This window comes from Sphingomonas sp. 22176, assembly GCF_052045505.1.
GTDB lineage: Bacteria > Pseudomonadota > Alphaproteobacteria > Sphingomonadales > Sphingomonadaceae > Sphingomonas.
Genome location: NZ_JBQEPL010000001.1, coordinates 672,089 through 729,759, shown reverse-complemented (window position 1 = coordinate 729,759; position 57,671 = coordinate 672,089). Strand labels below are relative to the sequence as shown.

The following is a 57,671-nucleotide window of genomic DNA, read 5'->3' as shown; positions in this document are numbered from 1 at the left end:
GGAACCCGAAGGCTGCCTCATCTGCAGCCTCTAAGCGCTCTCCCTCCGTCTCTTCAGGCTTTTAAGATAACAACGACGACGTGATTGGGCGAAGTGGAAATGGCGGCTCCCCGGTGGGGCAGAAGCTCGACCTTCAGATAGTCGTTGATGCCCTGAGATGCGGGCGGGCGCCGCGTCACCATCATCATCAGTTGATCCATCCGCTCGAGAAGCCCCCTCGCCTTGGCCCTCGTGTCAGCATGCCGCTCCGCAGCGTCCGCCGTCCGCTGCAAGACCCCGCGCAGGTGTTCGAGAAAGGCTCCGGTGAAAAACACCGGCTGCTTCGTGGCGTCCTTTCCGCGCTGCGGAGACTGAAAGGCAAAGCCGCTCTTGAAGTCGAAACCTTCGTCAAGCTCGATCAGGTTGCCTCCTTCTCTCACACAGACCTTGCCTGCCAGAGGCTCGAACAACGCTGGGGCCTTGAGGAGTCCCACCCTCGCGAAGGACGACAGGTACTCGGACTGGAGCGCCAGGAAGTGTTCCGCCTTTAGTCTACCGAGCCAAACCCGCTTCTTCTCACGAACGTCTTTCCTGAGCTCTTTCAGCGGAAGCGCCTGCGGGTGCTTCATTCCCCAATCAACTTCGTAGAAGCGTCCGTTGACGATAACAATCTGAGGATCGAGCTTGTGGTTATGGTAGGTCGGGCGCAGCGTGCCCTGTAACATGAGCACTGAAGTCGCGGCCGGCTCTCCACCATTGCGGCTCATAAGATCGCAAATTGGGGTCATCACGGCGGTGACCGTCCGCCCGACGAGAGAGGTGCCGCTTCGCTTAGGCAGCGCGCCCTCAAGGAAGAGATCGCCGGACACCGGCATACTGTCGTCGGGCCCTCGATAGCCGCGATCCGTAGTCATCCGCGTCGCATTGTAGAGTTCGGCCATCGCGTTGGAAGGAGCTTCCACGAATCGGCTAGGAACGTCGTCGAAGGGATTTGGCCGGTCTTTGGTCGGCGTATGCTTCGTGAACGAGCACATAATGCGCTCGGCCACAGCGCCTGCGACGACCTCCTTGATATAGTCCTCGACCATCTGGCCCTCGGACTGGAGACTAAGTTCGAAAAGTCGAGCAAAGTCCGCAATGTCCAAGTCAATAAGTCTCTGAGCAACCCAGCCCTGAGCTTCCGCGATGACAGTTGGAAGCGCCTTGCGCAGCGGCTCGAAGAGAGCGCTCGCGCGACAAGTCCTGAGGATCTCCGCTATAGCAAGGAGGTCCTGCGGATCCTCGCGCTCGAGCGCCTGCTTCTGCACGAAGCGAAAACGGGAGGCGGTTTGCGTCGTTTTCCTACGGAAGTTCTGCGCGACCTGCTGAGTTCCAAGCGAGGAGATCAGGATAAACGCAGGCGGCACCGCTGTGACGTCATTCTCAGTCTCGCGCCTGACATCTTCGAGATAACGGGTGGCACGCTCCCGCGCCCTGTCGAGAACAGTTCGCGGCGTTTCCCCTGGGACCGGGTTGGGTGGAACGTCTGCCGACAAAAACAAATCAAGAAAAACGACGTTCGCCTTGGCCACCACGCTGGGCTCAGGGTCGGCACCCAGCTTCATCACGCGAACCTTGGTGGCGGCCAGGAGCTTCTCGAGCGGTCTCAACTGCTGGAGCTTGCTGATGCGATCCTGGCTGACATCTGAAAACAAGATCTGCAGGCTCAGGCCGACACCGTCGGTCACCGCCTCGTGAGCGACGACGCCGACGCTGAGATTCCAGAGATGCTCGACCAGCTCCGCTTTGGCGGCGAAGGTCTCCCAGTCATCAAGATCGCCCTCTACGAACGTGCTTGCGGCTGCGAGGGCCGCTATACGCGGCGCATCATCTTCCAGCGACTGGACAAAGCGGTTGAACGCATCTTCGGAAATCTCTTCTCCGCGAGGAGGATCGTAGGCGTCGTCGACGATGGCAAGAAGCTCGACGCCCCCAGCCCTGGCGGCTTGTTCTAGATTATCGCTCATTTCCCCTTCCCGATCAGGCCAAGCGAGAATCGCCGCCAAATCTTCTCACCGGGTGGGCCGACGAGATCCAGCGTCCAGTCGTGGTATTCGGCCAACTCGCGAGCGATGTAGAGACCCAACCCATTGCCTTCGCCCGGCGGCTTAGCCGTCACGAAAGGCTTGAAGATCTCCTCCGCCTCGACGGCCTCAATACCTGGGCCATTGTCAGATATCTGTATCGAGCTGGCCGCCTGGTCAATCTCGATGTGAATGCGCGGCCTCACGTCAGGTTCGACCACCGTCTGTTGCTTCAGCCAGTAGAATGAGTTCGAGAGCAAGTTTTCCAGGATCTGTATCAGCATTCCGCGGACTGCCTTTATCCGCCAAGGTTGTCTGGACGTGCTTGATATCGTGACCGCCACCTTGTGTCGTTTTGCCTGCGCGTCTCGGGCGTCGACGACCTGCTGCACAAGATCCTCCACAGTGAAGGTCTCCTTGGTCTGCCTACGAGACGTGCTTAGCGGATCTAGCGTCTCGATCCGCTTTTGAAGCGTCCTCAATTGGCCCTCGAGCGTTTCAAACACCGCCGGTAGCTTGCCGGCTAGCTGAGATTTGTCGACGCCCTCCAGAGTGTTGAGAGTGCTGCTACTGCTCCGTCCGAGTTCGTGCAAGATCAGTTCCACCATCAGCCCCAGGCCGGCAAGGTGGACGAACTTTCGACGTTCGTCCTTATAGTCGTCGATGATGGTGTCGACGTCGTCGATCTGTGAGGCTAACGCTGTCACCAGCCGCTCCACCTCCTTGAGAGGACCGGCCTGTTCAGGCGCGTCCACTGCAATCTCGCGAATACGGCGCTGAATCTCGGTCTTCGACTTGGAAACGCGAGATTTTAGGACGTCAACCGAGGTTAGATCCTCCTGCTTTAGTTCATCCTCTATATTCTGACTGAAAGTCTTAAAGTCCTCTAGTACCTTCTGGAGGATACTGACAAGTGCCTCTTTATACTCATTGTCGACAAGTCCTTCGCGGTTCGTCTGCTCAACAAGACGCCGGTTCCGCCAGCTGAGATTCACGCGGCCGATCACCTGCTGACGATTCAGTTTGTAGCCGCGGCGGCCAAATGCGCGCTTGTCGAGTTGGAGCCAGTCGTCGTCGCCGCCCCCGTAAGGGTTGATGCGGAAGCCGTCGCGGAAGACCATGAGGCCGCCAGCCCACTGGCGCACCATCGCCTGCACGTCGGACTTAGTACCCAGCCCCTCCACAGCGGTTAAAAAGAGTCGATTGAACCAGAGGAACTCAACCTTAAACGGTCCTAGACGCCGAAGCACCCGCGTTGATCGAGACTGGGTCACGGAAACGAGCCGAACCTCTGGCAATGTGATCACCAGCCTCTTGTGGGTATTGAGGCGGTATTCCATGTCCACAACGAGCTGCGCCTGGCGGTTGTCGAGATAATCAAACCGCGCGGAGACCTTCGCGTGGGCGAGATCAAACAGCCGTTGCGGAATCTGTGGAAGGGTCACCTGCTGATCGTTATACGTGATACGGAACAGCCGATTCCCGCGACGTCGATCGAACGGGTCGACCATCCGCGAGAACTCCGCGTTCAGCATCTCGCCGAACTTGGCCCGCGTCCAATCCCCTTTCAGGCACGAGACTCTGATCGTAGTTCCATGTATGTCTGGATTTTCCTTCCGGGGCCCTTGCTCCGGAGCGACTGCGACTTCCTCTAGAAGCGCGTCGGAGTCATGACTGAACCTCGTCCAGTCGATCGCGAGATCGTTCCACCGGCTCTCGCCTGCCTTCGTGGTCCGCACCGATAGATGTTCACCTAGCCGCATCACGGATAGGCGCCCTACACCCTTGTCCCCAAGGAGCGTGCGGGAGGGATCATCATCTCGATCACTCCAAGTGCTCTTCTCCTTCCGGCGAGAGCGAGTCCCGATCGTAAGGAATATTTCTTCAAGATCGCGAAGAGACATCCCTTCGCCATCATCGGAGACCTCCACGAAGTTTATGTCCCGATAACCCTCAACCAGCAGGCGGCGGAAATCACTGGCATCCTTTGCACCAGTCAAAGCGGCCAACAGAGGCCTTGCCGCACCTGCGGGCGCATCGGGCACAATCCATTGCTCGATGTTCTGGCGGATCTCAGCCAATGGCATCTCGCCCTGGTCCACGAGGTCGACGGCATGCGTGAACCGCGAATACGGTAAGACGGACTGCACCCGTATGCGGACGACGGGAGATTTAGCGTCCACGGAATTTTTCGCTAGCTCGTAGAGAGCCACAGCGTCCGAGCCTATCAGCTCGGCCCCAAGTTCCAGCAACGTGCGCGCAGTTATCTTGAACGCCATCCCGCTTGTACGCCCCCCTCCGTCTTCGAAAGGATGGCTAGCACCTTTGATTGTCAAGTTCCTAGCCCGTGAGATAATTCCTTTCGGCTTAGCTTGGACCGGCTCCATCCACTGGCGTCGAACGGAAGCGCACGCGATTGCGAATAAGCAGTCTTAGCAACCACTGAAGCCACGTGAACGAATGTCGGCTTTCGGGATCGTCCCCAGCGGAGGCCAACAACGGAAATTGGGCGCGTACCGGTCGGCAGCCGTGCCGGATCGTTCCTGGCGATCTCACCAAAAGTGTGGGGAAAAGTGTGGGGGCGCCTTTCGTAGCTTTATATATTTAGGCTTGAATTGAATTACTTAGGGTCAATCTCAGGCTTCCTCCCGCTCCGCCACCTGCGCCCTTTTCGGGCCTCCCCAAACCCGCTAAAACTGCTAGAAAGCCGCAGAATCAGCGGTTTTTTCGTTCCGCTGCGTTTCACTCGATCCGACACGATCTCACGCGAAGTGTGGGGAAAGTGTGGGGAAGAATGAGGTGGAGGTGGCATGGGAAAGCTCACTGCACCCAAGATCCGGTCTTGACCGAGCCCGGTCGCTATTCCGACGGGGATGGCCTGTTTCTCGAAATTAATGGCAAGGGAGCAGCCAGCTGGATCCTCCGGGGTCCAGAATAATGGGAAGCGGCAGGATATCGGGCTGGGCTCCTCAGAGGCAGTTTCGCTCAAAGAGGCTCGGGAAGCCGCCTTCGCTACTCGGCAGAAGATCGCGCAGGGCATCGACCCTGTCGCCGAACGGAAGCAGGAGCGGCAGGTCATCCCAACGTTCCGCAGTGCCACTGAAATGGTGCACGAAGAGCACGAGAAGGCTTGGAAGAACGGCAAGCATCAGAACCAATGGATCGCGACGCTGAAGACCTACGCCTTCCCCAAGATGGGCGACCGCCTGGTCGGCGAGATCGAGTCCCCCCTGATCCGGGATGTGCTGGCGCCAACCTTGCTCGCGAAGCCGGAAACTGCGCGCCGCGTTCGGCAACGCATCGGCACAGTTCTGGACTGGTCCTATGCCCGCGGGTTTCGCGCAACCGAAGCGCCTATGCGGTCACTTTCCAAGGGGCTCCCTCGCCAGCCCAAGAAGGACAACCATTTCGCGGCTTTGCCGTACGCTTCCGTGCCGGGTTTTCTTGAGAAACTGGGCGAGCGCGAATAAGCGAAGGTTCCTCATGCGCGACTGGGCTGCCTTCTGTGCCAACACGTCTATCCAGGTGAGCGGCTGACAAACCGTTGGCTAATGTCGTGTAGGTTTTTTGTCCCGAAGTTCAGAACAGTGGCTTGTTGGCACTGATCAAACGTGACGTGGCGCTGGTGGATGGGGATCCCACGCTGGTCACAGATCCCGCAGGTTAATATTACTCTCTGCAACCTCCAGCGGAGTACCCCCCAGATGGCTCAATGAACATCACTGCCACTGCCTTCCCTGGCTGCACCAGCACTGCGGCGATCTGCGCGTCCTTGCATCTCTTGTGCCTCTCTGCGGTGCCCTTCCTGTAGGCGCGTTTTCCGAATCGAGCCGGTCCAGAAAGCGAACAGCAGTTCGCGCACCTGGATGGTATTCCGAAAGATTCGCTTCACTTGCGCTCACGGTATATATAGTATACGGAATACTATATTGGGACGTTCTACGGCAGTCCGTCTGCTCGCCGCGGGACCCCCTTCCATTCACCGCAGGAGGTTTGCCGATGCGGCGCCAGTTCTATCGTATCGCCGCTCGGGCCTCCTGCGCGTCGGCTCTGCCTCTAGCCCGCTATGCCGTTGCACTTGCAGCGGCCTGCTCCGTCGCCAGCCCCGTGCCCGCCGCCGCGCAATCTGCACCGATCGGTGCCTGGGTGTTCGACAACCCGCCGGCATATCCGGAGATCACCATGCTGCAGGTGCGGCGGGACGGCGATGTACTGCGCGGCACGCTTACCAGTCGGTGGTACGGGCGGATCGAGATGCAGCATGTCGTTCTTCAGGATCGAACGCTGCACTTTGATCTGCGTAACATCAACGACCCAACGCGACCGACCCGCCACTGGACCGCACGCTTCGACCACAAGGGCGCCGTCACCTTGTCGGGCGGCATATGGCATAGCGATGTCACCCAGACCGGCCGGCGGGGCACGCTCGCGGACGTGCGCACCCGAACCTTCCGCTTGGCTCGCAAGCTTCCGCCGCGCGCGTCGCTTGCGCCCGACGCCTTGGCCGCGGTGCCCCCAATGGGGTGGTCGAGCTGGAACAAGTTCGCCGACAAGATCGATGCCGCGACGATCCGCTCGATCGCCGACGCTATGGTTGCCAGCGGGTTGCGCGATGCGGGCTATCTGTACGTCAACATCGACGATGGCTGGCAGGGTGTGCGCGGCCGGGATGGCACGCTTCGGCCCAACCACCGGTTCCCGGACATGAAAGCGCTGGCGGACTATGTCCATGCGCGAGGCCTGAAGCTCGGGCTCTACTCGTCTCCCGGCCCGCGGACCTGCGCAGGCTATGAGGGCAGCTACGGCCATGTGGAACAAGATGCCCGTACGTTTGCGGCATGGGGCATCGACTATGTGAAGTACGACCTATGCTCGGGCGAGTGGTTCTACGATACCGCTGGGACGGTGCGGCAGGCCTATTACGCCATGGGCGCGGCACTTCGAGCGACCGGCCGTCCCATCCTATACTCCCTCTGCGAATATGGGCGTTTTGACGTGGCCGGATGGGGGCGCGCCGTGGGTGGGCATCTGTGGCGGACCACCGGCGACATCACCGACGCGTACAAGACGATGGCGGAGATCGGCTTCGATCGAAATCCGCGCTTTACGCCTGGCGGTCCGGGCGGGTGGAACGACCCTGACATGCTCGAGGTCGGCAATGGCGGCATGAGTGAGGACGAGTATCGGACGCATATTACGCTCTGGGCGATGCAGGCCGCGCCGCTGATCATGGGGCATGATCTACGCACCATGTCTGCGGCTACTAAGGCGATACTGGAGAATAGCGGCGTCATTGCGATCGACCAGGATCGGCTGGGTGCGCAGGGGCAGCGGGTTCGCACGGTCGGTGCGATCGAAATCTGGCGGAAACCCCTGGCCGATGGCGCAATCGCCTTGGCGATCTTCAATCGCGGCATGGCGGCCGGCACGATCGATCTCTTGCCCGCAGACATGCCGGGCACGTCCGCGGGAGCGATCAAGGACATCTTCGAAGGAGAGCCGACGACTGTCGCTACCCGCTTCACCGTCGCGGCGCATGGCGTCCGGCTGCTGCGCATCGCGCCATCTGCACCGGCACGCTGAGACATATGCCGGGCAGGAAGTGCCCGTCCAAGAAGAACGGGAGACCTTCTTCTCAAAAGTAGGAGTAAAAGGATTGACAGCACCCTCTCTTAGATAAAGTATACGATAAAAGCAGAGGGAGTGGGGGATGACGTGCATTATCAAGAAGAGGAATGCTCTCGCATTCGGGCCAGCGCTGGTGGTGTTGACAGTAGGACTTGCACCGGCGCCCAGCTTCGCTGCCGGGGCGCAAACGACCACCCAGACGGACGAACACCAAGACCACGCGACAAAGCGGCGAGCGGCGCGTGATGCCCGGCGCGCGGATCGACTCCGCAAAACGCGCAGATCGCAAACCTCGGCGAATGGGCAGCCGGATGCGGTGGCCGGTAGTGATATCGTCGTCACCGGCTTCAGGAAGAGTGTTAGCGACTCGATCGATCGCAAGCGGAACGCACGGGGGATGGTCGACGTCGTCACGTCAGAAGACGCTGGTAAATTGCCGGACAACAACGTCGTCGAGGCGATGGCACGGATCACCGGGGTCACCGTCACGCGCAGCCAGGGACGCGCCGACGGCTTCAACATCCGCGGACTTGACGGCGTCCAGACCACTGTGAATGGCATCGAAGGCGCCACTGCGCCGCTGCCCGGTGAGGCCGGCCGTACGCTGGCGCTCGACAGCGTGCCCGCCGAACTCGTCAAGTCGATCGAGGTCCACAAGACACGGACTGCCGACCAGATCGAAGGCGGGATCGGCGGTTCGGTGAACGTCGAACTGCGCCGCCCGCTCGATCTCCGCAAGGGATGGACGATCGCGGGCAGCATCCGCGATCAATATGGCGAGCAGGGCAAGCTGTGGAGCCCGTCGGGCACCCTGCTGGTCGCCAACCGGTTCGACACCGGGATCGGCGAGATCGGCTTCCTGGTCAACGGCGCCTATAGCCGTCCTAAGTATCAGGAAGCCTATAATTATACCGAATCGCCTGATTTTGTAGGCTGCCCGACTTGTGTGATACGTCAGAGCCTCCCTGCGGCGCAGCGGGACACGCTTACCACCCCGTACCGCGCCGCCTATGGGCTCAACGAAGGCGAGCGGACGCAGAAGTCGCTCAGTGGCGCCCTGCAATGGCGCGCCAGTCCGAAGCTGAATTTCGTGCTCGAAGGATCATATTTCGGCGAGGATCAGCGCGACGAGTATAACTCGCTCTTCCTGCGCACGCGGGAGGATTACTATACGCTGCAGAACCTGCGGATTTCGCCCAGCGGCGTATTGCTGGGGTACGACATCACCAACGCCCCCAATGCTAATGGGAACCTCGTCAATTTCGGCAAACTCAACGCAGGCTTTACTGGCAACGAAAGCCAGGGCACCGCAAAAACCTACCGCACCAATTTCAAGACACATTTCGAGGTGCCGGGCCTCACCATCGATGCAAGCGCGCAGTATCAGTGGAGCGACAACAGCTATTTCCTGGCTGGGCATAGCGGGAACTATTCTGGACTGACCCGCGCCCGTGTGGACTTCGATTCACCGAAGGTCTCCGGCAACGGACCTTATTTTACGTTCAACGTAGCGCCGACCGACCCTGCGCTGGCGCGGATCGAATCACTGAACGACAACATCGGATCGGGGAAGAACACCCAGTTTTCAGCGCAGGTCGACATCCGGAAGGAGCTTGCGCCTGAAGGGTTGCTGCGCGCCTTCAAGTTCGGCGCGCGCTACGCACGCAATACGACGGAGTATAGCAGCAGCTATCGCTATGCCGGTTGGTTCGATCCGGCGCGGCAGCTGCCGCTCTCCGCACTGCCCGGCGTGCAGGCAGTGACGATCACGCCGGACATTCCAGGCGGCTCGCCATTGTCGTGGGTGCAGCTCAACAGCGCCCAGCTCTATTCCAACTGGGCGGCCGTCACCAAATTCATCGTCGCGAACGACCCCGAATTTTTGGATGGCCCTGGCCGTGCCAACGGTGTCGCCGCACTGTTCGGAACCGATCGTCCCAACAGCGGCGACGTGGTCTATTCCGGCCATACGCAGGAGAATATCGTCGCAGCCTATGGTATGCTCGACTGGGGCTTCAGGGCGAAATTCCCGATCGATGGCCAATTCGGCCTGCGCGCGGTCAACACCTTCTCGTCGATCAACGGGACCAATGTGCAATTGGGCGCGCCCGTTCTGGATGCATCTGGCAGGCCGACCGGGGTTTTCGGCCCGGACCTGTTCCAGGTCACCGCGGTCCGCGCCAACTATCTGGACCTGTTGCCCAGCGCCTTCGCCACCGCGCACTTCACGGACAAGCTGCAACTGCGGGCGAGCTACAGCCACAATGTCCAGCGGCCGGGCCTGTTCGATCTGCGCAATTTCCGCCAGATCAACTATCGCGACCCGAATGACGGCGTCTACGCCGGCAACCCCGACCTGAAGCCGACGACCACCAACGATTACAACGTCGCGCTGGAATGGTATTTCATGCCCGGCGGGATCGTGTCCCTGGGCGCTTTCTCGAAGAACCAGACCGGCTTCATCTACTATACCCGCCAAATCGAGTTCGTTCCCGAGGTCGGCGCCCCGCGCAACGTGTTCAAGCCGCGCAACGCCGGGCCGGGACAGACGCAGGGTGTGGAATTCCAGGCAACCGGCTTCTTCCGCTTCCTACCGGGCTTCCTGCGCAACTTCGGCGCCACCGTGAACGCGACGTGGATCCCCACCGCCAACCTGTCGCTGCCGGTGGAATCGGCAAATCAGCCGGCCGATGGTCCGGTCGCATACGATCTGATCGAGCGTCGCGCGCCGTTCGCCTCGCGCTGGACGTATAATCTGATCGGCTATTATGAAACGCCCAAATTCAGCGCGCGCCTGGCCTATAACTGGCGTTCGGAATACCAGACCGGTGTGGATGCCGTGAACCAAAGCTACATCATCTCCTCGCGTGCGACGAGCCGGCTGGACGGCGCCATAAACTACACGCCGGTCAAGTATCTGACCTTCAGCATCGAGGGGTCGAACCTGCTGAACACCATCGATAAGAATTATTATTTCATCTACCCCGAGCTGCCAAACGGCATTCGAGCGATGAGCCGGACGATTACTGGCGGCGTCCGCTTCCGGTTCTGAGGCTCGCTCACGGTACCAACGTGGTTGCGGGGTGGGCGAACATCGTCCGCCCCGCCAACGCTTATTTTGCAGGATAGTTTGATGCGCTACCCCTCAGACGTCAACGCCGCCACCCATGCCGATTGCTGCATCGCGCCGGACCGGCGCGGCCTGCTGACGGCCGCAGCGGCCGGCGCACTGGCATCGATTGCCGGAAACGCATTAGCGGCTCCCGTGACCGGGGGGGCTTCCACCCCGGTCGATCTGGCCAAAGTCGCGACGGCGAGCGGCCGCCATGTTTCCGGCGACACCAGCTATGCCGCGCTCAACAACGGTGCTGTTCCGGCCAATTCGGCCGATACGTCGCGCGGCGCCTATGGCACTTGGCCGCGCACCGACTTGCAATGGGTGGAATATGCGTGGAGCCAGCCGATCTCCACCGATGCGATCGAAACCTATTGGTGGCAGGACGGACAGGGCATCGGCGCCCCCCGGTCGGCGCGCCTGCTCTATTGGAACGGCAGCGCCTTCGTGCCCGTCGGGAATGCGCGCGGCGGCGGCGTGGCGATCGACCGGTTCAATCGTACCGATTTCGATCGCGTGACGACGGATCGGCTGCGCCTGGAGGTCACTGGCGACGGCAAGAAGTCGATCGGCCTGCTGCAATGGCGGGTGTGGAGCGCGGGGACGGTGCCGGCCTTCGCGCCGGTGGTCGCGGCAGGGATCGACCGATCGGTGGTGATGGGCGGGCAGACCTATCTCGCCGGCAAGGCCGACTGGCTCCAGCACAGCCCCGGCGACATCGCCCGGTGGAGCAAGGCGAGCGGCCCCGGCGAAGTGCTGTTCGACGATGCGGGGGCACCGGTGACGCGGGCCCGTGTGACCGCGCCCGGCGAGTATGTGCTGCGGCTTTCGGCGGCAGGGCGCGGCAAGGCCTCTGAATCGCTGCTGCGGCTGCGTGCCGAGCCGGCGCCGCCGGCCAAGCGGCTCGATGTCGTCTACACGACGCGCTACGCGATCGACAGCCCGCTGTGGAATGCGCGCGCCAAGGCGCTGATCGTCAACTGGATTCCGCATTGCGTCGCCTATTGCGAGCGCACCGACCTGAAGATCGGCGACGGCGGCATCGACAATTTCATCGAAGCCGCCAAGGCGCTGCGCGGCGAGCCCCATGCGCCGCACAAGGGCTATGTGTTCTCCAACGCCTGGGTGCACCAGACGGTGGAATCGATGTGCATCGCGCTGATGGTCGATGCGCAGGGGGATGCCGAGATCCTCGCCGCTCAGGCCGAGATGCGCCGCACGCTGGACCGATGGATCCCGATCATCCTGGCCGCGCAGGAGCCGGACGGCTATCTCCAGACCGCCTATACCCTGGCCGATCGTTCGCGATGGCGCGATCGCTGGTCGCCGGACCACCGGGGCGATCATGAGGGCTATGTCGCCGGCTATTTCATCGAATCCGCGATCAACCACCATACATTGACCGAGGGCCGCGACCTGCGCCTGTACGATGCCGCCAAGAAGCTGGCGGATTGCTGGGTCGCCCATATCGGCCCCGGCAAGAAGGCGTGGTTCGACGGCCACCAGGAAATGGAGCAGGCGCTCGTCCGTTTCGGTCGCTTCGTCAACGATGTGGAAGGGGGCGGGCGCGGCGACGGGTACATCCGTCTTGCCCGCTTCCTGCTCGATTCACGCGAAGGCGGATCGGAATATGACCAGAGCCACCTGCCGCCCGAGCAGCAATATGAAGCCGTCGGCCACGCCGTTCGTGCCGTGTACTTCTATTCCGGCATGGCCGACATCGCGGCGGAGACCGGGGACCGCGATTACCAGAGCGCGGTTGCCGCGCTGTGGGACAACATGGTCAACCGCAAATATTACGTCACCGGCGGCGTCGGCAGCGGCGATACCTCCGAAGGCTTTGGCGGCAACTACGCGCTGCGCAACGACGCCTACTGCGAATCCTGCTCCAGCTGCGGCCTGATCTTCTTCCAGTACAAGATGAACCTGTCGTACCACGACGCCAAATATGCCGATCTGTACGAGGAGACGATGTACAACGCGCTGCTGGGCGCGACGGATCTGGAGGGCAAGACCTTCACCTATACCAACCCGCTGGTCGATACCGAACGCGCGAAGTGGCATGTCTGCCCCTGTTGCGTCGGCAACATCCCGCGCACGCTGCTGATGATGCCCACCTGGACCTATGTGAAGGGCGAGGACGGCATCTACGTCAACCTCTTCGTAGGCAGCCGCATCGATGTGGGCGAGGTGGCGGGCACCCGTGTCGAGATGGTGCAGGAAACCGATTATCCTTGGAAGGGCGCGGTGGCGATCACCGTCCATCCGCGCGAGCGCCGGCGCTTCTCCGTGCGGGTGCGCGTGCCGGATCGCGCTACCAGCGCGCTCTACACCGCCGAGCCGGCGGTGAAAGGCCTGCTGCGGCTTTCGGTCAACGGCACGCCGATGGCGCCGCGGATCGAGAAGGGCTATGCTGTGCTCACCCGCGAATGGAGCCCCGGCGACAGGATCGAGCTGGAACTGCCGATGACGGTGCAGCGGGTGAAGGCGGACGCCAAGATCGAGGCGACCCGGGGCAAGGTCGCGCTGCGGTACGGCCCGCTCGTCTACAATGTCGAGCGCGCGGACCAGCCGCGGACCGACCTGTCGCTGGGCCGCGCGGCGGTGGTGCCGGAATGGCGCGGCGACCTGCTCGGCGGCGTGACGGTGCTTCGCGGGCGCTGGCAGGATGGTTCGCCGATGACGGCCATTCCCTATTATGCGCGCGCCAACCGCACCGGGGCGCCGGTGCGCGAATTCCCGCGCGGGGAGGGCACGGTCGAATACGCCCCCGGCGCCACCCAGAGCGGCGGCGGCACCTCTGCGTTGGCCGAAGCGGAGGAGGGGCCGCGGCGCGGATCGCCGGATGCGGTGGTTTGGCTGACCGACCTCGTCTAAGCGGGCGGGGATTGATCGACCTGGTCGATCGCCCCGGTTCGATGCGGCGGCTGGGGCGTTTTCACCTTCGGTGAAGACGCCCTCGCTTTTCGATGCCACATTTTTCGATTCGTCGACCGAGTACGATCAACTCGAACATGCTCTAGCCGGCGCAATCAGTCATGGCACGCCGAGACCGGCGCGACGGGCTTTGCGCGTGGCGGCACCTCGACGGGAGCCAGCGCCTCCCATTCCTGCACGCCCACCCCGGCGACGCTGCCGCCGCTGCTGGAGGCATCAAACACCGCGCGCAGGCACCGCGTCGTGATCGCGGTAAAGCGGACCTCCTCGAAACGGTCGACGCCGGTGCCATAGCCGCTGGCGCCCGGGACCGGCTTCCAGCCGTCGCGCCAATATTCCAGATGCCAGCGGGCCGGCGGTGCAACACCGACGCCCGATCCCGCCGGCTGATCGGCGAAGAAGCGGATGCGGCTCGCGTTCAGCGTCACCGGCGCGGCCCAGCGATATTCCACCCAAGGGCGTGGCGGGTTGTTACCGGCCCAGCTGCCCCACATGTCGGGCGGCAGCGGCGCGGCGCGGACGACGCCGTCGTTCAGCGCGGCGATCCAATATTGCACCGGCAGCGGCAGGTTGGAGGCGGTGGCGAAGGCGCCGGGGGCGATGTTCCGGGTCGGCGGCGGTGCCTTGGCCCGCATCCGCGTGGGAGTCACCGGTCGGATCGCGGCAGGCGTGACGCTGTCGTCCCAGGTAATCGGATCGAGCGCGACCGATCGGCGGAAATGCCCGCCGCCCGTGGCATCGGCGGTATGGTAGGCGAGATACCACTGTCCCTTGAAGACGACCGCGCCCGCGTGCGAGGTCGTGGAGGAAACGGGGGGGAGCAGCACGCCGCGATAGGTCCAGGGTCCCAGCGGCGAGGGGGCAGTCGCATAGGCTTGGCATGCATGGTAGACCGCCGGGGTGCAGGCGCTGTCCGGGCCCGCATTGTTCGCAGCGTAAAGCAGATAGTAAGTGCCCTTGCGCTTCATCAGCCAAGGCGCCTCGAAGAAGCCGGTGGCGCCGGTGATCCGCTCTTCCGGCCCCTTCGGGGTCACCATGTCCGCCGCCAGCTCAATGGCGCGGAGCTGGCCGAAGGTTCCCCAGTAGAGGAAGACGCGGTTGTCGTCATCGACCAGCACCGTCGGGTCGATGTTCTGAATGTCGTTGCCGACGGGCGTGCGCTGCGAGACGATCGGGCCGGCGGGATGCGCGTCGCGCCATGGCCCCAGCGGCGTATCCGCTACCGCGACGCCGATGGCGAACCGATCCTTCGCGTCGCTGTCGCGTTCCAGCACGGGGGCGTAGAAGTAGAAGCGCCCGTCCGTGCCGCGGACGATCTGCCCGGCATAGGCACGTCCGGACTCCGCCCAGCGGAACACGGTTTCGGGGCGCGCGATCGACGGATAGTGCTGCCAGTGGCCGGTGCCGGGATCCTTGGTCGACAGCAGCTGCCATTCGTTCATGATGAAATCATTGACCCCATCGGGCGCTTCATCCCGGCCGGCGAGTATCCACAAGGTGTCGCCATCCACAAGTGGGGCAGGATCCGTGGAGTAATATCGACCATCGCTCAGTATGGGATTGCCGTTGATGATAACCGGCGCAGGCGACTGAGCCGATTGCGCCCATGCCGGCGTCGGAACGAGGGCTGCGACTGCAATTACGCGATGTATAGATCCGAGCATCCGCCGATTCCCTGTTGCCCTGGTGGTCCCTTTACCAGCACGGCGACAAGAGAAGAGGCCCATTCCCATGCCGCCGCACGCTGCCATCCAACCACTAGACCAACCGGAAGGCTGCAACAATATATAGTATACATATGTATTGTTTCCGCTCGTTGGAGCACATCGACCGCAGGCATGTGGGCCTGAACATGACGCTGGTTCAGCGGATCAATTCATCGCCGACACCGTTGCGCTTGATCCGGGCAGAGCCGTGGCGGCCATTCGACGGATGCGGGAGCGGTTCAAGCGTCCGGAGAAAACAGCCGAGGTGCTGCTGCTGGAGATGGAAGCCGATGGGCTGACCGAGACCGTCGACGTGCTGCGGGCGCATGTGCTGTCCCCCGATTGCCGGTCGCTCTTGTCGACCTTGGGCTACGCTTATCATTTCGACGCGGGCCTCTACGCACACTACCTGCGCGGACTGGCCGAGCGAGCAGGCGTGACCCGGATCGAGGGCATGGTCGGCTCGGTCCTGCAGGACGGGGAGAACGGCTTCGTCCGTTCGCTGGCGCTGGACGACGCAGCGTGGTCGAAGGCGATCTCTTCCTCGATTGTTCCGGGCTCCGGGGCGTGCTGATAGGGCAGGCACTCGGCGTCGGCTATTACGACTGGTCGCACTGGCTGCCCTGCGACTGCGCCTGGGCGGCGCCGAGCGCAGCGGAGACGCGCCTTACCCCGTTCACCCGCGCGACGGCGGCCGAGGCAGGGTGGCGCTGGCGCATCCCGCTCCAGCACCGGGTTGGCAATGGCTATGTCTTCGCCAGCGGCTTTCAGGACCAGGCGGCGGCGCGCGCTTCGCTGCTCGCCGCGGCGAACTTTCTAACAGCGACACTCGACGTTATACTGTCAGAGGATTCTCGTTGCCACCGCAGGATGTGACGCTCCCGTGCTAGGCGGCCGGCAATATGTGCATGATGGCCTCCAGAACCTCGGCCACTTCGATGCTGGTGATACACGCGGCGGCTTTTCCGCAAAACGAGAGGTCGTTGAGGCCGCACCCAGTGCACGGTACACGCTTGCTGAGGATCACACCTTCCCCGTCTTGACCCCATTCGTTCCAATTCAGTCGATCGACGTGCAGGCTTACCGTCGGCACGCCCCGGGTGGCAGCCAAATGCTTCGGCCCCGAGTCATTTGCGACGACTAGTACGGCATTCGATATGATTTCATCAAAATCGGACATCGGGATCTTCGACAAAACGTGAACCCGCGGACTTTCCTTTTTTAGATCCGATATGGAATTGGCGACGTTATCGTCGAAAAACAAGACAACATCATAGTTCGTCTTTTCCAGCAGCAAGTTGGAAAGCCCAATGAACTTCGACAGGGGCCAGCGGTTGATCGGGTGCCTGGCACCGGTATGAAGAACCACATATTCACCCGGCGAAAGGTCGCCACGCGCCCAGGACGCCTTGTTCCTGCGGACCGGCGGTCTCTGGGGCGCACTGGCAACACCAAGCGCCTCGATCAACCCCAGTACGGCGGCCGAGTGCGGCATCTTTTCGAGAAGATTGACCTTGTCGCGCGATCGGATCGAGATGCCGAAATCGAGATACTCGAACTCTGCCGGATTGAAGCCGACAAGATAGTGGGCGTTGCATAGCAGCAATAGAGGCCGCGTTTCGTTGCCTGGGGAGAGATCGATTGCCAAATCAAAGGCACGACGCTCCAGGACGCGGGTCAGTCGATCGTGTTCCTGCGCGGAAAGGCTGCGCTTCTCCGTGGCGGGATCATAGGCGAGCGAGACCGTCAGCACCTCGTCCACAATATTGCTGGCATCGACAATATCCCCATGGGCGGAGCTCGTGAGCGCAGTGATCGACGCCGCGGGGAAGAGCGCGCGCAGCCGGGAAATTGCCGGGAGCGATGCGGAGAGGTCGCCCAGTTGGTCCGCGCGCATCACCAGGATGGATCGAATGTCCCGATCGAAAATGGTGCGCGCCGCCGGGCGCACCACCGCCGGCAGCGCCTCCACATAGGCATCGCAGTCCAACATCGCATCCGGAGGCGACGGCACATAGCCGTTAGAACTGGCAAACTCTTCGTCGCTATCTACCGACCCGACCGTCACGAACAGACCGGCGCGCTCGATGTGCGGCCCCGCGGCGATGCTCAGCCAGTGCCGCCCGGGCGGGAGCTGAGCACTGTCGATCCACAGGTTGAAAATCCGGAGCTTCAACGCCGCATGCGTCTCCGCGGGCTTCGTCGGCACGCGCTGGATCAGCCGCGCGTCGTCCCCTATGCCAAGCCAGAGTTCCACATGATTGGCCGCGCGCACCGACAGGACGCGCCCTCGAAGTGCCACGACACCGGCGAGAAACGGCTCCTTCAGTCCGTCGCGGCTCAACGTCATCGAGCCGACCTGATCCAGCTTGATGGCCGCGATCGTGCCGCCGGCCAGTCGCGGGGGCGCCTTTCTTCTTTCCATCAGCGAGCCGAGCGCAGCACGCAGTTGCGCATCGCCCAGCCGCACCCGTCCGGGCAACGCCGCCGCGGTAATCGCCGCGGGGGGCGCCAGCGCGGCGGCATCCTGGCGCTCGGGCTCTGCCGTGACGTTGTAAGAATGCAGGCGAAAACCTTCCCGCCTGTGCGCGTCAGCCGCTTCGGCCAGTGCTTTCGGGCGCTGTGCGGGATCGCGTACCGACAGATAGGAGGCCAGCGCACCCTCGATATCGCCGAACGCCTTCAAGGAGTTGCCGATTTGGATCTTCAGATCTTCACGCCAAGGCAACCAGTCCAACGCGCGGCGGTACTGGTAGACTGCTTCCACCCATTCAGCACGCTCGCGCGCTACGTCCCCCCGGCGCACGTAGGGCAGGCCAAACCGCAGGCGAATCAGCTTGGCAATGCCCCTGCTTTTCCTCGGTACGTCCGTAGACGCCGCAGCGCGTGCGGCGCGCGGCTTTCTCAAACGCCCCTCCATGCCACGAAGCCATAGCAGGTTGCCGGGAAGCCATCGACTGCCACTTTCAGATGCTGTGGCGCGCCAAGCCAATCGCCAATGGCCGCGGGCAGATCATGATGGAAGGGCGGCAAATCGATAAACCGGTCAAACGGCTTGTCGCCCAGCGCGAAATCGAGCGCCGCAACTTTATGGCCTTCTGCCTGCAGCCGTTGTGCCAGCTGCTCGAAATGATGCCGCTGAAAGAGCACGGTGCCCCAGTTATCGATCGTGGGCCCATCCGGGTTGATATTGAATTCCGTGGTATGGACCGAAATGCCGCCGACCTTCAGAACCTTGAGCGAGTTCGCAATGAAATCAAGGCCCTTCTGAATAGAGCCGAGATGCTCGAGTGCACAGACCGACCAGCAGAAGTCATACTCCCGCAGATCGTCGGGAATGTCGTTCATGTCCACGTAGCGCAGGCTGACTTTTTCGTCGAACGTCGCGCGATCGACGAGATGCGCGTGGTACGCCAAGTCGAGGCTTTCGGTATGCTGGCTGGTCGCCGACCAACCGGCAGCCTGCGCTTGCACGGGCTCCATATCCGTCATCGTGATGTCGATGCCACGTGCCGCGAAGTAGCTCGGCAGAGGCTCGACGCCGCACCCGAACCCCAAACCGCGTGCACCTGCGCGGCGATGGCCATGCTCGTGGATGATTTGGAGAACATAGGCCAGTTCCCAAACCTTGCGATGATAGGTAACGGGAATCTGAAGCTCGCGACACCAATATGCCGCCCATTCACTCTCGATGTCCGCCTGAACGGAGGCCTTGCACGGCAGCCCGAGAAAACCGGGCTCGTTTTCGCCACTGGGTAACTCGGTGACCGCGGCCAACTGACGGGCCAGCTCATAACCGAAATTCTTGATGTTCAAATACGCGAGCGGAAGATTTTTCACCACCTCCGAAAGCGCATTGATATTAGGACGAGAATCATCATCGACGAGAGAAAGAAGCAGCTTCATCTTATCTCGGTCCGTCGAAGTTATTTTGGCGACCATACGTCAGTTCTTTCAGAATGTTGCAATTCTCGTGCCCAAAAGAAGCGAGAGATCAATGATTTCTATAGCCACCGCGACGTTCGTCTCGCAATGAATCCCGCAGCGCCTGGTTCGCGGTCAAAGGAAGGCTGATACGGCCCCAGGCGAAGTTGCGCTACATCATGACCCTGCGAAAGCAAGTTCAGACAAATGCGCTCCAGGCCGGTCCGCGTAAAGTGCGGAGCGTAGGCACCGGTCCCGACCACGTGCACCGCCAGCCCCTGTGGCCGCAGGCAGCTGAAGGACCATTCCAACAATCGCTCGACCAGCTTCGCGTCGATGCTGGCGCCGAGCCAGGAACCACAGACAAAATCGAAATCCAGAAGATCCAGCGCCATGGCGTTCTCGGGCGCGGCAGCGTGAAGATAGTGGACAGCCTCGTCGGATGCCGAAGGCGCCTGCGGTCCGACAATTGTCGCCCTGCAGCCGCGCTTGGCAATCAGGGCGACGAGCGCCTCGTCGGCCTCGCCAAGGATCAGCCCTTCCGCGCCCGGCTGCAGTATCTCGAAACCGTCAAGGCTCTGCAGCATATACGCCGAGGACCAGTTCATGAACTCATTCGGCGATGTAAGGCCAAGCTCGCGACAGCGAGCGACATACGCGGTTTCACGCAGCTGCGCCCTGGTTGCGATCTGGGAGGTCGGATGCTTGAAAGACGGCGCTGCAATCTCGACGATATGCGCTGCCCCCTTGAAACTGGCCTGGTTTCCGAAACGCGTGGGCGCGCCATCGCGCCGCTCATCCATCGCCGCCTCGGCCTCGTCGTACAGACGTTCGACGCCGATCATGATGTCGCTGGCAGAGGCATCCGTCTGGCCCGCTACCAAGCCCATCAGCGCATAGCGTGCGCCGCGGAACGCCTCGAACGTGACCTCCACCCTACCGAGGTTGAGCGCCAGCCTGTTGAGCTGGATTCGCTCGCTCGTGACCATCCGCGCGACCGCACCCGGCTCGTCGGGAAGCAGGTGCACACGCAATACAAGCGTGCCCTGCTTCGCCTCCAGGTGAAACAGCGTCACCTCAAAGCGGGCGCGGCCGCGCGCCAGCCGCACATATTCGGTGTGGAATGCGTAGGTAGGATCCGCGTTCGGGGTGGCCCCGCCGATCCCCTTTATGACGCTCGCGGTGTGGCCATGAAAGGAGAATGGATCGAGCCGCGACAGAGTCGATTCAAGTCGGTCCATTATCTCGCTCATCGAACTGTTCCTTCGCGCGTGAGTCGCCAGGGCCGCGCAGATCCTGCCACTCGGCGGGAACGCCGGCCGGGGCGAGTGGCCCTAGCCGAGCGCGACGATCCGTGATCGCAGATCGTATGATGCACACTGGAAGCTGCCCCAATCAGGCCGTGTGCTCGCGAACACCGGCGGCGATCAGCCAGCTGATCGAGTAGAGCAGCAGGGTTCCGATCAGCACGGTGAGCGTGACGCGCCACCGTTCCGGATACAGGCTCTTCACCGGCGTATTGGGCTCGACCACGTGCACGATATAGAGTTGCTGCCGCTGTGCCTGCTCGCGGGCAACCGCGAGGGCGGCGACGGCCGCCTCATAGCGCTTTGCCAGAAACTCCTGCTGCAGCTTGAGCTTCTCGTAGCCGCCGATGTCCGTAGCGATCGCATCGCTCGGCCCGGTCAGCTTTGCAGATGCGGCGGCGACCTGCCCTTCCAGCGCCTTCACGGTAGCGACCATCGAACGATATTGGGGGCTGTCGGGACGAATCGCGCCGCGGACGACGTTCAGCTGCGCACGGGCAGCGGCAAGCCGTTCGTTGAGCGATCGCACCAGCGAGATCTGGGCCTGGCCCGTGATCAACGGATCGATATCCGATCGCGACTGCCGGAACTGCGTCATCTGGACTTGAATGTCGGTCAGTTCCTTTTCGGCCTTGATCACCTGCTGCTTCGCCGAGGCGATGGTGTCGTTGTAGCTCCTACGGTTGAGCTCGTTCACGCGCCCTTCGCCAAGCTGCAGAAGCTTGCGCACCAACTCCACCGAATCCTGCGGCCGGAAACTGCGCACCGTCAGCGTGGTGATCCCCGTCTCGGCAATGTAGGAGACCGTCACCATGTTCTGATAATAACGGACGAGCGATTCCGGGGTCAGGTTGGAGGTCCGGAGCCGGCTGAAATAGTCCACGCTGGGTAGGCTATAACGCTTCACCAGAGAATCTTGCTGCTCGAGCGCGGCAACGGCATCGTGCGACGAAAGATAGTCCGCGACGCTCATCGCCTCGCTTTGGGCGGAGCTAGCGCCGCCTGCCAGGCTGATGATCTGGCCGATGCCGCCCCCCATGGCGGGTGCCGCCGGGGTCGCGGTGCTCCGCACGAGAAAATGTGCTTCGGAAGCATATTGATCGGATGCAAACCCGAACAGATACGTCGCCACCGCCGTCGTGGGCAGCACGACGACGACGAAGAATAGATAATGCGCCTTCATCCACGCCCAGATGCGCTGGAGGAACGACGCACGATTGGCGACGTCTAGGGTGACCGGCTGTATGATACCATGCATATTCATGCCAGAGTGCCTTGTTCGAACTTGCTCATTTTCAGCGCAGATGGAGGCGCTTGCGGCACCTGGAAATAAAGACGAGGCCCAGCCACGTCTGAATGGCGCAAACCGCTATCAAGTAACCACCGTCAAAATATTTGGGGCTTGCGCTGTTGAACTGCCCATAGCGGCAGAGTTCAAAAATGTGCGGCAATGGGAACCAGAGCACGACGCTGCGGTACGGTTCCGGAATCCACGAGACTTGGATGAAGGCGCAGGACAACGGAATCATGAAATAGGCGTATGGGTGCACCAGTCGCTCGAGCGTCCTGTTGTCGTGCGTAACGCTGGAAATGATCATGGACTGACTCCATGAACACCAGAACATCGCGGCAATGCCTAGAAAAAGGTAGAGGGGGCGCGCAGGCAGCGCCATCAACCCGATTCCCCACAACAGGGCGGACAGGATAAGATATGTCGTGAAGGTACCCGCGGCCTCAAGGAGCGCACGCGCCAAGATCACATCGAAGATGGTGATCATGCGATGATAGAGGAGCACCGAGCTCGCTTCGACAATGCCCTCGGATCGGTTAACGATCTGCCGGAACATGATGAACGTCGTGTACCCGAGAACGGTAAACGCCAGCGGCTTGATGTCGCTCCCATAGGCAGTGTGCCCGGAGCTGTGGAGCAGCGCCATCACGCTGGCAAGGATCATCGGCTCGGCGAACATCCAGAGGTATCCGATGTTCTCGCGGCCATATCGCGTATGAACTTCGCGCATCAACACCGCGCCAACGACGCGACTTTGAATGATGAGCGCGCTCAGGAACGAGCCATTGCCTCGCTCCTTGGTGATCACTGGCCCCATCGTGCCCACTTCGAAAAACGCATTGTCGGTACCTGCAGGACAATTAGCTTGAACCTCAAGGCTCACGCTTCATAGCGGATGCCGGAGTCAGGGTCCGATACCCCCCCGCTGTCGAGATGTCGATGGGCAGCAGGCCGGTTCGGCTTCGCCGTCAGGCGGTCATCTTTATGTCGCGTACGTTCTGAACCGCGGCGACTTTCACGGCCGATCCTTCCGCAAGCACGCCGTTGTACAGCGGACATACGAACAACAAACCGTTGTAGGCGAGGGCATCCCGGTGCGACAGGCTGTGCGCGATGGCACGAAGCAGCGTCGGTGCATCGCGGAAGAAATAGACGCCTGCCGACGCGTGCGACGAAATGACCTTCTTTTCTGCCGTCCGCAGCACGTTGCCTTGTGCATCGAGCTCCGCATAGCTGTAGGCAGCGTTCGACGACGGGAAAGTAAGCAGAAGGCCGCCCATCCTGGGATCGGCAAAGGCGGCCACGGGATCGACATCCCCGTCGAACAGAATGTCCGCCAGATCGACGCATATCGGCGCTCCGGCATCGGCAAGGGCAACGCCGCACAAGGTCGTCAGAACAGCACCGCTGGTATACGCACCTAGGAAAATATGTTGGGCACCCGGATACCAGGTCGCGAGGCGCTGCTCTGCAAAAGCGCGCGAGACATGGGTATCGCGCAAGACGAACACCATGTCCGCTGCACCAACCGTCCCCGCGCGCCACCAACTCCTGCTCTCCAGCGCCCGGCGGAGGAGCGGCTGACCTTCAACGATACGATCGGCGCGTGTCTGATTCGCGCCGATCTCGAAGTCCGGCCCGGCGAGGGGAACGATGACGCGCATCAGCGGCTATGCGCCTGAAGATAGCTCTCGAGATCCGCGGGGGTGCCGAGCCCCGACATCGCTTCAGGCGAGACTTCGTATACGCCGATACGGGCACCGTTGCGGATCATGTAATTGTACACCGGGCAGGTGTAGAATTCGTTGTTCACCCGATCGTTGCGGGCGATCATGTCAACTGCGGCGCTGACGAAATCGCTGCCCCGTCGGAACAGGTAGATCCCGACCGTCGCGAGGTCCGAGATTGGCTTCTTTTCGGCTACTTCCGTCACCAAACCGTTCGCATCCACGCGGGCGAAGGACCACTTCGGATCGCGGTTTGCGTCGCGGAACACCAGAATCGAGCCGTCGAGATCGCGCTTGAAGCAGTCTTGGACATAATCGTCCACCGAGAAATCGACCAACTGATCGGAGTTGGCGACCAGCAGCGGATTGTCGTTGTCGAATGCCGCACGGGCGAGCAGCAAGGTGCAGGCGGTTCCTTCCGTGAGGCGGTCGACATGCGTGAACTGCAAGCCGAGACCGGAAAGCGTCGCCAGATCCGACTCGCACCGCTCCGCATGTTCCCGCCGCACGAGCACCCGCACCGAGGCGTTCTTCGGCGTGACATTGTCGATCACGTGCCGAATCATGGGCTTGCCCATCACGTCGATGAACGGCTTGGGCTTTGCATAGCCGGCCTGCGCGAAACGGCTTCCCTCGCCGGCGGCCGGGATCACAACCTGAACCGCGGGATTGGCCTCCTGGGCCGGTGTGGCGAGCGTCCGCAAGATGCGTCCCTCCTCATATTCTTCGATTTTGATGGGCGAGTAGAAGCTGTGATAGCTGGAGGCTGACACCTCGACGCTGCGCACCACCCCCCCGCCGAGAATGATCTCGTTCAGCGCAGGCGCGATATAGTAAAGCCCCTGATGGCTCGCACCGGATTCGATGCATGACTTTGCTGCCTCAATGAACGTCGCGGCCGTCTTGAAATAGTACAACCCGCCAATAGCATGGCGGCTGATGACCCGCTTCTCCGCCGCCTGCGAGACCTTTCCGAAGTCGTCGATGCTGACGTATGACCAGCGGGGGTGCACGGAGTCGAACGTGACAACCGCGGCATCACACTCGCTCGTCTTGAACTCGTTTAGAATGTCGCCGAGATTGGCATCGATGATCTGATCGCCATTGGAAATGACCAGCGGCGCATCGGGATCGAGATCATCCACCGCCAGAAGACATGTGCACAGGCTGCCCTTCGTCTCAGCGCCCAGCTGGATGATCGTGGCACGGCCATCGGTGATGATGTCGAGCGAGCGGTCCAGCGAGAACGCAGCCGCGTCCTCCCGGCGGATGATGAAGACGAAGCGTGCGCCGGGGTCCAGGGGCTTAAGCCCCTCCACAACGCGCTCGATCATCGGGCGCCCAGCGACCTCGACGAGAGGCTTGGGAAAATGAAAATCCTCCTTTTTGAAGAAGGCCGATTGAGTTGCGAGCGGGACGAGAATTTGCACGATAGGTTCCTCAGTTCACTGCTGCAGCATTGATCGCGTCGATGGTCTGGCGAACACGCGGATACGTGACGTCGTTGGTTGTGCCGATCGTCATCAAATGCGCGCCCGACGCTCTGGCAGCCTGGATGCCATGATCGTTATCTTCCAGGATGAGCGTCTCGGCAGGCGTGACGCCAAGCTTTTCCATCGCGAGGTTGTAGATGGCCGGATCCGGCTTGCCGCGCTGGACGTGTTCCGCCGACAGCTGCAGGTCGAGATAGCCGTCGAGCTTAGCCAGACTCATCATCAGCTTGACCGAATCGACGATCGAGTTGGAGCATACGGCGAGCTGGTACCCCTCCTGCTTTAGCCGCGACAATGCATCCCGGTGATGGAACACGGGCCGGCACCGCGCATAAGCGATTTCCTGGGTGAAGCTCTGTTTCAGCCGATTGGTAAAATCGTGAAGGCCTCGCGGGAAGCCGCGCGTTTTCGTCAGCATGTTCAGCTTGTCACGCGTGGGCAGCCCGTCGAACGTGGCGAGATGCGCGTCGCGGGCAATCGCCATGCCGAAATGATCAAGCGCGAGGTTCAGCGCCTCATAATGCCAGTCCTTGGCATCGATGAGCACGCCGTCCATGTCAAAGAGTACCGCCTTAATCATGTTGCCTTCCTCGTGTTTCAAAATAGGCGCGCGCTTCTTCGGGGAAATCAGTGCACAACAGCATGGGGTTGGCGTGGCGGTGCTCGATGTCGCGCCAGGATGCCCAGGCATCGAGATGCGGGCGACGGTGCAACTCCGGCGACACCAGCGCTATCTCACCTGCGACGGCTTCCGCGGCTTCTCCGATCGCCGCAGCATCGGCAAAGGGTCGCTCGAAGGCGTCCAGCCATACGCCGGAAGCCTGCGAATCCAGGCTAGACGGGCCCTCAAATTCGCTCCTCCGAACATAATAGGGCATGCCAGCCCGACGATAGCCCAGCAAATCCGGAACAGACATGTCGAAAACGACATAGTTCGTCACGCCTGCTTCCTGCAGCATGCGCTCGAGCGCAGTCTGGAGGCCATCCGCCTTGATGTTGAGCGCCAGCTTGGTGGGCACGGGATATTCGCGATAGATGTCGAGCAGATGGCGAAACGGCATCGCTCCGGCTAGGGGCGCGTCGTGACTCACGACCAGTTCCCCGTCGCAATCCCGTACATCCGTCTCAATGCCGAAGCCGGCGGCAAACGCACGCCGGAACGCCACTTCGCTGTTCTTCTCTTCCGGTGTTCGCCAGAATCCCCGGTGCGCTAGAAGTTCCACCTCAACCTCCCCCGAATCAATGGATAATTATACCCGCAGGCCGATCAGCAAAGCGTCGCGAGTATCTGCCGAATTTCCTGCGCCGTGCTTTGATCGGCATCGGCTCTGATCTCGTTTTCCAGCTGAGCGATCGTCCTGCGGCCGCGGAAGATTTCGAACCGCACCGAAGAGCGCAGGATTTCCCGGACATTGGTGCCGTGCTCGAACAGGATCGTCCGCAGGTGCGTGTGGGGGAACAAGCGCACGCGATACGCCGGGTCGACTGAGGTCTCGGGGGTCACGATGGACCGCAGCAGTTCGTAACCGTCCATCAAGCGATCGAAGGCCGCACGATCCACCACCATGTAGCGATCGCCCACGCCCTCGATATAGGATGCGTGCGGGTCGTGATCGAACAGGCCCCAATTAGAGTCGCCGGTCAGCATCTGGCCGTGGATGTGCGCCCCCAGCGGCCCAACGACTTCGGTTAGATCAGAGCGGATCAGCAGGGCGTGGGTGACCGGGCGCCCGGCATGTCTCTCCGCATCTTCCACGAGCGCGCGGTGGCCGGCGATGCGGTTCCACATGCGGCCCTGATTGAGCACCGGCGTAGAATTGCTGAACACCTCCGCCAGACGCGAACCAAGCTCGTCCATGTAGGTCGCGTCGTCCGCGATCGAGACGAAAGCGTCGCCGTCGAAAAGCTGCCGCAGCATCGCGGCGTCGACGACCTGTGTTTCCCTGCAATCGTCGATCAGCTTGCGCGTGATGTTGGGGATGAACGGCAAGGCATCCCGCACCGAAAGCGGGCGATGCGGCGCGAGGGCATGCGCGATGGGTGGCGGCAACAAGTCCTGAAGGAACGGGTAGCCGTCACTTTCCTGGAGCTCGCGCTGGCCGCTACCTTCCCAGGTCGCGATCCCGAAGCTCAACCTCCCGCTGTCCCCAACGAGGCTCCGCAGCTCGTTCTTAAGATAGGTCGCGAGCGGCGAGAGGAGATACTTGCCGAACCGTACCTGGCCGAACAGGCCAACATAAAGGTGCATCCCTCCCGGCGCGGCTTGCGCCGAATAGGTCGGCGCAAGGCTGCCGATGGCCGCAAAGGCCTCTTTGGGCTGCAATTCGCAACGCAGTTTCCGCGCCCGGACTTCGATCGAGTTCAACTTGGCGGCGCTTCGCGGATTGGAATCCTGCACGACCGCATTGCGGTCGACCAACGCGCAGTGCTCGGACATCATCCGCGCAGCAACGTCCTTGAAGGCAGCATCCCCGTCTTCGGAGAGGATCAGCAAGGACTTGACGAACACCGGGTCCGACGCGCTCTCCGGTCGCGTGAGGAGGCGGGAGGCAAGTGCCTTCGCCTCGGTCCACTGGCGGGTCGCAACGGTGTACGCGAAGGCGGTCGACAGGATCTTGGTCGCAGTCGTCGCAGGCAGCCGGCTGACGAGGCGGGAAAACACATCCACGCGCAAGTGCAGTGCGTCCGGCACCAGGAACGTCCAGCGCTGGAGGTGCGCAAAGAAATCGTCGGGGTCGTCGATATCGTCGACTAGGGTCTGGAGAAACGCCTCGGCGATCGAAAGCCGCGCCGTTTCCATTTCGGGGCCGGGGAGCGTATCGGCGAACGGCGCGACGACCTCGGCGCTGTAGCTCGCGAGCGTCGCCAGCAAATCCCGCCGCAGTCGATGGAAGGTGGGAACGCCAACGACGCTATCGCGCGAGACGCCGCCCAGCCAACCCATCGCCTCCCGCAATCGGCCGTGCTGCCGATGGTGCTGCGCAATCAGCAGCCGGATGTGCGGATGGCCGCGCAGTTCCGCGGGCATCCGCTCCAGGATGCGATCAGGCGTGTTCGAGATCCCGGCAGTGGTCGACACGACGAGGAGTTCGAGCGTGGCACGAAAATGCTCGGGATTGGCAGTAACAATTGCCTCAAGCCGCGCAGCAGCGCCCGCCACGTCGCCCGAGTCACGAACTGCGACGCACTCGCTTACTTTGTCATCTAGCGACAAGGCCGTCGTCTCTTCCACGCCAACTTCTCCAGTCATCCACCCGCTCGCCAAAATTATAGAATGTCGTGGATAAATTATTGAGACAGCGCCCTAGCCGTGATGAACGGCGAGAAGAGCTGATTCAGGATACCGACGAACTTCGAGATACGGTTGATCTTCGCGTTGCTGACGTAAAGCACGTCCCCCGTCCGCATCATGAATTTCTGAGCGAGGAAGTAGCTTTGCGGCTGCATCAGATCCAAACGATAAATCACCGGCTTGGACTCACCGCCATCTGCGGGGCGCACATAGCGGAAGAGGAATATGGCCTTGGGGTTCGCCAACGCATCATTCGGCCCACCGGCGCGGGCAATAGCCTCCGCGAGGCTGAGCTCCGTCTGATCGAAGGTGACCTGGGTCACCTTGGTCGCAGCACCGAAGACAGTATAGGTTTGCGGTTCCTTGATAAGCTCGACGATATCATCGGCGCGAAGGCGGATGTCGTCGGGAGCGCCGACGCGGATGCGATCAAGCCGCTCCTCGATAACCCTGCCGCTGCGATTAAGCCGGACGAGAATATCCTGGGCGTTGCTGGCCGTGCCACCTGCCTCCGCAATCGCTGCCGAGAGGCGCTCGCCCCGAAGACTGAGCTCGATGCGGCCAGGCTTGCGAACGTCACCGGTCACGTACACGGTATTGCTCAGATTGCGCTTGAGCAGCACCATCGCCTGCGGCGACTGGGAACGCGGGGCATAGCCACGCTCGATCATCCTGGCGATTTCAATGGGCGTCCGGCCGGCCACCATCAGCGAACCGATGTAGGGCAATTTGATGCTGCCGTTCCGGTCGACCGGAATGGCCTCGAATTCCTGCGACCGCGCCGCCGGGATGGAACCGTCGGCGCCGGGGACAGCGCCGCCGAACATGCTGACGCCAACTTCGAAGATTCGGATTGCCAGGACGTCGCCGGGGCCGACGACGTCATTTGCGAACGAGCTCTCACCCTCGGCGAGCTGCGCCAAGGTAACTGCCTTCGCATCCGCCTGGCGATCGTCCTCGACGATCTTGCTGATCAGCGGCGGCGTGATGTCCACCAGCTGCATGCCGATGTTGTTCTCCACGCTGCTAACCGAGCGCGTGACTTGACCCGCCGTCGGGCCGTTCGTGGGCAGCGTCGCGCACGCGGAGAGGCCGATAGCGCTCGTCAGAACGACACAGATGCGCGACCTTCTAAGAGGTGGGGTAAACAGCAAAGTTCTCCAGGGTGGTCGAACGAAAAAAGTCTTTAGGAAAGCTGTTAGCTCGGACGATGGCCCGCCGCACATATAGAGTGGCGTCGCCTAGCTCAACCGGAAGCTAGTGCGACAAGGTCTGTAGCCGATGGTGCACCTCGGTCGCCTCGTCGATCGTATCGTAGAAAACCAGGCTTCCGCCGTATACGACCGCCCCTCTGCGGCAATATTGGCGCAACATGCCAGGGTCGTGCGAGATCATGATCAGCGTGGCATTATCGCGGCGGTGCAGGAGCGCCTCCTCGCAGCGAATGCGGAAGCGCTCATCCCCCGCCCCCGTGATCTCGTCCACCAGATAGCATTCGAAGTCGATCGCAAGCGAGATACCGAAGGCCAGCCGCGCCACCATGCCGGCAGAATAGGTGCCCACGGGCTGATGAAGATAAGGTCCTAGCTGCGCGAAATCCTCAACATAGTGGAGAACTTCCTGCTCCGGCTGATTGTAGATGCGTGAAATGAACCGAGCATTATCCGCGCCGGTCAAATTGTGATAGAAACAGCTTGAATAGCCGATCGGCCAAGACGAACTCATAGCCCGAGTGACATTACCCGACGACGGAAATTCAACCCCCGCAATCATACGCATCAGCGTCGACTTGCCAGCGCCGTTCGCGCCGCAAATACCCACGCTATCACCCTTGGCGATTTCGAAATTCAAATCATTAAATACGCGCTTCTCAAACTTTCGAATGTGATACGTTTTGGAAACATTCTCAAACTTGATCATCAGCGTTGCTTTCAAACGTAAACGGCGTCACGCGCGGTAGGGCGTGTGCGGTGCTGCGCCGTCAAATTCGGTTGCAGTCTATGCGTTCGCCGGATGTTGCGCGTCTAAGCAAGAATCCCCCTGTGTTCAATCTGTTCGTTTGAGTGAATCCTCGTCGGGCGCTCCGGTGTGCGGGGGAGGCGAGGCAAGGTGCCGGCGCGGGGAAGCCGCGGGCTGGAAGCGGCCGGCGAGTCCGGCCCGCCCGGCACAGGCTCTTGGACGAGCATGGCTAAAGGCTAGCGCGGATCGACATTCACCATAGCCAGATCATGGCGGCGGCGAGATGGACGAACCCGGCGAAGTGGATGGTACGACGCTTACAGCGTGTTGCGAAGCGGCGGAAATGTTTGAGGCGGCCGAAGCATCACTCGATCCGGTTGCGCTGTTTGTAGACGGTCGCGTCGTGGGGGATGGCGATCTTGCGGCAGCCGTTTGAAGGGATGACTGCCTTGGCGCCCATATCCGCAATGATGACGCGTAAGGCATTGCCGTCATATGCTTTTCGGCGAGTACGGCCGCACCGTCTCGCCCATGGAGCAGAGCCGGTGCCCGGGTGATGTCGCCGGTCTGGCCGGGCATGAGGATGAAGCGCAGCGGGCGGCCGAGTGCGCCGGCCAGCCTGTAGACCTTTGGTCAGCCACAAACACCCGTTCACAAACAACCGGTTACCGCCGCCCAAACGCCCCGGGTCCGCCACTTGCCCGCCAACAGCGATGCAATCCGTTGCCATTGCGCATCGCTCAGTTCGTACCGCTTCACCGCTGTCACTCGCTCCGCGCCTCAACACGGATGCCTATGAATCAGTGATCAGCTCTCTTAGGAATCCCGAATGTCGATCCGCCTTAGGCACCCCAGCGCGCGAAAAGCGCCGCCAGCCTCGCCGCATAGTTTTCGGGGGAGAATAGCAAGGATCGCCGACGCCCCTTTTCTTCCAGCGCCAGGCGCAGACTGGGGGCGGAGTCGATTGCCCGGATTGCATCGCGGATGCTGTCGACGGACAGGGGATCCACCAGCAGCCCGGCATCCCCCACGACCTCGCGTAGCGACGCGTTGCCGGAAGCGATCACCGCGGTGCCGGCGGCCATCGACTCCAGCGCGGGGAGCCCGAATCCCTCGTACAGGCTCGGAAACAAAGTCGCCTTCGCATTGCGGATAAGGTCCACCATCTTGTCGCGTTCAAGATAGTCGTAGAGACGGACCCGTCGATCTAGCTGCTGTGCAAGCGCCTTCAGTCGACTCTCCTCGGCGTGACATCCCCATCCACCGGCGGCCACGACGACGAGCGGCGTCGCAATGCCGGATGCTTCGAATGCGTCCAGGATGCGTCCGACATTCTTCTTGGGCTCGATTGCGCCGAAGAACAGCAGGTACCCCTTGGGGGCAAGGTCTTGTGATCGCACCCAGGATTCATCCCCGGCGCGGGTCTCCAGTGTCATCTTGCTGTCAAAGGCCTGGAACGTATTGTGAACGCGCTCCGGCGTGATCTCGAACGTCGACAGGATGTCGTCGCGCGAGGTTTCGGACACCGTCAGGACGTCGGCTCCCAACGCGGCGATGGCCCTGCAGGTGCGCAGATATTCATCGCCCCCACGAGAAATCATCCAAGGAAACTTGATCGGCACGATGTCATGCACTGTGTAGACGTTGCGAGCCCCCGGGACGTAGAGGGGGAGCGGATAGGTCCAATGGGCAAGCTCGACGTCCGGAACATGCACGGCGGCGAACCTGCCGGTGCGGCGGAAGTACATCTTCGCCGCGCGAAACAGGCGCGCCCGGTTCCAGGTCGCCGCGCACGCCGCTTGTCGAAAGCCCAGCTCGCTTGCCAGGGCTGCCTGGTCGCCCGCGCGCGGGCGGTAGCCGAGCGGAGCCGCAAGAAGATCATAAGCCTTTAGCAGTGCCCGTCGCCCGGGAAAGGCCGGTCGCGATTCGAGCTCTTCTCCGAGTAGCAGCTCGACGCGGTGCCCCAAGGACTCGGCCGCGGCAATGAACCCCCGGCCATAAGTTGCAATGCCAGTGCCCTTGGGAAGTGCAAGATTGTAGCCGTCAACAAGGATGTTCATAATAAATCGATACGATTCCGCTGATAGTCGGCATGATCGAGGCGCCGGTCGTAAACTAGTCCGATGGCGCGGGATCGCCAGCAACTGGGGTATTCTCCGCAGTCGACCCCAAGGGATGCGGCGCAAACGCCTGCAGGTGGCAGGCAGCCTCTAGAAGCGACGCTGCAATCCGGTGGCCGGTCGCGCTCGCCCAGTCACGATCCTGCGCGCCATTGCCGGTGGTGACGAGGATGCCCGCGGCGCCGACGCGGTCTGCCGCCTCGAGATCGCTTCGCTTGTCGCCAATGACTACCGACCGCGCAAGATCGAGATTCAACCGGTCCGCCGCGTCGTGCAACATCCCCGCCGCGGGCTTTCGGCAAAGACAGGCGTCTTCCGGGCCATGCGGGCACATGAAGATGCCCTCCAGTTGGACGCCTTCCGCCCGCAGCTGCGCCTCGACGGCATCGTTGACGCGCGCAGCTGCCTCCAACGTGAAATAGCCGCGCGCGATGCCCGACTGATTTGTGACCATGACGAGAACCCAGCCGGCATCCTGCAACATGCGCATCCCCGCGGCGGCATCCGTCTCCAGCGCCACCTGCAGCGGATCGTGCAGATAATGGCGCTCGACGATGATCGTCCCATCGCGGTCGAGAAAAGCGGCGCGGCGTGCCTGGGGCGGCCTATCGTCGCCGTCGCGCAGAATCGTCGCGGACGTCACTCCTGGGCCGCCAGGAGCGTGGCAACCCGCGTGGTGCTGCGGCCGGGCAACAGCTCGAAGCGACGGACGTCTCCTCCTCTGGCCAGAACCACATCCGCGCCCACGATGTCCGCGATAGCATAGTCCGCGCCCTTAACGAGAATGTCCGGCTGCAGCGCACAGACGAGGTTGAGCGGCGTATCTTCCGAAAAGGCGACCACGGCGTCCACTGCCGCGAAACCGGCGAGCACATGGCCGCGATCCTCCAGTGCATTCAAAGGCCGCGATGGGCCCTTTAGGCGGCTGACGGAAGCATCGTCGTTCAAGCCGACGATGAGACGGTCGCATTGGCTGCGCGCGAACTGCAACAGCTGCACATGGCCTGCATGGATGATGTCGAAACAGCCATTGGTGAAGCCCACCTTGAGGCCAGCGGCCTGCCACTCGGCGGCGCGCGCCGCGGCGGCTTCAAGATCGAGGACCTTCACGAAGCTGCTCGACCGGTTGGTCATCTGATGCGAAAGCTCGTCGAGCAGCTCGCTCCGAGTGAGCGTGGCGGTGCCATGTTTTGCCACCACGATCCCGCCGGCGGTGTTGGCGATCCGTGCCGCGCCCGCCTGGTCTGCGCCAGCCCCAAGCATGAGTGCAAGGGTCGCGACGACCGTATCGCCCGCTCCCACGACGTCGTACACATCCCGCGCACTCGCCGGGATGTGCGTGACCGCGCCGTCGTGCGAGCGCAGCGACATGCCCTGTTCGGCACGAGTCAGCAGGACCCCCGATACGCCGAACTGCGCCGCGATCGCCGAGACCGCCTCCTCAGCCGACGCGTCGTCGATCGCGCGTATCCCGGTGGCGGCCCGCGCCTCCGCCACGTTTGGCGTGATCAGCGTCGCACCGCGGAACCTGTCGAGATGCACGGTTTTCGGATCCGCGACGACGGGGATGCCTGCCACGAGCGCCTGCTGGATCAACGCCCGCGTGAGGGTGTCCGTCAAAACCCCTTTGGCATAGTCCGACAGGATCAGCACGTCATGCGCGCCAATCTCGCCGGCCACGGTTTCCAGCAGGGCCCTCTGCACGTCCTCGCCGAAGTCCGAAGTCTGCTCGCGATCGACGCGGAGGAGGTGCTGCCCGGACGCGGTGAAGCGCGTCTTTTCGGTGGTCGGGCGGGAAGGATCCCGCACCGCCTTCAGAGCGATGTGTTCGCTGCGCTGAAGCGCGCCGGCCAGCTCCTCCCCGGCGGTATCGCAACCGAGTACGCTGACCAGCGTGCAGGTAGCGCCAAGCGTCACGACGTTGCGTGCGACGTTCGCCGCCCCCCCTGGCACGGTCTTCGCATCGGCGAAGCGAAGGATCGGGACAGGGCTCTCGGGTGAGATGCGGTCGACGGAACCTTCGACGAAGCGGTCGAGCATGATGTCGCCGACGCAGAGTACGCGAACCGTATTGAAGATCGGCAGGTTATCCATTTCAGGCCTTGTCGAACAACGGGATCAATCCCGTCACGATGTGGTACAGGGACGACGCCGGAGCAGATTCGGCAATGATCTCGCCCCGTTCGTCGAGGCGATCATGCCACGCGCCAGACGGTGCGTGGGCCAAAAACCGGCGAAACGCGGCGATGCATTCCATCGTTGCTGCGTAGGTATCCAGGGGCATCGTCGTGGCCACTGTGCACACGGTGCGCAGACGCTCGGTTTGCTGCCAGAGGCGGGAACCCCTGTCTACAGGCTGCCCAGCCGCGTCGACGGCCGCTATCACGCGCCCGTCCTGGACGCCGTGCGTCGTGCCGAACCTGTACAGCCCCTCCACCTGCTTGCTGAAGTCTCGCTCGAGCATGCGACCGGCCTGATCGAGGAGATAGGCCCATTCGAACTGATGGCCGGGCTCGCGAAGGGTGCCCAGCACGTCCGGATGCGGCGACCAATCGCCATCGAAGAACTCGCCGATCGCACCGGTTGACGCGTCGATGAGAAAACGGTCTGCAAGCGTCGCGATCGTGTCTGCCGTCGCGCGGAAAACGCCGTCCTCCCCCAGTGCCAGCCAGGCCAGCATCGCTTCGAGAAGGTGCATATGGGGATTGGACCGAAGCGGCAACCGACGGGGAATCTCTTCCTCGAAGCCAAGTATCGGGTGGGGCAGCGATGCACGCAAGCGGCCGATCAGATTCAGCGCTTCGTCGCGAATGGCCGTTGGCCTTCCCCTCACCTCCCATACCGAAGCCAAGGCCAACAGCACGAAGCTCTGATCATAGAGATCGACATCGTTCGCGTGCACGTTGCCCTGATTGTCGATCGCGGCGCGATAAAGGCCGTCCGGCCGCCGAAAGCAGCGTTGCAACGCTGCAAAGCCATGGTCCACGGCCTGCAGCCAAGGGCCGTTCCACCCCAGGCGTCCCGCTTCGGCATAGACGAAGATCTGGCGCGCCTGCACGCGCAAGCGCAACGGGCGTCGCTCAGGAACGCCATCCGCACGAAGCTTGTCGTGGAAACCGCCCCCCGGGCCATGATGCGCACCGCGTTCCCACCAAAGCGGAAGTGCTGCATCGAATAGCCACGTCCGCAGCGCGTCCCGCTCACCGTCGAGGGTCGGGTGCTGCACGGCACGGGCAGCGGCGGCAGTGCTAGCGCTTACCATGCTCCACCCTCAGCTTTCATTTCGGCTTTCTTTCGTGACCTGCGTGAAATTCAACGGTCGCGGTGCCTGCAGACGCTGGAAGGGTGGCGCCAGGCGGTCGAAATGCGGGTTGTAGTAGGGGTCCCGTGCATAGTGCCCCCAGCGCAGCTGCAGCGTTTGCGTCGCCAGGAAGGCCCGGCGCTGCTTCGCTTCGTCATCATTGTAGCCGCGCGATTTTGACTCGAAATGATAAAGGCAGGCCTGACCTTCATACATAACCTTAAAGCCGCGGGAACGCACCCGCAGACAATAGTCCGTGTCATTGCCCTCAACCGGGAATGCGGTTGCATCGAACCCACCCATCTCGCGGAAAACCGCGCTTCGCGTAGCAAGGCAGGCCCCCGTCACCATGGAGACCTCGCGGGTGAGCAGGTGTCGGTCGAGATAGCCCGGCGCGTTTGCTGCATCGCCAACGCCTTCGTGCGTGGCGAAGCTATGCCATTCATCCATCACCACGCCGGCATGCTGCACCGTTCCGTCTTCGAAGAAGAGCCGGGCGCCAGCGGCACCCACCTCTTTCCGAAGCGCTTGCGCGGTCAACTTGTCCCAGCAATCTGGAGAGAGCACGATCGTGTCGTTGTTCAGGAAGACGAAAACGTCGGCGCTCACATCTCGCACGGCGAAATTATTCATCGCAGCCCAGTTGAACGCCCCGTCGAACCGACAGACGGTGGCATAGGGCGATTCGGCAACCCGCCGCAGAAACGACCGAGTCTCGGGAAGCTCGCTCTGGTTGTCGATCACGATCAGCTTGAGATCGACACGGTTCTCCGGGCGAGAGGCCTCGATACTGCCGAGGCAGGGCATCAAAAGATCGAGCCGATCCCGTGTCGGGACGACGATCACGACGCTGGTTTGCGCCGGCACCGCCCATTGTATGCGAACGGCGTCCGTGGGCGCCTCCATAAAATCGCGCAGAGGTTCGACCGTCGCCGAAACGTCGGTTCCCGCCAGATGTTCGCGAACGACGGCCAAGCGCTCCTGCTGATCCGGACCTGCGACCTGACAAAAATTATACAGAACGCGAGGGATATGCGTCATCCCTGCCCCCCCAGCCGCCGCCCGCAAGACGAAGTCGTAGGAACATGCGCTGCCCAGGCCCGGCCGGAAGGAAAGCTTCGCGACCAGGGTTGTACGCAGCGCCAGCACCGGGCCGCACAGGTCTTGCTGCAGCGCCAGCGTCGAATCGAACGCCTGCCGAAAGGTCGGGGCGACATGCCGCGCCGCGAGCGAAACAGGATCGCCAACAAGTTCGTCCGAATCCGAATAAGCGATGTCTGCACCCGCGCGCATCGCATCCGCGAAAACGGCGACCGCATCCGGGGCGAGCGTGCACCCGGCGGGAACCAGCAACGAGACCGCGTTCTGCGTGCCGCCAATGCGTTCGTTCATCAGCGCCGCCAGCGCATTGTCGGCGATCGCATGACCGGAGACACGGGAACGCCCGCCGAACCGGTCCACAAAGGCATCGACGGCCAGCTGCATCTCGTGGCGAAGGTCGTCCTCGGCAAAGAGGACGGTGATTTCCTCCGGGCACGCGGTCTGTTGCGCGAGCGCCGCAAGGGTCCGCTCCAGCGCGTGCGGCGTTCCCCGGGTCGCGTCCACGAGAACCTGCATCGCAGCATCTGCTGCACCGGCCACCATGCGCTGGTGCGAAGCGCCGTAGTAGGTTCGATGATATTCGTCGTAATTATCGAGCGCAAAGCCGAGCGCCGCGTTGAATTCGGGCAATTTGCTCTCGATACGGTGGATCATTTCCCGCAGCGCCGCCAGCTCCGCGCGGATCTGCCCGATACTGTCGAGGGGCGGGGCGCGGAAATCGCGGGTCTCGAACCGCCCGAGAACCGCGCCGGTGCTCGCCTCACGAACCTCGGCCAGCCGGTCCGTCCCGGCGAGGCTCCCCGCAGGGAAGCTGATCTCGAAACCGGTGGCGCCGGCATAACTCCACCGATCGCCGACGGGATGCGTATGGCTTCCCGTCCGCCCCGCGGCGACGAACCTTCCGCCCAGCCGCAGCTCGACGATCAAGACGCGATCGGGAAAGTTCCGATCCGTCGCCCAACCGGTCACGCTGGCATCCGACCATGCATCCAGCGCACCGACGATGCTTCTCGACGGCTGCTGGATGGACCGTAGCCCTGCGAGAAAAGCGCGCAGCGAGATGCCGCGCCACTCCCGCGCGATGCGCTTGCGAAAACGCCAGTCCCGGAACAGCAGTTCCAACAGGCGCGGCCAGCTGGAGGCGGCGCGGATGGCCTCGCGCGTTTCCTGGGCAAGCGGGAAGAAGTCTGCGGTCCATCGAATCAGGGCGTCGTCGGGCGGTGAGACGTACGCCCGCTCGTCGATCGGGAGGCGGCGCACCACTCGGCTGCGCAGGGCCTTGAATTCCGCGCTGCGAAACGCGCGCGGGATGCTGGTTGCCATCGACTCGGCTACGGCGGCGGCCAGCTCTGCCTCGGTGGGCGAACGCCCGCAGGCTAGGCGGTACAGATGCTCAATATCCTGCGCGGTCGGAATGCCGTCGTGACGGAACGCTGTCATGAAAACGAAATTCTCCGATCGGCCACAGGTGCACCGCGATCCCCGCCTTTCTCCGGCAGACGGGTGCGGGCTTTATCGAGTGTTTGGTTCGAGGTCTACATTGGTCGGAAGACCCCCTCGACGCTTCCGACGGGACTCACTAATGGCCTTGCAACCACTCTGGCGACGGGATCTACACGTGCACAAGCAGCGCTCTGCTGGTTTCTCTCAGTCGGGCGAACTGCGGCTACGGCAATTGGCGGCAGTCACGGGACCGTCGCTCGAATGGAACGGCTCTACAATCCTGGTAACGCAGGGCGAGGATCCGGGCGCAGTTGGAACCCATGATGTCGTCGTCGTCGACCGGATTTTGCAGCGCGAAACAGATTATCGTGCTGCCATTCGATCCTGGTTCGCAGCGACCAAGGTCGGCGGCCACCTCGTCATCGCCGTTCCGCATGCCTTCCTGTACGATCGGCGCTCGGTGCTGCCGGCGGCATGGGATCGTCGGCAGCGACGCTTGTACACCGCGGCCACGATTACCAGCGAGATCGAGGAAGCGCTCGAGCCCAACAGCTACCGCATCCGTCAGGTCCGGGATGACGACACCCACTATGATTATGCGGCGCCTGCCGAGGCAGAGCCAGTCGGCGCCTGCGACGTGGTGGTGGTTCTCGAGAAGATTCCGCAGCCCGATTGGACGGTGACGCCCGGCTCAGCCGCGTCGAGCGACGACGACACCCATCTGTTTTTCGCGCCGACGACGCGGGTGGAACGTGCGGCGAACCCCGCGAACGGCCTGCGCATCCTGTTGCTGAAGCTGGATCATCTGGGCGATTTCGTGATGGCCGTCCCTGCCCTCCAGCAGATACGCACCGCCTTTCCGGATGCGTTTCTCGAACTCGTCGTCGGGCCATGGAATGCGGATCTGGCGCGCGGATTTGGCATTTTGGACAAGGTCTCGGTCTTCTCCGCCTTTCCCCGCAATGCGAGCGAAGAGGATGTCGACGTCCTCGGACAACGCGCCCTTTTCGAGCAGACCGTAACCGAGCATTACGATCTCGCGATCGATATGCGGACCGACCCAGACACGCGCTTCCTGCTCGCCAGTGTCAAGGCAGATCTGCGGGCCGGGCTGGGCAATATCCAGAACCACCCCTTTCTCGATATCTTCCTACCGATCGACGAAAGTCGCGACGGCCGGGAGACCTCCTCGGAGGAACGCTGGGACCCAGGCCTGTTCGCATCGGCACTGCCCTGCGTGGCCAACCCGTTTCGAATCCGCCTCGACGGATCCGGGCGACCCAAACGCGGCGCTCTGGTCTGGGGTCCGTATCGCTGGCTTCGCCATGGCAGCTACATCTTCAAACCCCTGCTGGAAACGGGCCGTGTGCGACTTCCCGCGTCCCTCATCTTGGAGATCGTGATCGACGACCGCCCCGTTTGCCAGCAAACCATCATCAACGACACGATCCCGGAATTCGCCTTCGACGTCGGCCCGGGCGGCGGCGTTCTCCAGTTCAGAATATGGGCGCCGCGTTGGAAGCCGGCATTGCCGTTCAGCTTCTACGGAGGGCGACTCTTTCGGCAAGGCTCTAGCAACGTGCTGCATCAATCCGAATATCTTGCCTTGCTGGCGCGCCTGGTGGACATGCGCATGAATGAGACCGGCATGCTCGAACCCAAGGCTTGACCGTGCGAGAGGTTATCCTGTCACCCTTCTCGAACAGCTATGTTCGCGACTGGCCGGTTGATTACTATCGGATTTTGCTAGAAAAGTTGCTTGCAGTAGCGCCCAGCGACATCCTGTTCCGTGTCATCGGCACACAGGCACAGGCGCTACGCGCGCGGGATATCGTACGCCCGCTGGATGCAGGTCGGGTGTTTAATGATTGTGGTTGTCATACATGGGACGTGGTGGCGAGCGCGATCGGTCGCGCCGCGTGCGTGATCGGCAACAATTCAGGGGTCGCCCACCTTGCAGCCCAGCGCGGCGTACCGACCATCTGCATCTTTGGCGGGTCGCATCAGCGGCAGGAGTGGCGACCGGTAGGTCGCCATGTGACGATCGTATCGCGCGCCATCTGGTGCTCGCCGTGCCATCTGGACCGGTCGTCGCAATGTCGGTTCGACAAGGCCTGCCTGCGGGGGATCGATCCTGAAGACGTTGCATCGGCGGTGTTGCAGACCATGGCGAACGTGGGGGATTTCTGGCCGGCCCCCACGCCAAACGACCAAGCTGACGCCACGAAAGTGGGTTAGAAAGCCGAAAATCCTATCACGGACGAGAAACAGATTGTCCCTCGGTCGTAACATGGGCGATAGGTCCGATCTGGTTTTTCCTGTTGATTACCCCTCTTACAAACACCGGAACTGGGGTTCGGTATGGAGTTCAGAATGCAGAAGGTTGCCCGCCGCGTGAAGAAATTTCTGTTGCCTTCGCCGGCCGCCACCAAAAAGTCGATCAAACGCTCCGCCGGGATAGGCCTTGCCGGCCCCGCCGACAAGGAGGACGTAGCGAATTGCTATCAGTTGTTTCTTGGCCGCCGACATGAGAATGAGGCGGTCTTAAAAGAAAAGATCGGCATGCAACGCAATGCGGTTGTTTTAGCCTTTTTATCTTCAGATGAATTCAAGCGCGACATCTGCGCCTTCCTCGCGGGCGATATCGCCGCTGAGCTTTTCGACGTTCCCGTCACCGACAGCTTGAAGCGATGGGTACAAGACCTGTTTTTGCCGGCGGACTATGACGCGGAAGCCTTCGCCGACGTGCAGGATTTGGCACCGCTTCTTGGGTTTGCGATGCGCTATCCGATCTTGAGCGGACTGTTGGACGATACGCTCGGCGCCGGAACCGCTGAAAAGCTCGCCCCGCGGGCGGCGGCGATCGGCAAGCCTCGCCTCAAGGCTTCGACGACCCGCGAAGACCTTCAGAACTGCTATCTGCTGTTCCTCCAGCGCGCGCCGGAATCCGAAGCCGTGATCGCGGAACGCTCCGACACGCCCCTCGCGGAGGCGGTTTGCGATTTTCTGAGTTCTTCGGAATTCGCGGCCAAGGTAGCCTATCCGGCGATGGATGGTCTGTTCGCGACACGGCCCGTCGTACCTGCCGTAGCCACCTGGGCATCGATCAAGCTGATGGTCGCGGATGCCGACAAGCTCGATTTAGCCGCGCTTATCGCCGGAGTCCTGCTGCAGCCGGCGGTCGCGTACGCGCTGGAGCGGCGCACGCTGACATGGGCGCCCGAAGAAGTGATCCGGCGGCTGCAATTCGGGGCAGGCGCCGTGCTTTCGCCCGAACAACTCGCTTCATTGCATGAGCGACTGGAGCAGGTCGGCCACAATCTGCATGTCCTCGCCAGCAACGACATGGAGCTTTCGTCGGAAGCACCGTTCGTCGAGTTCGTCAACAACGACCCGTGGCTGATCTTGAAGCCACATGGCCGTGCAATCGAGAGCGACCTGATCGCGCTCCGCTTCCGCGCGACGATCGAGGGGCATGTTACCGCCGGCCATCTGTATCTTGATTATGGCGGCGGCTTCGTCGAGGAGAGCTCGCTTCCCCTGGTGCCGGATGCCGACGGTTTCCACCGCGCCACCGTTGCAGCACCGCGCCGCCTCCTGGCGCTGCGCTGGGACCCCGCAGCAGCAACGGGCCGGGCCAGCATCTCGATGCTGGACGCCCAGCCGCTCACTGCGGATGCCTATTGCGCGGAAGAGCTGGGCCATCTTGGCGAAGAGGCGAGCGCGAAGCTGCTGCTTCGCCTCACCATGGAAGCCGCCCGCCATCCGGACGCATTGGCGGCGGTAGCGCTCACCAGGGCACTCTCTCCGTCGGGCGACGCCGGATACGCGCGCTGGATCGCCATGAACGAACTCCGCGGAACGGAAGGCGCTGCGGAACTGCGCCGGCGAAACGAGGCCCTGCGCGACCGCCCGCTGATCAGCGTTCTGGTACCCGTCTACAATCCGTCCTTAGCGTGCCTGAACGAGATGATCGCCAGCGTCAAAGGACAGATCTACGACAATTGGGAGCTCTGCATCGCAGATGACGCGTCAACGCAACCCTATGTGCGGAGCGTTCTGAGAAAAGCGGCAGCCGAGGACAGCAGGATCAAAGTCGTGTTCCGCGAGAACAACGGCCATATTTGCAACGCTTCCAACTCCGCACTGGAGCTGGTGACCGGCGATTGGGTAGCGATGCTCGATCATGATGACGTTCTTGCACCGCACGCCTTGCTGTATGCGGCAGAATATATCAGTAAAAACAAAGATATTAAGATATTCTATTCCGACGAGGATAAGCTTGACGAGCGCGGCCAGCGTTTCGATCCGTATTTCAAGCCCGATTACTCGCCCGAGTTGATGCTGGCGCAGAACTACATGAATCATCTGACGGTCATGAGGACCGAGCTGATTACCGAAGCCGGCGGGTGGCGCCCTGGATTCGAAGGGAGCCAGGATCACGATCTGCTTCTTCGCATCATCGAGAAGGTTGACCTCAGCGAAATCGGCCATCTGCCGCATGTCTTGTATCATTGGCGCGTGCTGACAGGATCGACCGCGCTGGGAAGCGACCAGAAGGACTACGCCCTTCTGGCCGGGAAGGCAGCTGTCGGCGAGCACCTCAGCAGGACCGGTAGAGACGCAGACGTGGAGATCCTGGAAGACGTGAGCCATTACCGCGTCCGGCACAGGCTTCCGGACGACCTGCCGCTCGTCTCGCTCATCATCCCTACACGCGACAAGGTGGAAGTGCTCAAGGTTGCCGTCGACTCGATCCTCGAGAAATCGACTTACACCAATTATGAGATCTTGATCGTCGATAACGGCTCGGTCGAGCCGGAGACACTGGAATATTTTGACGCCATTTCCAAACTCGCCAATGTGCGGGTACTTTCGTACGATCACCCCTTCAATTACTCCAAGATAAACAACTTCGCGACGACGTTCGCCAAGGGCTCCGTCATCGCCCTCGTCAATAACGATATCGAGGTCATAAGCCCTGACTGGATCGAGGAAATGACCTCCTGGGCGATACAGCCGGACATCGGCTGTGTTGGTGCGAAGCTGTTTTATCCAAACATGTCGATTCAACATGCCGGCGTGATCATCGGCTTGGGCGGCTGCGCTGGGCATTCACACAAGTTCTTCCCGCACGATGCCGCGGGCTATTTTAACAGGCTGCGCATCCATCAGAATATGTCTGCAGTCACCGCAGCATGCCTGTTTGTTCGGAAGGACGTATATCTCGAAGTCGGCGGACTTGAGGAGCGACTGAGCGTCGCATTCAACGACGTGGATCTGTGCCTCCGCATTCGGGAGGCCGGATATCGCAACCTCTTCACGCCGTTCGCGAAGCTCTTCCATCACGAAAGCATCTCTCGCGGTGCGGAAGACACACCCGAGAAGATGGCCCGTGCGGCTACCGAGGTGAAGTTCATGCGGGATCGATGGGGTGAAAAGTTGAAGTACGACCCGTTCTACTCTCCCAACCTTCCCTATGACCGGGAGGACTTTGGCATAAATATTGCGACAGTTCCTCGGTAAATTACAGGAACCGAGCACAACGCAGGGCTGCGGCTCTGATTTTTCCTGCCAAGTATTTTGAATCATTCCGCGTGTCGACGTGCAGATCGACGGTCAACGCTGGCCAAGTGCCGAACCGCAGCGACGCGCGGAAAATTTTCTCGACGACTAGATACGTCGCCGGCCGTTCGCCCGCGTCGCGCTCGCAAATGAACACGAAGAACGTCGCTCGACCGCCGATCCTCTTACGTAGTCTACCATGTCGAAGACGAAATTAACCTTTGATTTTTAGGCTGAACGCGCAACTCACGGCCCTCCCCCTCGTTCATCGCGCAACCAGAGGGAGGACACCACATGGCTTCGGCCGTTTTCGGCATCGGGTGCGTGCACGCATGAAACTGCCGGGTACCGACGATTCTTCGACGCTTCTCTACGACCTGCGCACCGATACGCGCAGCGTCGGCATCCTCACCTTCCACCGCTGCATCAATTACGGCTCCTATTGGCAAGCGCGTTGCCTGGCCGAGGGCGTGCATGCGCGCGGGCACCGGGTGATGCTGCTCGACCATGAATCGCCGCGCGTCACCCGCGCCGAGTGGCGCAACGCGCTGCAGCCGACGCTGCCGGTGCGTGCCGGCGCCGAGGACCGCCGCCGCTATGGCGTCAAGCTGCGCAAATTCCTCTGCGCCTTTGATGCACTGCCGCTGTCGCCCGGCTTCGATCTGGTGGACCCGATCGAAATGCCGCGCGTGGATACCGTGCTGGTCGGCAGCGACGAGGTGTGGAACCTGCGCCATCCCTGGTATGGCGGCGCCTCGATCTTCTTCGGCCAGGGGCTCAATGCCGACTGCGTCGCCGCCTATGCGGCGAGCTTCGGCAGCTATGATGCCGATGCCGGGCTCGACCCCTATTGGCAGGACCAGCTGCGCCGGTTCGACACGATCGCTGTGCGCGACGAAAACAGCAGGCTGCTGGTAACGCAGGCGACCGGCAAGACGCCGCCGCTGGTGCTCGATCCCTGCCTGCAATTCCCGCCCCAGCCCGATGCGGCGACGCCGGTCCCCGGGGGCCGCTATGCGCTGGTCTATGGCCATGCCATGCCCGACGACTTCGCCGCGGCAGCCCGCAGCTGGGCGACCGCCCGCGGCATCCGGCTGATCAGTATCGGCTATCGCAACGACTGGGCGGACGAACAATGGCTCGACGCCGGCCCGCACGACTTCGCCGCGGCGACGGCGGGGGCGCAGGCGGTGCTTACCAACTTCTTCCATGGCTGCGTGTTCGCGCTGGTCAACGAGACGCCCTTCGCCTGCGCGCCCTCGCCTTACCGGATGAACAAGGTGCGCGACCTGACCGCGCTGCTCGGTGCCGAGCGACATCTGCTGGTACCCGGCGCGCGGATCGATCTCGGCGCGATCCTCGATGTGCCGCTGGACGCCGCGATCGGCGGCAGGATCGAGGCACTGCGCGACCAGTCGAACGCCTATCTGGACAAGGTGCTTGGCTGAGGCGCCCAGCCCGGCCGCCATCGTTCGCTCCGGATTGTGCATCGGCTGCGGCGGCTGCGCCTCGGGCGGCGGCGGCGGGCATATGGGCTGGGACGGCTATCGCCAGCTCAAGCCCCAGGGCCCGCCCGGCTGGCGCGAGACTCCGACGCCGCGCTTCGCCGCCATTTGTCCCTTCTCGCCCCGGGCGGTCGACGAGAACGCGATCGCCGAAGATCGCTTCCCGGTCGCGCCTATAGCGGACCAGCGGATCGGCCGGTTCGAAACCGCCTATGTCGGCCATGTCGCCGAGGGAGAGTTCCGCGCCGGGGGCAGCTCGGGAGGAATGGTCAGCTGGGTCGCGGCCGAGCTGCTCCGCCGCGGACTGATCGACGGCGTCGCGCATGTCGTGCCCCTGCCCGGCCCCGGTGCGCCGCATTTCGGCTACCGCATCTCGCGCAGCCTCGACCAGATCGCCGAAGGCGCGCGCTCGCGCTACCACCCGGTCCACCTCGCCCATGTGCTGGACGAGATCCGCCGCGTGCCGGGCCGCTATGCGGTGGTCGGTATCCCCTGCTTCATCAAGGCGGTGCACCTCGCCCGCGCTGCCGAGCCGGTGCTTGCCGAGCGCATCACCGCCACGCTGGGCCTGTTCTGTGGACATATGAAGAGCGGGCGGCTGGTCGACAGCTTCGCCTGGCAGCTGGACGTGGATCCCGACGTCGTTACCGCGGTGGAGTATCGTCGCAAGGACGCCGATCGCCCCGCCAACTGGTACACCGCGCACCTGACCCTCGCCGACGGCAGCGCACGCTGGCAGGATTGGTGGCATCTGGCGGACGGCGACTGGGGCGCGGGCTTCTTCCAGAACAGCGCGTGCAACATGTGCGACGATGTCGTCGCGGAGACCGCGGACATCGCGTTCGGGGATGCCTGGGTGGAGCCCTATTCGTCCGACGGGCGCGGCACCAATGTCGTGATCGTGCGCGCGCCGCTGCTGCGCGACATGGTGGCGGCGGCGATCGGCGAAGGGCGGCTGGCGCTCGATGCGGTGGACGCCGACTTCATCGCGGGGACGCAGGACGCCGGGCTGCGCCATCGCCGCGAGGGGCTCGCCTATCGGCTGACCTGGGCGCGGCGGGGGATCCGCCCGAAGAAGCGCGTGATGCCGGGCGCTGCCGGGATCGGGTGGCGGCGCAAGCTGGTCTATCGCACCCGCGCCGGGATCGCGGCCTGGAGCCACCGCATCGCCTGGGCGGCGGATCGGTTCGGCACGCCGGGGCTGTATATCCGCTGGGCCAAGGCATCGCTCGGCCTCTACCAGGCGCTCACCTATTCGCGCGGCCGGCTCGGCGCCTGGCTCGACAAGCTCGCGCGCCGCTGAACGAATCCCGGCCGAGCGCATGCCCGGCCGGGTGAGGGAAGGTTCAGGCTTCCACGTCGCTCTTGGTCCGCCCCGCGCCCGGGCCGGCGGCGATATCGGCGCCGGTGGTCGGGTTGGTCGACGGATCGGACTTGGTCCGCTCGGCCAGCTGGCTCAGCGCGGCGGTGTCGGCCGAACCCAGCGTCACCGTCGGCATGCCGTCGCCATCATCGGCTGGCAGCGTCTGCTGGAGATCGTCGACCCGGTCCCATTCCGGCCCGTCGTTCCACGGCCCCCGCATGTCGCCCTCGCCCTGCGAGGTGTTGACGTACATGCTCGAATATTCCGGCACGCCCGGCAGCTTGCCCGGCGGGAAATTGTCCTCGATCGCATAGAGCGCCTTCTCGAACGACTTCTGGTGCGCCACCTCGCGCGTCATCAGGAACTTGAGCGCGTCCTTGATGCCCGCGTCGTCGGTGATGTTGATCAGCCGCTCATAGACGATCTTGGCGCGGCTCTCCGCGGCGATGTTCGAGCGCAGATCACAGGTCGGGTCACCGCGGCTGTCGACATAGGCCGCCGTCCACGGCACGCCCGCCGAGTTGGTCAGCGCAGGGCCGCCGCCATAGAGGATTGCCTGGGTGTGGCTGTTCCCCCCTTGCGTCAGCGACATGTACAGCTCGGCCTCTTCCATATCGCCTTCGGAGATATGCGCCTTCACGCCCTTGTTGAGCATCGCGACGATCGACCCGATCACCTCAAGATGGCTCAGCTCCTCGGTAGCGATGTCGAGCAGCAGGTCCTTGCGGCCGGGATCGTCCTCGGCCAACCCTTGCGTGAAGTAGCGCATCGCCGCGGCCAGCTCGCCATCGGGTCCGCCGAACTGCTCGAGCATCAGCGAGGCGAGCACCGGGTTCGGCTCGGCCACCCGCACCGTATATTGCAGGCGTTTGTTGTGCATGAACATGCAGTCTCTCCTTGAGCATTGCGTACAGGAAGAGAGCGGATGGGCCCTGCACATGGTTCATATACTTCTTCAGTGATCGATTATTTGCACTTAACGTGCATCAACTAAGATCCGCCGCGTCAATGACTGCGCGGCTCGTTCCGGCTTCTTCAACATAGCTGCCTTTACCGTGCTGAACGACGCAGGCGATCAGCGGAACGTGCGCCCGCGTCGCTTCGTTGGTCGGAGAGAAGCAGCGAAAATCAGGAGCTTGGCGAATGAGCGACAAACAGCCAATGCAGGCGAGCGGTGGCGACGCGCACAAGGGCGCGCCCGACGGCGTCTCCGACGTCGATACCCATGGCAAATCGAAGGGGGAGAGCGAAGGCGGCGCCTATCCGAACCCCTATCCGGAAAAGGCAGCGAAGGAAGGCCCCGGCCATCTGATGGGCCATGGCGGGCAGAGCCATATCAACTACGAGGGTGGGCCGAACCCCAACGCGACCACCAAGGGGGAGTAGGAGCGCTTCCATCCTCTTCCGCCAGGGGGAGGTGGCGCGCGAAGCGCGACGGAGGGGGAGGAAGCACGAACCTCTCGATCGGCGTGCTTCCTCCCCCTCCGTCAGGCTGCGCCTGACACCCCCCCCTGGCGGGGGAGGATAGATCGTCAGCCCGCTGCTGGCGCCAAAGCCTGCGCACCGCCCGGCTCGATCGAGGTGGCCTTGCCCTCAACCACTACTGGCGTCTCCGCGGCGGTCGCGCTGTCGGCATCCGCCTCGCCCTCCTGCCCGACCGGCAGCGTCTTCCCCGTGGTGCGATCCAGCCCGACCGCGGTCACGATATCGATCGCGGTCGCCGCGGCGACGAACGCGATCGCGCCCCACACCGCCTTGTTCTGCGGCGCCCGTCGCGCGGCGAGCCCGAGCGCGGCGATGTCCATCGCATCGCCGGCCACCCGGTTCCACACGCGCACGCCGTGCGCCGGGCCGGAGAGCAGTGCGGCGCCTGCCAGCAACTCGCGCGCCCCGAACGCCCGCACCACACCTTCATGGTCTTCCGCGGACAAGCCCCGCGCAATCCGCTTCGACGCCGCGAGTTCGACGATGCCGAGCCCTATCGAGAAAATGCCCAGTCCAAATCCCAGCTTGCGATAGTCCATCGGTCCGCTCCTTGCGCTTCGTGTGATCGATGCGCCCGGCAGGGTCGATGCCGGACGGCGACCAACCAACTGCCTGCAAATGACCGGCGTTCCGGTACTTTCGCCAATACTATCCTATGTTTACACGATCACTTGAGGGAAGCATCGCTACAGCATCGCCACGAGCATCAGCCCGCCCGCGGCCGGAAACAGTCGCCACATACGAAAAACGCTCCCGGGAGGCGTTCCCGGGAGCGTTCTCTATCGCTGCAAAGCTGAACCCAGCAATGCTAGGCGGCGTCAGGCGCCCTGCGGTGCCGGGTTGCCGAACGGATCCTTGAGCTTGCGCGTCTTGGGGATCGAGGTGCCGCCCACCGCGGGCATGCCCGGCGTACCCGTGGGATCGCCGCGATCCAGCGTCTCGCCGGCGATCAGCTTCTTGATCTCCTCGCCGGTCAGCGTCTCGTATTCGAGCAGCGCCAGCGCGATGGTGTGAAGCTGGTCGGTATGATCGCCCAGGATCTGCCGCGCGCGGTGGAGGCCCTTCTCGACGAAAGCCTTCACCTCGGCATCGATCAGCCGTGCGGTCTCGTCCGACATCGGCTTGGAACGCGCCACCGAATAGCCGGTGAAGCTGTCCTCGCTGTCCGAGAAGTCGAGCGGACCGAGATTGTCCGACAGGCCCCACTTCGTGACCATCGCACGGGCGAGGCGGGTCGCCTGCATGATGTCGTTCGAGGCGCCCGAGCTCACCTTGTCATAGCCGAAGATCAGTTCCTCGGCGACGCGGCCGCCAAAGGCCACGGCGATATCGGCGTGCATCTTGTCGCGATGATAGCTGTAGGAATCGCGCTCCGGCAGCGGCTGCACCATGCCCAGCGCGAAACCGCGCGGAATGATCGTCGCCTTGTGGATCGGATCGGCCGTCGGCTCGTGCGCGAACACCAGGGCATGGCCGGCTTCGTGATAGGCGGTCATCCGCTTCTCGTCGTCGGTCATCACCATCGAGCGGCGCTCGGCGCCCATCAGTACCTTGTCGCGCGCGTCGTCGAATTCCTGCGCCGCGACCAGCCGCTTGCCGCGACGGGCTGCGAGCAGCGCCGCCTCGTTGACGAGGTTGGCAAGATCGGCACCCGAGAAGCCCGGCGTGCCGCGCGCAATGACGCGGGCGTCGACGTCCGGTGCGATCGGCACCTTCTTCATATGGACCTGCAGGATCTTCACGCGGCCCTCGATATCGGGGCGCGGCACCTGCACCTGGCGATCGAAGCGGCCCGGACGCAGCAGCGCCGGATCGAGCACGTCGGGGCGGTTGGTGGCGGCGACGATGATGATGCCTTCGTTCGCCTCGAAGCCGTCCATCTCGACCAGCAGCTGGTTCAGCGTCTGCTCGCGCTCGTCATTCTGGTTGCCCAGGCCTGCGCCGCGCGAACGGCCGACCGCGTCGATTTCGTCGATGAAGACGATGCACGGCGCCGACTTCTTGGCCTGCTCGAACATGTCGCGGACGCGGCTGGCGCCGACGCCGACGAACATCTCGACGAAGTCCGAACCCGAAATGGTGAAGAAGGGCACGCCTGCCTCGCCCGCGATCGCGCGGGCGAGCAGCGTCTTGCCCGTACCGGGCGAGCCGACCAGCAGCGCGCCCTTGGGGATCTTGCCGCCCAGGCGTGCGAACTTCGACGGGTCCTTGAGGAACTCGACGATCTCCTGCAGCTCCTCGCGCGCCTCGTCGATACCGGCGACGTCGTCGAAGGTGACCTTGCCTTCCTTCTGCGTCAGCAGGCGGGCCCGGCTCTTGCCGAAGCCCATCGCGCCGGAGCCCGAATTCTTCTGCATCTGGCGCAGCACGAAGAAGGCGATACCGAGGAAGAGCAGGAAGGGCAGCGACTGGACGAGGATATACTGCCAGATCGACGGGCTGTCCTCAGGACGCGCGTTGATCACCACGCCCTTCGAGCGCAGCGTCTCGACCAGCTTGGCGTCGCCCGGATTGTTCGTGCGGAACTTGCCCTCGCTGGTGCTGCCGGTGATCACCCCGGAGCCGACCGAGATGTTCACGTCCTTCACGTCGCCCGCCTGGACCTTGTCGAGGAAGGTCGAATAGGGAATCGCATTGCCCGTGGGCTGCGCGGTGCGGGTGTCGAACAAGGTGACGAACAGCGCCAGGGCTGCGAGAATTCCCACCCAGATGAGCAGGCTCTTCATCCAGGGGTTGTTGCCCCCGTTTTCCGGACCCTGCTGCTTGCCGTTTTCGCTCATCGTGTACCCGGTACCTTTCAAGCCCTAAGATAGGCGCGGCGGCGTCAATGACAATGGAACAACGTCGATCATGGTGATCGATGCGGGGGCGCCGGCGCGAACTGCCAGCGGGGTCCCGGTCGCACCACGACTCCGGCCAAGGTCGCCACCCCACCGGCATCCACCGCGGCGATCAGCCGGTCAAGTCCGGAACCACGCGGGGGCGGGGCATCGACCACCGTCTTGAGGGCGCGGGCGACGAGACGGCGACGGAGTTCGCGGGGGAGATCGGCGAGGTCGAGCGTGACCTTGCGGTCCTCGACCTGCGCGCGGGGGGCCCATTCGCGCGCGGCCACCCAGTCCAGCACGGCCTCGGCATCGCGCAGGTTGCTTGCGGCGAGGGCAAGGCGTGCGGGCGGCAGTTCGGGAGTTTCGGCGAGCAGGCGGCGCACCCGGCTGCGATCGAAGCGCGGGTGGCGGTTCGAGGGATCCTCGACGGGCTCGATGCCGGCGGCCTGAACCCGCGCCGCGAGCTCGGCGCGCGACCAGCCGAGCAGCGGACGGACCAGCAAGGTGGGCGCACCGGGGCGCAACGGCCGGCAGGGGAGCATTGCGGCGAGTCCGCCCAGCCCTGCCCCGCGCCGGGCGCGGAGGAGGAAGGTTTCGGCGAGATCGTCCTGCTGGTGCGCGGCCGCGACCCAGGGGGCATCGGCGGCGACCGCCCAATCGGCAAGGCAGCGATAGCGCATCGCTCGCGCACGATCCTGAAGATTGCCGCCTGCCAGCATCTCGGGCCGCGGCGGCAGGATCGCATGGGGTACGCCGATCCGCGCGCAGAGCGTGCCGACGAACGCCGCTTCGTCCGCTGATTCCGCACGCAGCCCGTGATCGACCGTGGCGGCGACCACGGCACCAGGGAAGGCAGCACGGGCGAGCAGCAGCAGCGCCAGGCTGTCCGTGCCCCCCGAAACGGCAACGCCGACCGGTGCTTCGGCGCCGGGCGTCTGCCCGGCTACCGCGCGCCAGTCGGCGAGGAAGCGGGCGACGTCGGCGCCCGCGATCGCGTCGATCAGCGACGCGTCACTTGCAGCGCTGATCCGCACGGCCCTTGGCAACGCCCGCGCGCATTTCGGCCGAGAGGCCCGGGCCATAGACCTTGTTCAGCTCGTCATAAACCTTGCAGACCTCGCCCGCCGGCTTGTTCAGCTTCACCAGCGCCTGCGCCAGGTAATAGAGGCTGTCCGGAGCGCGCTCGCCATTGGGGTCCTTGGTGTAGTTCTCGTATAGCGCCACCGCCGCGATGCTCGGCTTGTTGTCGTCGAGATAGGCGCGGCCGAGCAGGTTGCGCGCGAAGCTGGCGCGCTTGCCGGTCGGATATTTGGCCTTGTACTGCTCCAGCGCCTTGGCGGCTTCGGGATAGAGCTTGGCCTGCCACAGGCGGAATCCGTAGAGATACAGATCCTCGCCCGCATCGCCGGTGCTCGGCTTGCCCACCGCGGCGATCTTGGCGGCGCGATCGCCCGAGGGCTGGGCCGGGGCGGAGGAGGAATCGCCCGACGCAGCCACTGCACCATCCGTCGGCATCGCATCGGCGACCGGCTGCGGCGGGGTCTCCAGTGCCTTCACGCGCGCGTCGGTGGCGGCCTTGTAGGCGCCGAACGCATCTTCGAGCTGGCGCATGCGATACTGGTTCTGCTCGATCTGGCCGGTCATCGTCTGGATCTGGCTTTCCAGCGCCGCGACGCGTTCGGTCAGGTCGGCGAGCGGGCTGGTCGCGGGCACGCCGGGGGGCGTGTTGTCGACCTGCTGGGTGATCTGCGGTTCCACCGTCATGCCGGCACCGCCGGGGAACACCTTGCGCTGCACGGCGCGCATCTCGCGCTCCAGCTTGTCGACGCGCTGGCCGACATTGCCGTCCTGGGCCTGCGCCATCGCGGTGCCGTTGAAGCCGAATGCGGCAAAGGCGAGTGCCGCTGCGAGAGCAATACGCATCGTCGATCAATCCTTACGCGCCTCCCGGGGAACGGAGGCGTGGCGCCGCTATAGCCAAGCGGCGCCCGCTTGCGCCACCCCCTCAGGGGTTGGGCGTGTCGCCCGCCGGCGAGGTGGCGGCCGCAGGGGCGGCGGTCGCATCGCTGCTGGCCGCGCGCGGCGTGCTGCGACGGCGCAGCGGCGTTGCCGCGGCGGCCGCGTCCGGCGTCGGCGACGGGGTCGCGCCGGGCTGGCCGCGGGCACGGAGTGCCGCCGAGGTCAGCTCGGCCTCGACCACCTTCACCTCCGTGCCGAGCGGCGCGACTTCGCTGCCGTTGAGCAGCACCTGCAGCTGGTCCGGGCGACCGGTGCGGATGCGCGGATGATCAGCATCGTCGGGCACGTCATAACGCTCGCCGGCGGTCAGTTCCTTCTCGGCGAGCTTCTTGCCGGTCGCGTCGGTAATGCGGATCCAGGCCGGGCCGCGCGCGACGAGGGTGACGTGCTCGACGGCGGGAACGGTCGGCGTCGGGGCTGGCGCGGCCACGGCAGCCGCCGGGGTCGGGGTAGGCTCAAGCTGCTGAACGAGGCTGTCGCCCTGCGAAGAACTGCCGCCGCGGAACCAGTTGGTGCCGTACCAGATGCCGATGCCGGCGATGATCACCAGCGCGACGATCACGCCCAGCCAGACGATCCCGCCGGGTGCTGCGCGCGACGGCTCCTGCAGCGGATATTCGGGCGTGATGGCGGGCCGCTCGATCTTGCCGAGCTCGGCGCGCACATCATGGGCGATCGACACCTCGTCGACATTCACCGCGCGGGCATAGGCCTTGGCGAAGCCGCTGGCATAGGTGATCGACGGCAGCCCCGAATAGGTGCCCTGCTCGATCGCTTCGAGGTGGCGCTGCGGAATGCGGGTGCGCGCGGCGATCTCGGGGAGATCCAGCCCCATGGCTTCGCGCGCGGCGCGCAGACGCTCGCCGGGACGCGCGGTGGACGGGGTGAATTCTTCGGGCGTGTCGCCTTGCATTCTATCCTCCGGCGAACGCGTTAGACCCTGGAACGCCCGCCTTATGCTGCAGGGGATGCCCTCCCGGCCATGTTGCTGTCAACGCCGGGAGGAAATCATTCCGGTGGAGGGTCAGGCCAGTTCGACGCCCTGTGCCGCTGCCCAGCCGGTCAGCACGTCGCGTAAGGGTGCTTCCGGATGCCGCAGCATCTCCTCCATCGTCGCCATCACCGCCCCGCGATCGAGCGAGCGCAGCATCGCCTTGATCGGCCCCACCGCCGCCGGCGTGATCGACAGCCGGTCGATACCGAGCCCGATCAGCGCCAGCGCCTCGAGCGGCCGCCCGCCCATTTCGCCGCACACCGCCACCGGCACGTTCGCCGCCCGCGCCTGGTCGCTCACCCGCTTGAGGAATCGCAGGATCGCCGGGCTCAGCCAGTCGTAGCGCAGCGCCAGCTTGGGGTGCGCGCGATCGGCCGCGAACAGGAACTGGGTAAGGTCGTTGGTGCCGATCGACAGGAACTGCAGCTTGGGCAGCAGCAGGTCGAGCACCTCGGCCAGCGCCGGCACCTCCAGCATCGCGCCGTAGCGGATCTCGGTCGGCAGCTTGCGTCCTCGCGCGGCGAGCCAGGCATGCTGCGCCTCGAACAGCGCGCGCGCCTGGTCGAACTCCCAGGGCTCGGAGACCATCGGGAACATGACATTCAGCGTCCGCCCGGCGGCGGCCTCGATCAGCGCGCGCGCCTGCGCCTTCATCAGGCCATCGCGATCGAGCGCGAGCCGCAGCGCGCGCCACCCCATGGCGGGGTTCTCTTCCTCGCCATCCTCGTCGTGATTCAGATAGGGCAGCGCCTTGTCGCCGCCGATATCAACGGTGCGGAACACCACCGGCCGGTCGCCCGCGGTATCCAGCACGTCGCGATACAGTCGCCGCTGCGCCTCGCGCTGGGGCAGCGTCGCCGAGACGAGAAACTGGAACTCGGTACGGAACAGGCCGATGCCGTCGGCACCGGTAAGGTCGAGCGCGGAAACGTCGTCGCGCAGCCCCGCATTGACCATCAGCGTCACCCGGTGCCCGTCCTTGGTCACCGGCGGCACGTTCTTGAGCTGCGCGAAGGCCGCACGCCGCTTCTGGCTGAGCGCAAGCTTGGCCTCGAACGCCTCCTCCATCGCCAGCGAGGGGCGGACGAACACGCTTTCCTCGCCCACGTCGAGCAGCAGCAGGTCGCCCTCGGCAACCTCGCGGCGGATCGCACGCGCCCGGCCCAGCACCGGCACGCCCATGGCGCGGGCGACGATGGTGACGTGCGCCGTCAGCGAGCCTTCCTCGAGCACCACGCCCTTCAGCCGCCGCCGATCATATTCGAGCAGCTCGGCCGGCCCCAGATTGCGCGCGATCAGGATCGAATCCTGGCGCAGGCCCAATTGCGCAGCGGTGCCGAGCTGGCCCGAGACGATGCGGAGCAGCCGGTTGGACAGGTCCTCCAGATCGTGCATCCGGTCGCGGAGCAGCGGATCGTCGATCTCGCGCATGCGCTGGCGGGTGCGCTGCTGGACGCGCTCGATCGCCGCCTCGGCGGTCAGTCCGGAATCGATCGCCTCGTTGATGCGACGGCTCCAGCCCTCGTCATAGGCGAACATCTTGTAGGTCGCGAGGATCTCTTCATGCTCGCCGCCGCTGCCGAATTCGGCCTGGCTGGTCATGCGCTCGATCTGCTCGCGCATCTTGTCGAACGCGGCATAGACGCGGTGGCGCTCGGCCTCGGTATCCTCGGCGACGGTATGCTCGATGGTGATGCGCGGCTGGTGGAACACCGCGACGCCGCGCGCCATGCCCTCCACCAGCGGGAAGCCGCGGATCGTACCGGAGGCGGTCGGCTGAAGCCGGGTGGAGGTGCCGCCCGTCGCGTCGATCAGCTCGGCATTGGCGATCAGCTCGGAAAGCACCATCGCCACGGTCTGCAGCGCCTCGATCTCGATATCGGCATAGCGCCGCGGATCGACATGCTGCACGGCGAGCACGCCCACCGCCCGCTCGCGCCGGATGATCGGCACCCCGGCGAAGCTGTGGAAGCGGTCCTCGCCGGTTTCGGGATTATGGACGAAATTGGGGTGGCTGGTCGCCTCGTCGAGGTTGAGCGTCTCGACATGCGCGGCGATCGTGCCGACCAGCCCTTCGCCCAGCCCGAGCTTGGTGACGTGCACCGCCTCCTGCGCCAGCCCCCGCGTCGCGAACAGCTCCAGCACGCCTTCGCGCAGCAGATAGATCGAGCAGACCTCGCTGTGCAGCGCCTCGCCGATGATGTTGGCGACGGCGTTGAGCTTCGACTGGACCGGCAGCCGTTTCGCCATCAGGTCGTGCAGGCGGGTGAGGATTTCCCGGGCGGAGGCGGCTGCGGTCAAGGCCATGTGTCAGCGGTAACAGATTGTGCGCACCCGCGCCAAGCGGTGTGCGCAGCAAAAGCGCAGAAGACATGCGGTTGACGCTGCGGCATGGCTGAGGACGCACGCCAAACCAACCATCGTCATTCCCGCGAAGGCGGGAATCCATTTGCCAGGACGCTGGTGGCAGGAACCGCAGGTCCAGCGCCAATGGATCCCCGCCTTCGCGGGGATGACGACGGGTTCGTGGAGGGCGCGGCCTCTTACGCCGCGCGCTTCTCCAGCGCGTGCGCGGCTTCGGCCATCAGCGTTTCGATGATCGTCGCGACCGGCTCTTCCTTGGTGACCATGCCGACCGACTGGCCGGCCATCACGCTGCCATGCTCGACATCGCCGTCGATCACCGCGCGGCGCAGCGCGCCCGCCCAGTAATGCTCGATCTGCAGCTGCGCCTCGGCCATTTCGATGCCGCCCTGGTCGAGCGCCTGCGCCACTTCGCGCTGCTTGGCGGTGAACAGCTCGCCGCCGGCATTCTTGAGCGCGCGCACCGGAATCACCGGCAGGCGCGGATCGATCTGCACGCTGGCGATCGCATCGCGGGCAGAGGCGCGGATGAACGCCTTCTTGAAATTGGCGTGCGCGATGCTCTCGGTCGCCGCGGCAAACCGCGTGCCGAGCTGGACGCCCGCCGCACCCATGTCGAGATAGCCGGCGATCGCCTCGCCGCGGCCGATGCCGCCGGCGACGAACACCGGCACTTGGGCTGCGACCTCGGGCAGAATTTCCTGCGCCAGCACGCTGGTCGAGACCGGGCCGATATGGCCGCCGGCCTCCATGCCTTCCACGACGAGCGCGTCGACGCCCGAGCGGATCAGCTTCTTGGCGAGGCTCAGCGCCGGGGCGAAGCAGATCAGCTTGGCGCCGTGGCCCTTGATCGCATCGAGCGAGCCCGCCGGCGGCAGCCCGCCCGCGAGCACGACATGGCCGACGCCGTGCTTGCCGCACACGTCGATCAGCTCGAACAGCTGCGGGTGCATGGTGATGAGATTCACGCCGAATGGCTTGTCCGTCAGCGCCTTGGTCGCGGCGATCTCGGCATCGAGCAGCTCGGGGCTCATCGCGCCGCACGCGATCACGCCGAAGCCGCCCGCGTTGGAGATGGCGGAAACCAGGTTGCGCTCGGACACCCACGACATCGCGCCGCCGAGGATGGCGACCTCGCTGCCCAGGAATTCGCAACCGCGCG

At 63.5% G+C, this 57,671-nt stretch carries 41 protein-coding genes and 1 pseudogene (2 of these 42 running past the window's edge); 13 read left to right on the top strand and 29 right to left on the bottom strand.

Annotated elements, in window-relative coordinates; translation table 11 throughout:
- Positions 1-34 carry the final stretch of a phosphoadenosine phosphosulfate reductase family protein gene (locus ACTJKY_RS03395; RefSeq protein ID WP_440844204.1) on the top strand. The gene continues 767 nt to the left of window position 1, outside the view, so 34 of the gene's 801 nt are visible here — the last part of the coding sequence; its start codon lies beyond the left edge, outside the window; the stop codon is at positions 32-34.
- A 19-nt stretch (positions 35-53) separates the two neighbouring features.
- Here ACTJKY_RS03395 and ACTJKY_RS03390 read toward each other — a convergent pair whose 3' ends face one another.
- Positions 54-1,985 (bottom strand): hypothetical protein, encoded by a 1,932-nt coding sequence (locus ACTJKY_RS03390; RefSeq protein ID WP_440844202.1) that lies wholly within the window; start codon positions 1,983-1,985, stop codon positions 54-56.
- Complete coding sequence (locus ACTJKY_RS03385; protein WP_440844201.1) at positions 1,982-4,321, bottom strand: ATP-binding protein; 2,340 nt, start codon at positions 4,319-4,321, stop codon at positions 1,982-1,984. The genes ACTJKY_RS03390 and ACTJKY_RS03385 overlap by 4 nt, the downstream gene beginning before the upstream one ends.
- Before the next feature lie 594 nt (positions 4,322-4,915).
- On the opposite strand from ACTJKY_RS03385, the gene ACTJKY_RS03380 reads away from it, so the two are divergent.
- From ACTJKY_RS03380 to ACTJKY_RS03365, 4 genes are all read left to right on the top strand, one after another.
- Positions 4,916-5,512, top strand: coding sequence for a tyrosine-type recombinase/integrase (locus ACTJKY_RS03380; protein WP_440844200.1), 597 nt, complete (start codon positions 4,916-4,918; stop codon positions 5,510-5,512).
- A 637-nt stretch (positions 5,513-6,149) separates the two neighbouring features.
- The gene (locus ACTJKY_RS03375) at positions 6,150-7,625 is read left to right on the top strand and encodes a glycoside hydrolase family 27 protein (protein ID WP_440844198.1); all 1,476 of its coding nucleotides are present in this window, start codon (positions 6,150-6,152) and stop codon (positions 7,623-7,625) included.
- Between the two features lie 361 nt (positions 7,626-7,986).
- Positions 7,987-10,722, top strand: coding sequence for a TonB-dependent receptor (locus ACTJKY_RS03370; protein WP_440844196.1), 2,736 nt, complete (start codon positions 7,987-7,989; stop codon positions 10,720-10,722).
- Between the two features lie 81 nt (positions 10,723-10,803).
- Positions 10,804-13,662 (top strand): glycoside hydrolase family 127 protein, encoded by a 2,859-nt coding sequence (locus ACTJKY_RS03365; RefSeq protein WP_440844195.1) that lies wholly within the window; start codon positions 10,804-10,806, stop codon positions 13,660-13,662.
- A gap of 155 nt (positions 13,663-13,817) precedes the next feature.
- Here ACTJKY_RS03365 and ACTJKY_RS03360 read toward each other — a convergent pair whose 3' ends face one another.
- On the bottom strand, positions 13,818-15,386 hold the full coding sequence (locus ACTJKY_RS03360) for a family 43 glycosylhydrolase (protein ID WP_440844194.1): 1,569 nt from the start codon (positions 15,384-15,386) through the stop codon (positions 13,818-13,820).
- 379 nt (positions 15,387-15,765) lie between these two features.
- On the opposite strand from ACTJKY_RS03360, the pseudogene ACTJKY_RS03355 reads away from it, so the two are divergent.
- Positions 15,766-16,232 (top strand): annotated as a pseudogene (locus tag ACTJKY_RS03355) (tryptophan 7-halogenase); the annotation flags it as partial.
- Between the two features lie 82 nt (positions 16,233-16,314).
- Here ACTJKY_RS03355 and ACTJKY_RS03350 read toward each other — a convergent pair.
- The 12 genes from ACTJKY_RS03350 to ACTJKY_RS03295 form a co-directional block, all read right to left on the bottom strand.
- Positions 16,315-18,348 carry a glycosyltransferase family 9 protein gene (locus ACTJKY_RS03350; protein WP_440844192.1) on the bottom strand — a complete coding sequence of 678 codons (2,034 nt, stop codon included), beginning with the start codon at positions 18,346-18,348 and terminating at the stop codon, positions 16,315-16,317.
- Positions 18,333-19,334, bottom strand: a complete 1,002-nt coding sequence (locus ACTJKY_RS03345; RefSeq protein ID WP_440844190.1) for a hypothetical protein — start codon at positions 19,332-19,334, stop codon at positions 18,333-18,335. The genes ACTJKY_RS03350 and ACTJKY_RS03345 overlap by 16 nt, the downstream gene beginning before the upstream one ends.
- A 98-nt stretch (positions 19,335-19,432) precedes the next feature.
- Positions 19,433-20,605 carry a hypothetical protein gene (locus tag ACTJKY_RS03340; RefSeq protein ID WP_440844188.1) on the bottom strand — a complete coding sequence of 391 codons (1,173 nt, stop codon included), beginning with the start codon at positions 20,603-20,605 and terminating at the stop codon, positions 19,433-19,435.
- A 142-nt stretch (positions 20,606-20,747) separates the two neighbouring features.
- Entirely contained in the window at positions 20,748-21,923 is a 1,176-nt protein-coding gene (locus ACTJKY_RS03335) for a lipopolysaccharide biosynthesis protein (RefSeq protein WP_440844186.1), read from the bottom strand.
- A 31-nt stretch (positions 21,924-21,954) separates the two neighbouring features.
- Entirely contained in the window at positions 21,955-22,833 is an 879-nt protein-coding gene (locus tag ACTJKY_RS03330; RefSeq protein WP_440844184.1) for an ABC transporter permease, read from the bottom strand.
- Between the two features lie 85 nt (positions 22,834-22,918).
- On the bottom strand, positions 22,919-23,614 hold the full coding sequence (locus ACTJKY_RS03325) for a hypothetical protein (RefSeq protein WP_440844183.1): 696 nt from the start codon (positions 23,612-23,614) through the stop codon (positions 22,919-22,921).
- Positions 23,614-25,107, bottom strand: coding sequence for a glycosyltransferase family 2 protein (locus tag ACTJKY_RS03320; RefSeq protein WP_440844182.1), 1,494 nt, complete (start codon positions 25,105-25,107; stop codon positions 23,614-23,616). The genes ACTJKY_RS03325 and ACTJKY_RS03320 overlap by 1 nt, the downstream gene beginning before the upstream one ends.
- Before the next feature lie 10 nt (positions 25,108-25,117).
- The gene (locus ACTJKY_RS03315; protein ID WP_440844181.1) at positions 25,118-25,750 is read right to left on the bottom strand and encodes an HAD family hydrolase; all 633 of its coding nucleotides are present in this window, start codon (positions 25,748-25,750) and stop codon (positions 25,118-25,120) included.
- The gene (locus ACTJKY_RS03310; RefSeq protein WP_440844180.1) at positions 25,743-26,393 is read right to left on the bottom strand and encodes a hypothetical protein; all 651 of its coding nucleotides are present in this window, start codon (positions 26,391-26,393) and stop codon (positions 25,743-25,745) included. Before ACTJKY_RS03310 ends, ACTJKY_RS03315 begins: the two co-directional genes overlap by 8 nt.
- 44 nt (positions 26,394-26,437) lie before the next feature.
- Positions 26,438-28,402, bottom strand: a complete 1,965-nt coding sequence (locus tag ACTJKY_RS03305) for a hypothetical protein (protein ID WP_440844179.1) — start codon at positions 28,400-28,402, stop codon at positions 26,438-26,440.
- Positions 28,403-28,458: 56 nt separating this feature from the next.
- On the bottom strand, positions 28,459-29,484 hold the full coding sequence (locus tag ACTJKY_RS03300) for a polysaccharide biosynthesis/export family protein (protein WP_440844178.1): 1,026 nt from the start codon (positions 29,482-29,484) through the stop codon (positions 28,459-28,461).
- A gap of 235 nt (positions 29,485-29,719) precedes the next feature.
- The gene (locus ACTJKY_RS03295; RefSeq protein WP_440844177.1) at positions 29,720-30,382 is read right to left on the bottom strand and encodes an ABC transporter ATP-binding protein; all 663 of its coding nucleotides are present in this window, start codon (positions 30,380-30,382) and stop codon (positions 29,720-29,722) included.
- Between the two features lie 322 nt (positions 30,383-30,704).
- On the opposite strand from ACTJKY_RS03295, the gene ACTJKY_RS03290 reads away from it, so the two are divergent.
- Entirely contained in the window at positions 30,705-30,857 is a 153-nt protein-coding gene (locus ACTJKY_RS03290) for a hypothetical protein (RefSeq protein WP_440844176.1), read from the top strand.
- A gap of 406 nt (positions 30,858-31,263) precedes the next feature.
- Here ACTJKY_RS03290 and ACTJKY_RS03285 read toward each other — a convergent pair whose 3' ends face one another.
- From ACTJKY_RS03285 to ACTJKY_RS03265, 5 genes are read right to left on the bottom strand one after another with little or no spacing between them, the layout of a single operon-like run.
- On the bottom strand, positions 31,264-32,481 hold the full coding sequence (locus tag ACTJKY_RS03285) for a glycosyltransferase family 4 protein (protein ID WP_440844175.1): 1,218 nt from the start codon (positions 32,479-32,481) through the stop codon (positions 31,264-31,266).
- A 55-nt stretch (positions 32,482-32,536) separates the two neighbouring features.
- Positions 32,537-33,184, bottom strand: a complete 648-nt coding sequence (locus ACTJKY_RS03280) for a D-glycero-alpha-D-manno-heptose-1,7-bisphosphate 7-phosphatase (protein WP_440844173.1) — start codon at positions 33,182-33,184, stop codon at positions 32,537-32,539.
- On the bottom strand, positions 33,181-34,635 hold the full coding sequence (gene rfaE1, locus ACTJKY_RS03275) for a D-glycero-beta-D-manno-heptose-7-phosphate kinase (protein WP_440844171.1): 1,455 nt from the start codon (positions 34,633-34,635) through the stop codon (positions 33,181-33,183). The genes ACTJKY_RS03280 and rfaE1 overlap by 4 nt, the downstream gene beginning before the upstream one ends.
- A gap of 1 nt (position 34,636) precedes the next feature.
- Entirely contained in the window at positions 34,637-35,767 is a 1,131-nt protein-coding gene (locus ACTJKY_RS03270; protein WP_440844169.1) for an AGE family epimerase/isomerase, read from the bottom strand.
- A 45-nt stretch (positions 35,768-35,812) separates the two neighbouring features.
- Positions 35,813-38,383, bottom strand: a complete 2,571-nt coding sequence (locus tag ACTJKY_RS03265) for a glycosyltransferase (RefSeq protein ID WP_440844167.1) — start codon at positions 38,381-38,383, stop codon at positions 35,813-35,815.
- A 178-nt stretch (positions 38,384-38,561) separates the two neighbouring features.
- Between ACTJKY_RS03265 and ACTJKY_RS03260 the strand changes: the two genes are divergently transcribed.
- From ACTJKY_RS03260 to ACTJKY_RS03240, 5 genes are all read left to right on the top strand, one after another.
- A complete protein-coding gene (locus ACTJKY_RS03260; RefSeq protein ID WP_440844165.1) occupies positions 38,562-40,055 on the top strand; it encodes a glycosyltransferase family 9 protein in 1,494 nt (497 codons plus the stop codon).
- A 2-nt stretch (positions 40,056-40,057) separates the two neighbouring features.
- Positions 40,058-40,624: a glycosyltransferase family 9 protein gene (locus tag ACTJKY_RS03255; RefSeq protein WP_440845213.1), complete on the top strand. Its 567-nt coding sequence runs from the start codon at positions 40,058-40,060 to the stop codon at positions 40,622-40,624.
- 135 nt (positions 40,625-40,759) lie between these two features.
- Positions 40,760-43,912 carry a glycosyltransferase family 2 protein gene (locus tag ACTJKY_RS03250; protein WP_440844163.1) on the top strand — a complete coding sequence of 1,051 codons (3,153 nt, stop codon included), beginning with the start codon at positions 40,760-40,762 and terminating at the stop codon, positions 43,910-43,912.
- Between the two features lie 371 nt (positions 43,913-44,283).
- Positions 44,284-45,399: a polysaccharide pyruvyl transferase family protein gene (locus ACTJKY_RS03245; protein WP_440844162.1), complete on the top strand. Its 1,116-nt coding sequence runs from the start codon at positions 44,284-44,286 to the stop codon at positions 45,397-45,399.
- Positions 45,392-46,759 (top strand): Coenzyme F420 hydrogenase/dehydrogenase, beta subunit C-terminal domain, encoded by a 1,368-nt coding sequence (locus tag ACTJKY_RS03240; RefSeq protein ID WP_440844161.1) that lies wholly within the window; start codon positions 45,392-45,394, stop codon positions 46,757-46,759. The genes ACTJKY_RS03245 and ACTJKY_RS03240 overlap by 8 nt, the downstream gene beginning before the upstream one ends.
- A gap of 43 nt (positions 46,760-46,802) precedes the next feature.
- On the opposite strand, the gene ACTJKY_RS03235 is transcribed toward ACTJKY_RS03240, so the two are convergent.
- Together ACTJKY_RS03235 and ACTJKY_RS03230 are read right to left on the bottom strand one after the other, a co-directional pair.
- Positions 46,803-47,705: a manganese catalase family protein gene (locus ACTJKY_RS03235; RefSeq protein WP_440844160.1), complete on the bottom strand. Its 903-nt coding sequence runs from the start codon at positions 47,703-47,705 to the stop codon at positions 46,803-46,805.
- Between the two features lie 100 nt (positions 47,706-47,805).
- Positions 47,806-47,973 (bottom strand): hypothetical protein, encoded by a 168-nt coding sequence (locus tag ACTJKY_RS03230; protein WP_440844159.1) that lies wholly within the window; start codon positions 47,971-47,973, stop codon positions 47,806-47,808.
- Between ACTJKY_RS03230 and ACTJKY_RS03225 the strand changes: the two genes are divergently transcribed.
- A complete protein-coding gene (locus ACTJKY_RS03225; RefSeq protein WP_440844158.1) occupies positions 47,963-48,205 on the top strand; it encodes a hypothetical protein in 243 nt (80 codons plus the stop codon). The genes ACTJKY_RS03230 and ACTJKY_RS03225 overlap by 11 nt on opposite strands.
- Positions 48,206-48,351: 146 nt before the next feature.
- Here ACTJKY_RS03225 and ACTJKY_RS03220 read toward each other — a convergent pair whose 3' ends face one another.
- From ACTJKY_RS03220 to ACTJKY_RS03190, 7 genes are all read right to left on the bottom strand, one after another.
- Positions 48,352-48,843, bottom strand: a complete 492-nt coding sequence (locus tag ACTJKY_RS03220; protein ID WP_440844157.1) for a hypothetical protein — start codon at positions 48,841-48,843, stop codon at positions 48,352-48,354.
- A gap of 279 nt (positions 48,844-49,122) precedes the next feature.
- Complete coding sequence (ftsH, locus tag ACTJKY_RS03215) at positions 49,123-51,084, bottom strand: ATP-dependent zinc metalloprotease FtsH (RefSeq protein WP_440844156.1); 1,962 nt, start codon at positions 51,082-51,084, stop codon at positions 49,123-49,125.
- 68 nt (positions 51,085-51,152) lie between these two features.
- Complete coding sequence (gene tilS, locus ACTJKY_RS03210) at positions 51,153-52,166, bottom strand: tRNA lysidine(34) synthetase TilS (RefSeq protein ID WP_440844155.1); 1,014 nt, start codon at positions 52,164-52,166, stop codon at positions 51,153-51,155.
- Complete coding sequence (locus ACTJKY_RS03205) at positions 52,144-53,055, bottom strand: hypothetical protein (protein ID WP_440844154.1); 912 nt, start codon at positions 53,053-53,055, stop codon at positions 52,144-52,146. Before ACTJKY_RS03205 ends, tilS begins: the two co-directional genes overlap by 23 nt.
- 82 nt (positions 53,056-53,137) lie before the next feature.
- On the bottom strand, positions 53,138-54,064 hold the full coding sequence (locus ACTJKY_RS03200; protein ID WP_440844152.1) for a helix-turn-helix domain-containing protein: 927 nt from the start codon (positions 54,062-54,064) through the stop codon (positions 53,138-53,140).
- Between the two features lie 111 nt (positions 54,065-54,175).
- A complete protein-coding gene (gene ptsP, locus ACTJKY_RS03195) occupies positions 54,176-56,452 on the bottom strand; it encodes a phosphoenolpyruvate--protein phosphotransferase (protein WP_440844150.1) in 2,277 nt (758 codons plus the stop codon).
- A 236-nt stretch (positions 56,453-56,688) separates the two neighbouring features.
- Positions 56,689-57,671 carry the 3' portion of an NAD(P)H-dependent flavin oxidoreductase gene (locus ACTJKY_RS03190; protein WP_440844149.1) on the bottom strand. Its footprint extends 49 nt past the window's final position, so 983 of the gene's 1,032 nt are visible here — the last part of the coding sequence; its start codon lies off the right edge, out of view; the stop codon is at positions 56,689-56,691.

What these genes read in the sequence shown, in the direction of transcription:
- ACTJKY_RS03390 (WP_440844202.1), bottom strand. Translation starts at nt 1,985, where the DNA reads ATGAGCGATAATCTAGAACAAGCCGCCAGGGCTGGGGGCGTCGAGCTT.
- ACTJKY_RS03385 (WP_440844201.1), bottom strand. Translation starts at nt 4,321, where the DNA reads ATGGCGTTCAAGATAACTGCGCGCACGTTGCTGGAACTTGGGGCCGAG.
- ACTJKY_RS03380 (WP_440844200.1), top strand. Translation starts at nt 4,916, where the DNA reads ATGGCCTGTTTCTCGAAATTAATGGCAAGGGAGCAGCCAGCTGGATCC.
- ACTJKY_RS03365 (WP_440844195.1), top strand. Translation starts at nt 10,804, where the DNA reads ATGCGCTACCCCTCAGACGTCAACGCCGCCACCCATGCCGATTGCTGC.
- ACTJKY_RS03360 (WP_440844194.1), bottom strand. Translation starts at nt 15,386, where the DNA reads ATGCTCGGATCTATACATCGCGTAATTGCAGTCGCAGCCCTCGTTCCG.
- ACTJKY_RS03350 (WP_440844192.1), bottom strand. Translation starts at nt 18,348, where the DNA reads ATGGAGGGGCGTTTGAGAAAGCCGCGCGCCGCACGCGCTGCGGCGTCT.
- ACTJKY_RS03345 (WP_440844190.1), bottom strand. Translation starts at nt 19,334, where the DNA reads ATGAAGCTGCTTCTTTCTCTCGTCGATGATGATTCTCGTCCTAATATC.
- ACTJKY_RS03340 (WP_440844188.1), bottom strand. Translation starts at nt 20,605, where the DNA reads ATGAGCGAGATAATGGACCGACTTGAATCGACTCTGTCGCGGCTCGAT.
- ACTJKY_RS03335 (WP_440844186.1), bottom strand. Translation starts at nt 21,923, where the DNA reads ATGAATATGCATGGTATCATACAGCCGGTCACCCTAGACGTCGCCAAT.
- ACTJKY_RS03325 (WP_440844183.1), bottom strand. Translation starts at nt 23,614, where the DNA reads ATGCGCGTCATCGTTCCCCTCGCCGGGCCGGACTTCGAGATCGGCGCG.
- ACTJKY_RS03315 (WP_440844181.1), bottom strand. Translation starts at nt 25,750, where the DNA reads ATGATTAAGGCGGTACTCTTTGACATGGACGGCGTGCTCATCGATGCC.
- ACTJKY_RS03295 (WP_440844177.1), bottom strand. Translation starts at nt 30,382, where the DNA reads ATGATCAAGTTTGAGAATGTTTCCAAAACGTATCACATTCGAAAGTTT.
- ACTJKY_RS03290 (WP_440844176.1), top strand. Translation starts at nt 30,705, where the DNA reads ATGGACGAACCCGGCGAAGTGGATGGTACGACGCTTACAGCGTGTTGC.
- ACTJKY_RS03285 (WP_440844175.1), bottom strand. Translation starts at nt 32,481, where the DNA reads ATGAACATCCTTGTTGACGGCTACAATCTTGCACTTCCCAAGGGCACT.
- rfaE1 (WP_440844171.1), bottom strand. Translation starts at nt 34,635, where the DNA reads ATGGATAACCTGCCGATCTTCAATACGGTTCGCGTACTCTGCGTCGGC.
- ACTJKY_RS03265 (WP_440844167.1), bottom strand. Translation starts at nt 38,383, where the DNA reads ATGACAGCGTTCCGTCACGACGGCATTCCGACCGCGCAGGATATTGAG.
- ACTJKY_RS03250 (WP_440844163.1), top strand. Translation starts at nt 40,760, where the DNA reads ATGCAGAAGGTTGCCCGCCGCGTGAAGAAATTTCTGTTGCCTTCGCCG.
- ACTJKY_RS03245 (WP_440844162.1), top strand. Translation starts at nt 44,284, where the DNA reads ATGAAACTGCCGGGTACCGACGATTCTTCGACGCTTCTCTACGACCTG.
- ACTJKY_RS03235 (WP_440844160.1), bottom strand. Translation starts at nt 47,705, where the DNA reads ATGTTCATGCACAACAAACGCCTGCAATATACGGTGCGGGTGGCCGAG.
- ACTJKY_RS03225 (WP_440844158.1), top strand. Translation starts at nt 47,963, where the DNA reads ATGAGCGACAAACAGCCAATGCAGGCGAGCGGTGGCGACGCGCACAAG.
- ACTJKY_RS03220 (WP_440844157.1), bottom strand. Translation starts at nt 48,843, where the DNA reads ATGGACTATCGCAAGCTGGGATTTGGACTGGGCATTTTCTCGATAGGG.
- ftsH (WP_440844156.1), bottom strand. Translation starts at nt 51,084, where the DNA reads ATGAGCGAAAACGGCAAGCAGCAGGGTCCGGAAAACGGGGGCAACAAC.
- ACTJKY_RS03205 (WP_440844154.1), bottom strand. Translation starts at nt 53,055, where the DNA reads ATGCGTATTGCTCTCGCAGCGGCACTCGCCTTTGCCGCATTCGGCTTC.
- ACTJKY_RS03200 (WP_440844152.1), bottom strand. Translation starts at nt 54,064, where the DNA reads ATGCAAGGCGACACGCCCGAAGAATTCACCCCGTCCACCGCGCGTCCC.
- ptsP (WP_440844150.1), bottom strand. Translation starts at nt 56,452, where the DNA reads ATGGCCTTGACCGCAGCCGCCTCCGCCCGGGAAATCCTCACCCGCCTG.